This is a genomic window from Ignavibacteriales bacterium (genome assembly GCA_026390775.1).
Lineage (GTDB): Bacteria > Bacteroidota > Ignavibacteria > Ignavibacteriales > Melioribacteraceae > Fen-1258.
The window spans coordinates 1-57,671 of record JAPLFF010000003.1; the positions used below are offsets into that span (position 1 = coordinate 1).

Genomic DNA, 57,671 nt, shown 5'->3' on the forward strand with positions numbered 1-57,671 from the left:
ATTGCTGTAAATACAGACGCTCAAGTTCTCGAAGAGAGTTTGGCTACTCATAAAATTCAAATCGGAACAAATGTAACACGCGGACTTGGGGCAGGCGCAGATCCTAATGTAGGAAGAAAAGCGGCTGAAGAAGATCGGGATAAGATCACCCGCATTCTTGAAGGAAGTGATATGGTTTTTGTTACTTCCGGAATGGGTGGAGGAACCGGTACAGGGGCAGCTCCGATTGTTGCATCTATTGCTAAAAGTCTTGGTGCTCTTGTAATCGGTATCGTTACAAAACCTTTCACGTGGGAAGGTAAGTTGCGCATGAAAAATGCGGATGAAGGAATTAATGAACTGCGTCAATTGGTAGATAGTTTGATTGTTGTACCTAACAGCAGAATACTTAGTATTATAGATACAGCTACGGCAGCAAAAGCTGCATTCAACAAACCAAATGAAATTCTTTTTGAAGCAACCCGCGGCATTGCGGATATCATTACAGTGAAAGGAATTATTAATGTTGACTTTGCCGATGTAAGAACTGTAATGAGAGACAGCGGACAAGCATTAATGGGATGCGGAATTGCAAGTGGAGAAAATCGATCGGTTGAAGCTGCACAAAAAGCAATTTCATCACCGCTGCTTGAAGGAATTTCTATTAAAGGTGCAAAGAATATTCTTCTAAACGTTACCGGTCCAACAAATATGACTATGGCAGAAGTAGAAGCTGGTAATAATGTGATCTTTGAAGCTGCCGGAGAAGAAGCAAATGTAATCTTTGGAACAGTAATTAAAGATCAGATGAATGAATATGTTTCTTACACAGTTATCGCAACTGGATTTGAATCTAAATCAGGCTCAAATCCTATTAGCAATTTGAAAACAGAAAAAGCAGAAAGAAAACGCGAAGAGAAAAAAGTTGTAGGCATGGGCGGTTTTCCAACTAAACGCGGCTCGATGGAATTAGAAAATAGTGATGATCTGAATGTTCCTACTATCCTAAGAGTAAAGAAAACAAGTCCGGATTTGTTTGATCAAAGCGGATTGGAAACCGGATTTAAAACTGAAAAGAATGATTATGAAGAGAACGATTATTACAGCAATAAGAATAGAGATGAAGAAGACAGTTCATCATTCTTAAGAAAGATTATGGATTAAAGTTTTTCCTTTATGGTAAAAATAAAATAAAGGAGTACTATGGACGGACTAATTTTATTAGGAGCAATGCTTCTTTTTATAGCGCTCTTTTCAACAAAAGCTATCAGGATAATAAAATATTTAAAATCCGATAGTGAATAATTCGGCAAAATTAAAGGCCGTAATTGGTTTTCTCCTTGTTGTGGTTAACAGATATGAAAATCAATGCGGCCTTTATTTATTAAAGAAGAGTTAGCGATTTATCATTTTTCTTTTGTCAGCGGAATTGCTAATTTTATCCACCAAAAAGACACACAAATAAATCCTATGAAAAAATTACTAATCCTTTTTTTGATATTAATTTTTTTTCGATTAACCAATGCTCAGGAAGGTGAAGATGTTGGCTGGGTTGCAAGATTTGGTGCAGCAGGCGGATTTTCTCCAACATTGGTTTTTCCTAATGTTGATGCAATTAATTTGCAGATAAAAAATATGGGATTGGAAAATCTTTCCAGTAAAGGAATGTTGGTTTATGGCGGCGGCGGTTATGCTTACATTATGCTTGTTGATAATTTAAGAATCGGTGGAATTGGTTTAAGCGGAACTCAAACTTCAAGTGGTTTTAACAATGGATTCAATAAAGAAGTAAAGTATAATTACGGACTTGGCGGCTTTACGGCAGAGTACACTTTACCATTCATAAAAAATATTGCTGTTTCGATTGGAGCGATTGTCGGCGTAGGGTCATCAAGCATTGAGATTTTTCAGAATAAAAATAATTTTACTTGGAATGGAATATGGAGTGATGTTTCAAATAATTCTTCTCAGAACATCTATAAAAAAATTACTAATACTTTCTTAACAATTACTCCAACACTTAATGTTGATATTCCGCTAAGCAGATTTATTGCTTTCAGAATTGGCGGAGGATACATTACATCCTTAGCAAACAGTTGGAAAGCAGACAATGAACAAGATATTGGAAACGTTCCATCGGATTTAAGTAGCAGTTCGTTCTTTATTCAAACCGGAATCTACTTCGGATTAATTGCATTCTAAATTGATGACAACTAAAAACATACTTGTAACCGGCGGTGCCGGATTCATTGGAAGTAACTTTATCAATTATATTCTTTCTAAACATGATGATTATTTTATTGTCAATTTAGATAAACTTACTTACGCCGGTAATCTTGAAAACCTTAAAACGGTTGAGAAAAACAAGAATTATAGGTTCGTTAAAGGAGATATTATAAATAATGAGTTATTAGATTATCTTTTTAAGAGGTTTAATCTAAAATTTGTTATAAATTTCGCTGCAGAATCTCACGTTGATAGGAGTATACTCGGATCGGAAATTTTCTACCGAACAAATGTAATAGGAACAACAGTTTTGCTCGAGGCTGCTCGCAGATATCAAGTTGAGAAATTTGTACAAATCTCTACCGATGAAGTTTATGGTAGTTTAGGTTCTACAGGTTTATTTACCGAAAAAACTCCGCTCAGTCCCAACAGTCCATATTCATCAAGTAAAGCAAGTGCAGATATGGCAGTTTTGTCATTTCATCACACTTATGGTTTGCCTGTTGTTATTACAAGATGTTCAAATAATTACGGACCACTTCAATTTCCGGAAAAATTAATTCCATTGATGATTATTAATTCTCTTAACGGGAAAAAACTTCCGGTATATGGCGATGGGTTAAATGTAAGAGATTGGATCTATGTTATTGATCATAACAAAGCAGTAGAACTTGTATTTGAAAATGGAAAGACAGGAGAAGTGTATAACATAGGTGCAAGTCGTGAGATGAAAAATATTGAGATTGTAAAATTGATTTTACAGAAACTCGGTAAAGGGGAAGAATTAATTGAGTATGTAAAAGACAGACCCGGACATGACCGTAGGTATGCAATTGATTCATCAAAAATAAAAAATGAATTAGGATGGGCACCAAGTTTTAATTTTGAAATTGCCATCGGCGAGACAATTGATTGGTATTTGCAAAACAAAAACTGGTGGGAAAGAATTATCTCCGGAGAATATCAAAAATATTATGAACTTCAATACAAAAATCGTTAAGTTTGTGACGTTCGAAAACCAACATGGAGTAATATACAACTGCCTCTTTCTACCTTTCTTTATTATTATCACTTTTTTTACAATTATAATCGAACGCAAATGAAAAAAATTATTTTATTACTAATCGCACTATCCATTGTGAACTCTGTTTATTCACAAGATCAGAACTCAACAGCTATCAGTAAAAGCGATCTTACTAAAGCAAACATAATAAGTGTTACAGTTGGCGGGTCTTTCATTATTAACGGAACATTTCCTGCTTTTATAACAGAACGAGCTGATCAATTTCTCACAAGGATATTTACAGAAGCTAAATCTCAAGTTTTAACCGGCGCAAAAGATGAAAAACAGATGGCAAAAATTAAGGATGAATTTGAAAACTATGCCAAGCGCGATATCCTTCTTAAAAGATTCTCCGGTGAAATGATAAAACTTGATCTAGAAAAATTTAGGCTAACCGGAGATTTTAAATTCAATCCCAATTTGAAAAATGATGATGTAATAGTTTTTCCGGCGTATGATGAAGAGAGAAATTTTGTGGATGTAACAGGTGCTGTAAATAAACCTATTAAATTTCAATTTGTTGAAGGTGATAAGATCAGCGATGCAATTCTTTTTGCACAGGGAATTAACAAAGCTTATGATAATGTAAGTGAAGCTGAAATTTCCCGCCTAACAGAAAAAGGAACAAAAGAAGAAATAATTAATGTGAAATTGTCTGATGATTTTGTATTGCAAAGAGGTGATAGAGTTCGAATTCTTTTTGTCGAAAACAACAAAATGGATTTTAAAGTTTTAGTTCTTGGTGAAGTTAATAAACCGGGTGAAATAGCAATTACAAAAGACAACACCAATTTACGAGATGTAATAGTAAAAGCAGGCGGGTTTACAAATGATGCGTGGTTGGAAAAAGCAGAACAGTTAAAAGGTACAAGTAAAACCCAGATGCTTAGAATGAAGTTGATAAAGGAGAGCTATGTTAAAGGGGAGCGCTTAAATTTATTAATGAGTGAAAGATATTTCAACGATCCATTTTTAGAACAAATGAAAATACTTAGAATGAATGATTTATACTCGGAAGATTCATTAACTATTATAATCGATAATATGCTACGTGTTTTGCAGAATAATAGAACAATTGATTTTACCAAAGTTCTTATGCAAGGATCCGATGAAGGTAATAGCTTAGTATCTGATGGTGATATAATTGTAATTCCAAAGAGAGAAGAATTAGTCTATGTATTTGGACAAGTAACTAATCCAGGGTACGTTTCTTTTAAGAAAGAAAAAGATCATAATTATTATTTGACAAAAGCTGGCGGTGTTGGAAAAAATGCTCAAGATGATATTAAAATAATTAAGGGAAATTCATATGCTTGGTTTGACGCATCTGAAAAAATCCCAATTGACGCTGGAGATTTTATTTATGTACCGAAAGATGTTCCTAAGCCTTTTGAATATTACATGAAAAACATTGGAACTGTAGCGGGTATAGTCGGCAGTATAGCAACAATAATTTTACTGTTAATTCAATTTGGTAAATAAATTTGAGAGAATTTAGAAATGGCTGAGAATATAGGATTAAGTTTTTTTGACTATCTAATAATAATTATCAAGTGGAAGAAGTTCTTAATTTCACTTGCCGTAGTGGTAGCCGTTTTATCATATCTTGGGGTCTACTTTTTAATTCCGCCTCAGTATGATGCCACAGCGGTTATTGTTCCCTCCGAACAAGATCAGATGGGTGGTATCACCTCTCTCTTAAAAAGTTTTTCAAATCTTCCTGTTAGCATTCCAGGATTAAAAAAATCTACCAGTACAGATATCTACAAGACAATTATTTATAGTCGCACATCAATGGAAAAATTGATCGAGAAATTCGGGTTGTACAAAGAATATGGTTACCATACAATGGATGAGACTATCAATGAGGCAAGAAGTCACGTCTTTGCAGAGGAAACAAAAGAAAACGCGTATGAGATTACTGTCCGTGCCAGTTCACCCAAGAAAGCAGAAGAGATGTCTAACTTTCTTGTAGATCAACTTAACAGTACAATAATAGAAATGGATGTTAGAAAATCGAAAGAGAACAAAGAATTTCTTGCTAATCGGTATAGTGAAATCAAAGACAACTTGAAGAATTCTGAAGATTCTCTAACCAGATTTCAACAGGCGACAGGAATCTTGATGGCAGAAGACCAGACTAAGGCTTCAATTGAGGCGTACACCAAGCTGGAAGCTGACTTAGCTGCAAAACAGACAGAACTTTCGATTGTACAAAAACTTTATGGTCAAGATTCTCCGCAAGCATATAATTCAAAGATCTCAGTTACCGAGTATGAGAATAAGCTGAACAAAATCAAAGCTGGTACGGATGGTAACAATCTATTTCTTGCTATTAAAAATCTTCCCTCAAAAGCGATGAACTACTTACGCCGTTACAGAGATGTTAAGATCAATCAGGCAATGCTGGAATTCATAATTCCTCTTTATGAACAAGCTCGTTTTGAGGAACAAAAAAATATTCCTTTTCTCCAAATCATAGATCATGCTAAAGCACCCGAGAAAAAAGCTTATCCCAAACGTTTTACTATTACAATAGTTATTACTGCAATCATAATGTTCATAATGATTTTTGTAGTTATTCTACGCGAAGTCGCGGGAAATTCCGATGATCCGAAAGTTAAATTTGTAAGGAATAATTTATTTTCATTCCGAACGAAAAAGATCTAAAAGCGCTGCTAAATTGAAAATCATTACAGACTTTAACGATAACCAATATTCTGTAAAGAATAATATTCAGTTATTCTCCATTGGTATAGGATTCAGTATTGTACTTGTACTTTCTTTTTACTTTGGGCTACCACTAGAATTATTTTTTCTTTTATTGGGTGTAATTATTTGTTCCGCTTTATTATTTAGTTTCAATCTGACATATTATATTTTTTTGGCACTAGCTTTTGTTCCATATGTGTACATTTTGAGAGTCCATCCCGCAGTTGTTTTTTCGATATTTTTATTGATAAGTGCCTTGATAAATTTCAAAGGCAATCTAATCAAAGAAGTTAATAACCAATTATGGTTTCCACTTTTACTTTATTTTGTTTCGACTCTACCTTCTTTTGTAAATACACCAGCTCCTCTTTTAAGTTTGCGGGATTTATCTAATTTAATTTCCTTAATTATAGTTTTTTTCGTAACAATTCTTGGATTTCCTTCAAAGAAAAAAATGATGTTTGTCTTTTTCATTTTTATTACTGCTATATTTTTACATAGTCTTTTTGTCATCTATTTGGGGGTAACTACAGGCAAAAGAGTTTTGGGAATTTTAGGGGTCTATTATATTGATTATGCAGGACTTGGCAGTGTAATAACTTTTATTCTAGCATTATACATGAAGGGTCTAAAAAAAGCTATTTTTTCAGCTATCTTTATTATTATCACATTAGGTTTAATACTCACTCAAACAAGAAATGCCTGGTTTTCGGCCGTGTTCACAATCGGGACTCTCATTTTATTCCTTTTTTTCAACGCAAAAAAAGCTTACATGAAACGATCTATTTTAATCTTTTTAACTTTGGCTGTTATTGTGTTATTAATTGTATCTAGCAGCAGCACAGGGGTTGATGTAGGAGATAGATTAGATGTAAATAAGAGAGTTGTTTCCTTGACAGGTGATCCTGAAAGTGTTGGTTTAAATTCTTTCGTATCCAGAGCTATGATTTGGCATACAGCACTTTATGCATTTCTAGAACATCCAGTTATAGGAATTGGACCATATTCATTTAAACACACATCTCAATTATATTATGTTATCCCAAAAGGATTTTACGATCTTTATGTTGAGGGGAGAACCCCGCATATAACATACTTACAGGTACTCACTGAAACCGGCATTGTTGGATTTATGGCTTTCCTATTTTTTATTATTGCGTTGATTAAATTATTAGTACAATCTTTAAAATTACTTATAGAAAGGGACGATTTTATTATTACGTTAATGATAATCTGGTCCTTAGTGTATATAATATTTTCAATGATGATGACAGAATCCTGGTTATACGGCCCATATATTGTCTGGTTAGGTGTGCTTTTAGGCTTTCTAGTAAACAATAAAAAAAGATTAGAGAAGAATTAATAACTATGCCTTCCGACAGAAAAAACTCTACATCACTTGCGATACAATTTATAATAACTTTAGTATCATCATTGATTACTCTTAAGCTTAACATCTTAAATTATGGTCAAAATATTTTTGGTAGTTGGATAGTATTGGCATCTATATGGGGTTTTAGTACTACAATAGATTTTGGTTTTGGAACAGCAATAGTAAAATATGTAGCACAATATAAAGAACAAAAAGAAGTGCTAAATAAAATATTGTCATCAATTTTCTATGTATTTCTTTCCTTTGGCTTTATACTATTTACTTTTTGTATTACAATAGCATACTTCTTTTATTTTAACAATGCATCTATAGTATCTTTAAATTATCTAAAAGTATTCCAATATGTTTTTTTTATTCTAGGTATATCCTTTCTCTGCCAGTATTTATCAATATTTTTCAAATCCATCTTAGAGGGATTGAATAATTTTGCAATCACTAGCGTGATTTCAATTGGTCAGTATTTACTCATTTTAAGTGGAGTTATATTTATTTACGTATTCCGGTTGGGAATCGTTTGGCTTGCGTATGTATATCTCATTACATCTGTTATTATACTTATCTCTTACATCTTCTATTTTAATAATAAAATTGGATTTATTAAAATCAAAGTTGTCGATTTTGACCTAAGAGAAGCTAAAAAAGTATTTAGATTTAGTTTTTCAATACAATTGATGAATACATTTAATACTTTAATTGATCCCATTATAAAGTATATGATTAGCAATTTCTATAACATTGGGTCCGTACCGGCGTATGAAATTGCTAAACGTTTTGCAGTTGCTATCTCAGGATTATTTTTTAATACATTTAAAATTATTTTACCCAAAGCAAGCTCCTTAAAAACTCCGCAAGAGATTATTTCATTTTTAAAAAATGAAATAATCAAATATTCAAAAATTGGTGTAATCTATTCTGGTTTATCCTTTGGCATTTTTTTGTTCCCGGTAATATTAATAATTCACATTGTTTTTAATATTAAGGAAGCGCTATTAATATTTATGATTTTAGCTCTACCAGAATCAGTCAATAATTTTGGATACTCCATATATAATTTTTTGTTAGGAAGAGGAAGGGTGCGTATTTTAGTAATAATTCAGTTCTTCAACCTAATTTCTGTAATTATTGGTTTTAGTCTTTTTCATAATGTCTTAGGTTTGATTGGTTACTTTTTTTCTGTTAGTGTCGCCAATATTTCCATGATCATATACATTCATAGAGTATGGGATATTCCTTTATCAGTTATTTATAAAAAGAGTAAGCTTTATAAATTACTATTGTTAATAATTCTTATGTGTTTCTCAACAATTGTTTTTTATTATAATTGGATTTCCGATATATATTTATTTCCTTCTATCAGTATTGTTTCGATATTTATTTTCTATTCAGATCTGAAGGAGATCTTAATTCAGTTTATTACCCCTATTATGCATCAGTATAAAAAGTAAGATGAATATCACGCTATAGAATATTTTAGGAACAAACCTTGAATAATAAACCACTAGTTTCAGCGATAGTTTCAACATATAATTCCGTAAAATTTATCAGCGGTAAAATAGAAGACTTATTAAACCAAACAATTGCGGATAGGCTGGAAATTATTATTGTTAATAGTGGTTCACAGCAAGATGAAGATACTATTATTAAGGAATATTTAGGGAAGCACGCTAATATTAAATATATCAAGACCGAAGAAAGAGAAACCATATATAAAGCATGGAATCGAGGAATTAAAATTGCAACCGGTAAATATATCACAAATGCAAATACGGATGATAGGTTGAGGTGTGATGCTCTCGCAATTTTAGCATACGAGTTGGAATCCGATTGTGGTGTTGCTCTTGTTTATGCTGATCAATACATAACAACCATTCAAAACGAGAAATATTTGTTATCTAAAAAATCAAAAATTGTAAGAATGCCAGAATTTGATTATTTAGTCCAATTAGAAAGGTGTATCGTTTTTTCCCAACCCATGTGGAGATCTTCTCTTCATCATCAAGATAATTTTTGGTTTGATGAGGAATTGGAGGTCTGTGGCGATCATGAGTTTGAACTGAAAATCTCAGCAAAATATAAGATGAAACACATTTCACAAGTTTTAGGGAATTTTTATAAGTCGCCAGAGAATGACAACAAATCATTTCAAAACATCCAGAGGATTGATTTAGAGCGGAAACAAATTACTTTCAAATACATGCAAAAGTATGTGGATCGAATGAAGGATGAGGAATTAATTGAACTCATAAGAATGTTCAGAACTATTATTTTTATGCCAATGTGGCTCAGTAGAATATTTATTAGAATAAAAAGTTCAACGATAAAAAGAAAACATGTATTCTCCCAAGAATTTATTTATTTGATATCAATTATTATTTATGAGAAAAAACAAAAGATTGATTTAGCAATTCGGTACTGTAAAAAATACTTAGATCATAGGCATTCATGGAGAATAGAAAATAAGTACCAACAATTAAAAAATTGGAATGAAAATGAAGGATAAATTGATAGATGAAACCGACGATTTTATTTGTTGACAATGATCCAGGTTATTCTGGCCCGACTGTCTCTATGAATTATTTAATCGATTCTTTCATAGAGAATAATTATAAGATAGGATTAGTAACTAACAAAAGCAAGAGTCTCATATTAGAATATGAAAAGAAAAACGTAAAACTTTATTCTTTTTCAACAAATCTTTACTTAAATCTTCATTTTACAAATCAATATTCTTTTATTACTGTTAAAGGATGTTACTTCTTCCTACAAATGCTTTTTAGGTTAATAAAGGGAACATTAATAGCTTACTCAGTAATAAGAAAAGCTAAACCAGATTTAGTTTACATTAATGAATATGTTTTATTACAATTTGCCATTGCAGCAAAACTTCAGAAAATACCATCTTTCACTCATATAAGGAGCCAATTTCTTAAAGGCACATTTGGATTAAGAAAGAAATGGCTTTCGTCAGTATTACTAAAGTGTAATGAAAAAATATTTGCAATAACACCACAAGAAGCAAATCAGATTGTTGTTAAATCAATGAATAAGAGAAATAAAATAATTATCGTCCCAGAATTTTTGAATGATGAAAATTTCAAAATAGATTATCCTGTGAGCGAAATAAAAAAAAACATTGGTATTCCGGAGTCAAAAAAAATAATCTTAATGTTAGGAGGAATTGAAAAGGTAAAGGGGACTTATGAGTTGATCGAAGCAATAAGTTTATTAAAAAATGAATTACCATTAATATTCTTAGTTATAGCTGGTAATTTTCATAAGTATCCTTCAAATCTTAAATACTGGAAAAGATGTCAAAAGTTTATTGAATTAAATAATCTTAAGGACCATATTATAATATTACCTCCAGTAAAAAATGCGAATCATCTGATTGCGATTGCAGATATCGTAGTATCAAGTTCTATTCTATCTCACTTTTCCAGACCAGTTATTGAGGCTTGGGCAAAAATGAAACCTGTTATCGCCGCTAAAAGTATTCATTCAATCGAATATATTGAAGATGGTACCAATGGGTTACTTTATGATCCAGCATCGTCTAAAGAATTGAAAGAGAAAATAAAAATGATTCTAGAAAACTCTGCTTTACGTTTACGTATTAGTGAGAACGGTTATAAAAAGGCACAGACAATCTATAATGGTAGAATTAATACAAAGATTATCATCGATGAGTCTAATCGAATTATTAATAGATAAGCTGCAGAAAATATGAGTATTTCTTATATCTACATCTGTAAATACTGTAATAGCGAAACTGTTATGAATTATTTTAAATTGCGTGAAATGATGTTTGGGTTAAAAGATGAATTTGAGTATGTAGAATGCGCAAATTGTAGTAGTATACAAATCGTAGAAATTCCTTCTAACTTGGCAAAGTATTATCCCGCTAACTATTTATCTTTTGAATTAAAGCATGAAAACGGATTGAAGCGTTGGCTTAAACTGAAGAGATTTGAAAATTCTTACAGTAGTAAAGGTTTATTAGGAAAAATTATTAATAAATTATGGTGGGCCCCACAGATTGGAAAATTTTTAAAAGTTACTGGTGTTAAACTTACTGATGCAATTCTTGATGTTGGCAGTGGTGAAGGTGAGTTATTATTTCTGATGCACCAATATGGATTTTCTAATTTATCCGGAATTGATCCATTTATTTCCAGCGGTAAAAGTCTATTTAAAGGATTAAATCTTATTAAGGGAAGTATACAAGATGTTAACGAGAAATATGATCTTATCATGTTTAATCACTCTTTAGAACATGTTGCTGATCCCATAAAAGATTTATTAAAAGCCGCTACATTATTAAACCCCAATAAGTATGTATTAATTCGCATTCCGGTTGTTGGTGGCTATGCCTGGAGAACATATGGTGTTAATTGGGTTCAGTTAGATGCACCCCGTCACTTGTCAATTCCAACAGTAACCGGAATTAGAGAATTAGCTGCTCTAACCGGGTTCTCTTTGGATAATGTAATTTATGAATCTTGGGATTTTCAGTTCTGGGGAAGCGAACAATTTCAAAATGATATTTCTCTTCATGACAATAGATCTTTATGGCTTAAGTCAAAGGAATCAATTTTTTCAAAAAAACAGATTAAAGACTATAGAAAGAAAGCTGAACAACTTAATCAGAATAATGATGGTGATATGGCTTGTTTCTTCCTTCGCAAATTATAATTATTTTTTTGGAGCAGAGTGTTACCCTCGGTAGATATATTAATAGTAAATTGGAATTCCGGGACATTATTATCAGAGTGTATTCGTTCAATTAACAATGCAGTTCAAAGTAGTTTTAATCTGAACAGAGTTGTTGTTATAGATAATGCATCGAACGATGGGTCGCTTGATAATCTTGAAAATATAAATCTACCTTTGACAATAATTAGAAATGCGCGAAATCTTGGTTTTGCAAAAGCATGCAATCAAAGTGCCCAGGCTAGCGAAGCAGATTATCTATTATTCCTAAATCCTGATACTCTTCTTTTTAAAAATTCATTGAGTGCACCAATCGCATTTATGCAGGGAATAGGGAATGAGGTTGTTGGAATTATTGGAGTCCAATTAATTGATGAAAAAAATAATGTAAGTAGAACATGTTCAAGATTTCCAAATACATTTAGTTTGATATATATGTCTTTAGGTTTAGACCGGTTATTTCCAAAAATTTTCCCCGGTCATTTTATGACCGAATGGAATCATCAGGAGAGCAAAGTTGTTGATCAAGTAATGGGTGCATATTTTTTCGTTCGAAGAAATCTCTTTGAAAGATTAAACGGATTTGACGAAAGATTTTTTGTGTATTTCGAAGATCTTGATTTTTCATTGAGAGCTAAAAAAATAGGTTATAAGATTTATTATTTATCAATGGCCCAAGTATTTCATAAAGGTGGCGGGACTTCCGAAAAAATAAAAGCAGATAGACTTTTCTACATTTTGCGGAGTAAACTTCTTTTTAGCAAAAAACATTTTCACAAATTTTCTTTTTTAATAATAGCTGCCACAACTTTTTTTGTTGAACCATTTGTAAGAATTATCGGTTCTATGCTCAAAAATTCTTTTAATGATACTGCTGAAATTGTGAAAGCTTACAAAAAACTGATTACAAATTTTAATGACTAATCGGAAAAAAATATCAATAAAGATACTTGCATTAACACGGTATAGTACTCTCGGGGCAAGCAGCAGGTTTCGTATTTACCAATACCTCCCTTATTTACGAGAACATGGCTGTGAATTTACCATACAACCGCTGCTTAGTGATAAGTATATAAGTCATCTTTACAATAAGACACCTCTTCCATTGTTGGAGATTATAAAAAAATATTTCGAAAGAATTTTATTGCTGCTCAGAAAAAATCAGTTTGATATTATTTGGCTGCAGCAGGAAGCATTTCCATGGATACCTGCATGGTTCGAAACAGCTTTGATCAAATCAAATGTTCCAGTTATTGTTGATTATGACGACGCTTTTTTTCACCGCTACGATATGAACAAATATTCTCTTATTAAAAAGTTACTTGGAAAGAAGATTGATAAAATTATGAGTATTGCAGAGGTAGTAGTCGTTGGGAATCAATATCTGGCCGAAAGAGCAATTCAAAACAAGGCCAAGAATGTAAAAATTCTTCCAACTGTTATTGATTTTGATAAATACGCGGTGAAGACTAAATCCGAAATTCAAGAGCTTTTTACAATTGGCTGGGTTGGTTCTCCACTTAACTCAAAATATGTTAAATATATTGAAAGTGAGTTGAGGGATTTCTGTTATAAATCAAATTCAATAGTGCATCTCATTGGCACTGGAATTATCGAATTAAAGGATATACCTCATAAAATAATTAGTTGGAATGAGTCGACGGAATTGATTGAAATAAGAAAATTTGATGTTGGTATTATGCCGCTGATGGATAACCCTTGGGAAAGGGGCAAGTGTGGATTCAAGCTTATTCAATATATGGCATGCGGCATTCCTGTCATTGCCTCACCGGTTGGCATAAATCAAGAATTGGTAACAGATGGTGTTAATGGATTTTTAGCCAAGACTGAAGATGACTGGTTAAAATATTTGAAAATATTAAAGAATAATCCTGATTTAAGAAAACAAATGGGGCTGAATGGACGTAAATTAGTAGAAGATAAATTTACTTTACAAATTAATGCACCCATTCTGACACAAATTTTGAGGAAAGCAGCATTTCCTTCTTAATTGTTCTGTAAAAATTATATTATTATGAAAATATTGTTAGTCATAACTAAATCTGAAATAGGCGGAGCCCAAGTATTTCTTTTAAATCTGGCACGTTCACTCAAAAAAATGGGTTGCGATGTTGAAGTGGCTGCCGGAGACGGTAATTATCTTCCCAGCGAACTTGAAAAAAATAATATAACATTTCATTACTTAAACTCGTTGAAAAGAAATTTCAGCGTTCTGAATTCGTTTTATTTTATTTATGATCTTTATCGCTTGTTACAAGTAAATAGTTATGACATAATCCATCTTAATAGTTCTAATACTCTGATAGGTGCAATCTCTTCTTTCTTCCTTAAAAAAAGACCCAAGGCAATTTTTACTTTTCATGGGCTATCATTCATTGATAAAAATTTTAAAACCAATAGCTTTATTAAAGTCTTAGCGAAAGTATATTTTAAAATCCTATTAAAAGCAGTTAATAAAACTGTCTTTGTGAGCAATATAAATTACATAGAATCGAAAGAAGCTAGAATTGTGAAATCCGCTGAAGTGATATATAATGGATTGGATGAAATTCAAATGCATTATCTAACTGAGAAAGACGCACGCAGCTATTTCTCAAATAAGTGTAACCTTGATTTGTCTAACGAGTTCTTAATTGGATCAACAGGCAGATTAGCCTATCAGAAGAATTATGAGTTCCTTATAGAAAATTATTCTTCAATAAAGAAAAAGATACCGAACGCAAAGGTGATTATTATTGGAGACGGTCCCGATTATGAAAAATATAAAGCACAAATTCTTAAACTTGAAATTCAAAATGAGTTTTTCATGATTGGAGCTATAAAAGACTCTTATCAATATATAAAAGCATTCGACGTATTTACCCTTCCTTCCCGTTATGAAGGTTTATCCATTAGTCTTATCGAAGCAATATTTGCAGAGATACCTATACTTGCTTCAAATGTCGGTGGCAATCCGGAAAATGTAGATCATTGTGAAGAACAGTTATTTGATCTCTATGATATAAATGATTATATAAATAAACTCGAAAATATTAGAAGGAAGAAAGAATTTTTTAAAAATTACAATATTGCTCTTAAATCTAAATTTTCCCTCAATAAAATGGTGCAGAGTTATTTAAATTTATATCAGTCCCTGATTAAATAATTGTTCTTATTGACATGTTTTAATTCATTTATTAAAATTTCTACTTTGTATCACAAATACTTTTTTTAATCCCTAAGGTGTGCCATCGATAAAGTAACAAAAAATGTTTTTTCGCTTTCGTTTGGACAAGCTATGGCGTTTGTTCTAAATGTTATTGCAATTGTTCTATCCGCCCGGTTTTTTAGGTGTAGAAAATTTCGGAATGTTCAGCAGTCTTCTATCCATCATTGGCATTCTTTACTACTACATGATTAGATTGAAAACATGAAAAATCTTAAGATTGCTATTGTTCATGATTGGCTGACCGGTATGCGTGGCGGGGAGAAGGTATTAGAAGTACTTTGTGAACTGTATCCCGGTGCTACACTTGTTACTCTTCTTCATAATAAAGGTATGTTATCTACTGCCATCGAGAAGATGAATATCAAAACCTCTTTCATTGATAAACTTCCCTTGAAAGAAAAAAAATATAGAAATTATCTACCTCTATTTCCCCTGGCAATCGAGTTGATTGATTTCTTAGAATATGATCTCATAATTTCTACAAGCCATTGCGTTGCAAAAGGTGCAAAACCTGGAAAGAATGGATTGCATATTTGTTACTGCCATACGCCAATGCGCTACATCTGGGAAATGTATGATGAATACTTCGGGAAAGATAAAGCGGGATTATTGACCAGAACCGCGATGAGTATCTTTGCACCACAATTACGTAAATGGGATGTACGAACAAGCGGTCGTGTGCATTATTACATTGCAAACTCTTATAACGTTGCCAAACGGATAAAACAATATTATAACCGCCGAGCCGATGTTATTCATCCGCCGGTTGATACATCTCTTTTTCAACTTTCCGAGAAAGATGAAGGATATTTTTTGATTGTAAGCGCACTAGTACCGTATAAAAAAGTTGATATTGCAATTGAAGCATTTAACAAAATAAGAAGAAGATTAGTTATAGTCGGCGCAGGACCGGAAAGTGAAAAACTAAAATCAATTGCTGAAAACAATATTGAATTTCTTGGGTGGCGCAACGATAGTGAACTTGCAAAAATTTACGCCGGCTGCCGTGCTTTAATTTTTCCCGGCATAGAAGATTTTGGAATTGTTCCTCTCGAAGCTATGGCAAGTGGAAAGCCGGTTATTGCTTTTGGAAAAGGGGGAGCGCTTGAAACTGTAATAGGCAAAGGAGATAATGCAACGGGAATATTTTTCTATGAACAAACAGCAGAATCGTTAATTAAAGCAATTGCTGATTTTGAAAAGGTGAATTTCAATCCTCTATCAATACGTACTCACGCGCTAAAATTTGATCGCGTTCTGTTTAAGGAGAAGATCAAAAAGTATATTGAAGAAAAAACAGCAGTTCATTTCACGAAATGAATTTGTTAAATATGTAACTATTCTCAATGGATTATTTACGCAGCTCTTTCAGATAAGTTCTAATCCCGTTAAGCTTATCCCGAAAAACAAAAATTGTAATAAACGAAAAAGCGAGAAATAGAACTGTCCCGATTACTAATGTTTTTAATAAAATGACCAAACTACTTTCAGAAATACTTAAATCATCAAACCATAAATTCGAAAAGAACCTTCCTATCAAAATCATAACCGCCGTGCTCATTATGATCAGGAATAGCTTAAACATTATATTCTTATCAAACCGAACTCCTTTTACTCGTTTAAGAAAGTAAAGCAGTGCACCATTGTTGATCCATACAAAGATTACCCATGCTATTGTAAGTGTTTCGATGCCGGAAAATGTTTTTGATAGAATAAAAAGAATAATTGCTTGGATCAAAATGAAAATTAGATTTAAGAAAATGATATTCTTGATAGCTCTCAATGAATAAAAAATGTTAGCTATAACGGAATTTAGAAGAAATGGAATTAACCCGAGCGACATTATCTTCAAAGCAAAAGATGTTTCCATGCTATCGTGCAATGTAAAATGTCCTCGTTGGTAAATTAGCTGAATTATTGGTCCAGATAAAACTGAAAAGAGAAGTACAAAAAAGGAAGAGGTTACAACTGAAAAAAGAATACCATTATTTGTTGCATTCAAAAATTCTTTTTCATTTCCTTCTGTAATTGATTTTGTCTGAATCGGAAGAAGAGATGTACTGATGGCAAAACTAAAAATTGTTAATGGCAGCAACATTATTTTTGCCGCATACTGGTAATGAGAAAATGTTCCTACTACAAAAGAGTATGCAAAATATCTTTCGATTAAACCGGAAACGCTTGGCAGTAGAGAATTACCAAACACCATCAATACAATGGCGCCCCAACCCAGCATATTGAATTTATTTGTATCCGAATTATCTGATTCAACTGGTTGAATTTTTTGAATCAAATAAAGTTGATAAACAAAAAAGAGAATCCCACCGAAAAGAAATCCAAGCGGAAGAGAAACAATCCCAAAGTATTTTGTGAACAGAATTAGAAATACGATTGATGAAACATTCAGAAAGACGATCAATCTTCCCGGATTTGTAATATTCCCTTTCATTTGGAGAAGTGCAGAGAAAACTCCGTTTGCTACTAGAAAAGAAGCGAGAATTAAAAATAACTGGGATGTTTCGATTATAATTTGCACCATTGCTTGTGAACGTGTAAATATCAACGGAATGAGTTTTTCTGCTAGAGGATAAAGTAAAAGCGAGCACACGAACAGAACTGCAAAAGATTTCAGCCCAACTTTAGAAAGCGAGCTGGAAATATTTTTTAGCTTTTTGATCTCCGTTGAGTAGGATAATGTGCCGGAAAGAATAGATGAGTTAGCAGCTATTGCAATATCAAACAATAAGAGTGTTGTAAGATATGCGTCGGTAATTTCGTTTGCACCAAACTTGGAAGCCATTAAAGCTTCCCGAACAAAACCGAGCAAACGACCTAATAAAGCAAAAGCGCTCAAACCGATTAAACTAGGCAACCATTTTTTAAGCATTTTCTTTTTTCATTAAGAGTTTGAGGTAAAGATTTTCTGTTTCATTTATCATTTTAGAAATATTAAAGTCGCGCGCAACTTTTTCATAAGCATTTGACGCCAATACTTTGCAGAGTTCATTATCCTCTAAGAGGCGAATTAATGCTAAAGAAATAGCAGTTGAATTCTTTGGAGGAACTAGAAGTCCTTCTTTACCAGATTCAATAATTTCAACAATCCCGTTAACTTCTGTTGCTACAATCGGTTTCTTGGCCGCCATCGCTTCTAAAAGAACAAGAGGTAATCCTTCCCACAAAGAAGGCAAAACAAAAATATCTATTTGTGCCAACAACTCCGGAATATTTGTTTGATTTCCCCAAAAAGTAAAATAATTATAAACACCATTTTTCTTTGCTAAAGATTCTAAACTATTGCGAAGTTCTCCATCACCTATTAATACAAACTTTACGTATGGATAACTTTTCAATACATTTTTAGAAGCTTCTATTAGATATTCATAACCTTTCTGGTAGTGAAGTCTCCCAACAGAACCGATAATTACTGTATCCTTTTCCGTTTTAAGTTTAATCTTATTATTAATATTTCCATTGTAATGAGAAAATTTATCGACTTCAATTCCATTGTGAATTACAACTGCTTTTTCCTTTTTTACTATTCCAACTTTTAATCCAATATCGAAATCATTTTGAGCAACACATATTGTACAATCAGTAAACCTGAGTAGAAATTTATCAATTGACTTGTAAATTTTTTTCAATAAAGATTGACCAAAATTTAGGTAATGTATACCATGATATGTGTGGATTACCACACATTTAGGGATAAAAACCGTTGCAATTCTTCCATAAAAGCCGGCGGTACCGCCGTGTGTATGTAAAATAGTTGGGGAATTTTTTTTAAGAATTCTATAAGTTTTTATTAATAATGGAATACTTGGGCGGTTCGAAATCTTAATCGGATGAACTTTAATATTAATCTTTCTTAATTCGTCAACAAGATATCCCTCATGTTCGCATACAACTTCAACTTCAAATTTAGATTTATCCAGTTTCTGTACAAGCCAAAGTAAATGTTGTTGTCCACCACCCATTTTTGCTTCATCAATAAACATCAATATTTTAATTTTGGATGGAATCAATTTAGTTTTCCAAATAATTTCAAATATTTCATTAATATTATTTGTTCTAACTTGGATTTATGTTTTTGGTAATAGTAAAGTTGACTTTCGCGGTATTTTTGAACAAGAAATTTTTGGTTTGATCCGTTAAAACTTCCGCCGCGCAAATGGATTAAAGATGATTCAGGAAAGTAGAGAACCTTCATCCCTTTAGCAACAGCTCTTGCGCATAGATCTTTATCTTCAAAATACATAAAGAATGATTCATCAAAACCACTCAGTTCGAGAAATAATTTTTTCCGTATAAATAATGCGGCACCGGTTACCCAACCTTTTTGTCCCTTCCTTAAATATTTTCGATTGATAAAATTGAGAGCTAACCTATTCTTTTCATCAACGGCTGAATAAAGAATTTTGTCTAAGAACTCCATTGATATTGAAGGAAGTTTGCCGCAAGATAACTGTAAAGATTTATCTTTATTTAGAAGTTTTGGTCCAATAATTCCGATTGTGGAATCCTTGTAGAATTCTTCTTCAATCTTTTTTAGAAATTCGGTTGTTATTATTACATCGTTATTTATGAAAAGTAATATATCACCTAAGGATTTTTGTGCAGCTAAATTATTTGCAGCTCCAAATCCTAAATTTTTTTCACTACGTATTACCGCTAAATCCGGAAATTCTTTAGTGAATTTTATGGCTTCAGGTTCAGTTGAATTGTTATCAACCAGAATTATTTCAAAATTATTTTTCTGATGTTTTAAAAATGACTCGATCGCATCTCTGGTTAGACTGCTATTGTTATGTTGAATCATAATTACGGAAATCATAATATCCTGTTTGTGTCTCTGAATTATATTAATTTAATAAAAAGAGTTCGTATTCTTCTGATAATTCACTTATATCTATTATAATTAGAGTCAATTTTATAAATTCGATTTCACTATAATAAATAAAAAATGTAATTAAATTACATTCAATAATTTTTTATAATCATGTTAATAATCAAAACAAATCAATGATAGCAAATCAGAAATCACTTTATTCAGTTAAACTTTGGTTGGATTTACTTCTGCTGAATTTGTCTTTTCTCTTTTCAGCATGGATTGCGCAGCCATCGCACATTCTTTATGAAAGACCGTACATGTTTTTTTTACTGTTTACGCTTAACATCGTGTGGTATTTCACAACTAATGTGACTGATTTCTATGACAATTTTAGCCCGCATGAATTTTTCTTTCAAGCAACTATTATTTTTAAAAATGTTTTAGTTCAGATTGTTGCCGCTATTATTTTCATCTTTATAAAAAAGGAAGATTTATTCACACGTAATTTCATCATCTTTTATTTTGTGTTTCTTGTACTTCTTGTTGGTTTCAGAACAATCTCTTTCAGATTGATTCAAAGTGTACTGCGCAAAAAAGGTAAATATGTTAGAAATTTAGCAGTCATTGGGGCTAATAGTATTGGTATCGAGTTTATTAAGCTAGTTGAGTCGAATCCGAATTTTGGCTTTCAGATCGTTGGATTTATTGATGAAAAACCTAATACGAATGAAAAATATTTAGGCGGATTAGAAAGACTTAGCGAAATTTTAACTGAACAAAAAATTGACGAAGTGGTAATTGCAATTCCAAATTGCGATTCTCACAAACTTAGTCGTATCATAAATATCTGCAACAAAAATGCAGTAAGAATACATATCATTCCCGACTATTTTCAGTTTCTATCGAAAAAATTTTTATTAAGTACTATAGGAAACTTTCCGATTATAACTGTTCGCGATGAGCCGCTAGCTGAAATACAATGGCGATTTGTTAAGCGAACATTTGATATCTTCTTCTCGCTTGCAGTATTGATTTTTGTCCTAAGCTGGTTGATTCCGGTAATTTCAATAATAGTTAAATTATCATCACGCGGATCAATCTTTTTTATTCAAGACCGTATTGGCTTAAAGAATGAAAAATTCCGGTGTTTCAAATTCCGTTCGATGTATAGTGAACAAAAGCTTCGAGAAAATGATTTTAATCCTACGATGGAAAACGATCCGCGGGTAACAAAAATTGGAAGGTTTCTACGACGAACAAATCTTGATGAGCTTCCACAGTTGTGGAATATTCTTAAAGGAGAAATGTCAATTGTAGGTCCACGTCCTCACGCCGTCGCTTTCAATCAAGAATACATCCACTACTTCGATGCGATTAAATTACGTCATCTGGTTAAACCCGGTCTAACCGGATGGGCTCAAGTTCACGGATTAAGAGGAGATATTACAGATCCGGTAGAGAATAGAAAAAGAACCATCGAAAGAATTGAGTATGATATCTGGTATATCGAAAATTGGAATTTCTGGTTAGATATTCAGATCATACTTCTAACAATTTGGCAAATGTTAACTCGTAGTACCAAAGGTTACTAGGATTTTTATTCTCAATTTGAAACTACTATTACTCATTTAGTCTTATCGAACGTTCTATTGAAGAAAGTAATGCAACAAAAAATGCAAATTGAACAGATATTGTTATTGAAGTAATGAATCCCGATGTCAGAGACGCCAAGCAAAAACCTATTAGCACTATCAAAATTCCATGAACTGTGCTTCTTGCTAAATCATTTTTGGAATTCTTTTTCAAATATCTGATACATCCGCGAAAAATGTAAAAGATTAAGAATAAGTAAGAGATAATTCCGATGATACCAGATTCAAAATAAATTTCTATATATTCATTGTGCCAACTACCAATTCCTTTATCTACAAGTTTATTTGAAAGTGGGAATATATCTTTGAATGTTCTTGGACCAAAACCAAGCAGTGGATGATCAAATGCTAATAGCGACGCCCCTTCCCAGAGTATATCTCTATCAGATAGAGTAGTAGGACTCTCAATACGATGTTTTATTTCTTCATCATTAAGTTGAAATGAAATAAATGATAAAGCCCCCGCAAGCACTAAAACAATCAACGCGAGTTTAAGATCAATTTTTTTTATGATTAATGCAAATATCAAAACAATGAATGCGATGGCAATATTAGTTCTTCCTAATGAAGTGATAAGAGCTGTAAAAATAAAAACCAATGTGATCGCCCAAATCCAGTTAGAATATTTAAACTTCAACTCTCGGTAAGTGAATAAAGTTATTGTAAATGATTGCATGAGGAATAGAGAAAAAACAGAGTACCCTGATGAAAAAGATTGAGAACGGTTCACAAATCTCAAATCGAACTTAACAATACCAACTAATGCAACAAAGACAGATGAAACTAGAAATACAACAAGAATAATATTCATTTTCTTGTAAAATACTTTGACATAAAAACTGAAGACTAATATTCCAATGTAAAGTAATGCTTCCTTATACAATGCTGGAATACTTGTTGCCGGATAATTTGAAAAAATTATTGATAATATTCTAATAATGCCAAATAAAAAAATTACAAGGATATAACCGTCTACAGCGTTTTTTTTATATTCAAATCTTTCAAACAAATATAGAACAAATAACAGTATGAGAAATAATTGCAAAAGAAAAATGGAAATCATTATGCTGGATATTGTTGTGCAAAAAAGTATAAAAACGTATTGTTGAGGGAATCTACTTTTTACAGGTTTGTTGTTACTGGTAAGATCAGCAAAATATTTTTTCAACATAAATAATTTCCTTATTGTTCAGTAAAATATAGCTTAAAAATTTCTTGTTTTCACGAATGAACCTATTATTCGTATATTGAATTATCGGAAACCCTGAAGAATTTAATACAAGTTAGTAACTGAAGTAAGTCGAACGCTGATTGAAACAGCATCGAATAATTATTTTAAATTACTATAAAATAGTTGGAGTTCATTTCATTTTTTAATTTTCATTACCTTATCAAAGTAGAAACCATGCAATGTAGAATTTGCGGTAATCAAAAAAATAATCAAGAATATGAAGCTAAAGAAATGATGTTTGGATATAGGGATGTCTTCCTTTATTTCCAGTGCTCAATGTGCGATTGTCTGCAGATTGAAAAATTTCCTTCCGATATTTCAAAGTATTACTCAGATGGCTACTATTCGTATAAACTAAACTCGAAGTTGAATTTTATTGAGAGGTTAGTAAAAAATTTGAGAAATGAATATGCTGTCTTCAATAAAGGAATTATTGGAAAACTATTATATGCCAAATATCCGGCAATAGAATATAGAGCTCTTGCTTACCTTCCGATAAAAAAAGACTATAATATTCTTGATGTTGGATGTGGAGCAGGCATATTTCTACACTCACTTCGTGAAATTGGATTTAAAAACCTTCTTGGGATTGATCCTTTTAATGAGAAAGATATTGAATATGGAAATGGTTTAAGAATTCAAAAAAAAATATACATGAGGTTCAGGGCAAATGGGATGTGATAATGTTTCATCATTCTCTTGAACATATTTATGAACAAGAAAAAATATTAAAAATTGTATTTGATTTATTAAAACCCGGTGGCTATTGTATAATTAGAGTTCCGACTGTTTCTTCTTATGCATGGAAGAACTATGGAATGAAATGGGTACAGATAGATGCGCCTAGACATTATTATCTTCATTCTATCAAGAGTATTGAAATTCTTTCCGGAAAAACAAACTTTGAGCTTAACAACGTTATTTATGACTCGACAGCTTTTCAATTCTGGGGAAGTGATCAGTATTTAAAGAACATACCGCTGAATGACCCACATTCATATTTAAGGAATCCTAAGAATTCCCTTTTTTCGAAAAAAGATATTTCGGGGTTTTCCAAACGTGCTAAGGAACTTAATGCTGCCAAACAGGGAGACCAAGCGGTTTTTTACTTAAAAAAAATAGTCAAATAATTCCGGATAGTTGTAATGATTTCAGAAGAATCTATTTCAATTACTCTGATTTGTATTTCGATTGTTGATTAAATAAAAAATTTTGTGTTTTCAAAACTTCATTGATTTTTTTTCTCAATTCAATAAACTGGCCCAAAATGTCATATCACAATCAATGGAACAAGCGACAACGATTGTCCTTCACCAAATCTCAATACTTTTTGCTGCTCGCTTTCTTGGCGTCAACAAGGTTGGATTTTTTAGCGATCTCCTCGCAATAATTGGAATACTCTCAAAATTTGTGGATTTTTGTGTCGAGCTTATTACCTTAAGATAATTTTAATCTTAGGATGGGAAAAAAGTACTGAAATTTTAATATTTTCTCTCACGAATTTGTTGTGATATGAATTTCCATTGAACATTTAATTTTGGATTAGTTTTAAATGAAATATAACGTAATTGTTATTGGCGCAGGTATTGTCGGATTAGCTTCTGCGTTGAAGATTCTAGAGAAGAATCGTTCACTAAAATTACTTATACTGGAAAAAGAAAATAGTGTAGCAAAACATCAAACAGGAAATAACAGCGGGGTTATTCATTCCGGCATTTATTATAAACCCGGAAGTTTGAAAGCACAGAATTGCGTCAGCGGATATAAAATGCTGATTAATTTTTGCAATGAGAATCAAGTCCGTTACAATATTTGCGGAAAAGTGATTGTTGCAGTTACTGAAAAAGAAATTCCCGTAATGGAAAATATTCTTGATCGTGGAAACAAAAATGGCCTTAAGGGATTAAAAAGATTAACACGTACAGAAGTGAGAGAAATTGAACCGCACGTTGATTGTGTTGCGGGAATTTTTGTTCCTCAAACTGGAATAATTGATTACAGCGAAGTGTCGGAAAAATATCTCGAACTAATTAAACGCGCTGAAGGAAAAATAGAATTCAATACTGATGTAAAAAATTTATTAATTAAGAATGATGAATGTGAAGTAATTACCTCAAAAGGTGTTTTCAAATCCAATGTTGTAGTTACATGTGCAGGATTATTTGCAGATAGAATCACAAAAATGACTCATCCGGATTTGCAATTGCGTCTTATTCCTTTTCGCGGTGAATATTATAAATTGAAGGTAGAAAAAAATAATTTGGTGAATGCTCTTATTTATCCCGTACCCGATCCGGCTTTTCCATTCTTAGGTGTTCATTTTACTAAAATGATTAATGGAGAAAGAGAATGTGGTCCGAATGCAGTTCTTTCCTTTAAGCGGGAAGGATATACGAAAACAAGTTTTAATTTACTCGATACATTTGAAACCTTTACTTGGAACGGCTTTCATAAATTGATTAAAAAACATTGGAGAATGGGATTAAGCGAGTTTTACAGATCGTATAACAAAAAAGCATTTGTTAGAGCGTTAAATAAATTGATTCCCGAAGTAACTGCAAAGGATCTTGCACCCGGTGGTGCCGGTGTGCGGGCTCAAGCATGCTTAAAAGATGGAAGTTTACTTGATGATTTTTATATTGTCGAAGATAAAAAAGTTGTTCACGTTTGCAATGCACCTTCTCCTGCTGCTACCGCTTCGTTATCAATAGGAAATTTTATTTCTGATAAAGTTTTAACAAAAATTTAATATGAACAAACGAACCGAAAAATTTTTAATACTGACTACGGATTTTATAGCAGTTAATCTTGCGTGGATTTTATTTTTCTACGTTCGGGTCCAAACCGGCTGGTTCGAGTTAATCGCTCAGCCCGATATCCTTCTTTCAATGATCGCTGTTTATTTTTATTGGCTCATCTTTTTTACTTTTGTAGGAATGTACCGTACATGGTTTGCTCTCTCAAGATTTGATGAATTATCTACGTTGTTCAAAGCATCGTTTGTAGGCGTCTTCATTTTATTCTTTTTAGTATTGTATGATGATTACGCAAACGGCGTTACCACCTCAGTTCGATTTTATATTTTCCTTTACTGGGGAATTTTTCTTTTTGTTGTTAGTGCGGGAAGATTATTCATTAGAAGTCTTCAACGAAGACTTCTTATTAAAGGAATCGGAAGACGGAATGCTCTTATCGTAGGGTTCAATTCTAAAGCAAACGAAATTCATAATTCGATTCTCAAATTCCGTGAACTTGGTGTTGATGTCGTAGCTTATGTTGATGTTGACGGTTCTCAACTTAACAATTCATTTAAAAATATTTCTGTTGTAGATACAATTCACAATCTGGAATCTGTTCTGGAAAATTATCAGATCAAAAATGTTATAATTTCTCTGGGACGGCATGAAGAAGAAACTATTCTTGAAGTGATTTCACGTTGTGAAGGAAAGAACGTTGAGATAAAAATCGTTCCCGATCTTTATGATATAATAAGCGGGCAGGCAAAGATCTCTCAACTTTATAGTTTTCCTCTGATTGATGTAATGCCGGAGCTAATGCCCGAGTGGGAAAAGAAAATAAAAAGGTTGATGGATGTTTTCCTGTCCTTTGTTCTTATTGTTTTAACTTCACCAGCAACTTTATTAACAGCACTAATTATAAAATTAGACAGTAAAGGACCTGTATTTTTCAAGCAAGAGCGTGCCGGAATGAACGGAAAAGTTTTTAAGATGGTTAAGTTTAGAACAATGATTGCAGATGCGGAAAAACATACCGGTCCGATTTGGTCGGCAAAAGATGATACCAGAATCACTAAAATTGGTAGATTCGTCCGTAAAGTACACCTTGATGAAATCCCGCAAGTTTTTAATGTACTGAAAGGCGACATGAGTTTTGTCGGACCGCGTCCCGAACGGCCTTTCTTTGTAGAAAAACTTTCTCATGAAATTCCGCTTTACAAAAGAAGATTAAAAGTAAGACCGGGAATTACCGGCTGGGCGCAAGTAAAACATAAATACGATGAGACAATAGAGGATGTAAAAGTTAAACTTCGTTATGATTTATTCTATATTGAAAACATGAGTTTAAGAATGGATTTTAAAATAATTTTCAGAACTGTTTTTGTAGTATTATTCGGTAAAGATCATTACGATTAAAAATTAAATTTAATTATGAAAGCAATTGTAATAATTCCGACATACAACGAGATTCACAATATCAGAAAACTGATTCCCGATCTTCTCGCATCTTATCCTTCACTTGATATTTTAATTGTGGATGATAATTCCCCGGATGGAACAGCAAATGCAGTTGATGAAATGATCAAAAATAATTCTCGCGTAAAGATTATTAAACGAGAAGGAAAAAAGGGACTCGGTACAGCTTACGTTGCCGGATTTAAATACATGCTGGCAAATGGGTATGATTGCGCTGTTCAGATGGATGCTGATTTCTCACACGACCCTAAGGAAATTAAAAGATTTTTAGAAGAAGTAAAAGATCATGATCTGATAATCGGCAGTAGATATATTTACGGAGTTCGTGTTATCAACTGGCCGATCAGAAGATTAGTGTTAAGTTATTCCGCAAATCTTTATTCAAGAATTATTACCGGTATGCCGGTTAAAGACGGAACCGGAGGATTTAAATGCTTCCGCCGCAAAGTATTGGAAGCAATAAATCTTGATGCAATTCACTCTAACGGTTATTCATTTCAGATAGAAATGAATTATAAAGCATGGAAAAAAGGATTTAAGCTTATTGAAATTCCAATAACTTTTGTTGATAGAGTACATGGCACTTCAAAGATGTCTAAGAAAATTGTTCGCGAAGCGGTTATTATGGTATGGAAGTTAAGATTGCAAAGTATTTTCGGCACATTAAATTAAGAGTGCAATGATTGATCTCTCAATAATAATTATCAATTATAACGTAAAAGAATTTTTACTTAATCTTCTGGATTCAATACGTAAAGCGATAAAAAATATTTCTACGGAAATAATTATTGTTGATAATACTTCAGATGACGGCAGCGTTGAAATCCTACGAGAGAAATTTCCCAATATTAAATTAATAGCCAACAAGAAAAATGTGGGATTCGGATCTGCAAACAATCAAGCAATGGAATCTGCAAAAGGGAAATATTTTTTGTTTATCAATCCCGATGCAATTGTTAGAGAAGATACTTTATTAAAAATGTTGGAGTTCTTTGATAAAACTCCACAAGTTGGAATTGCCGGCTGCAAGGTATTAAATCCCGATGGTTCGTTACAGCTTTCATGCAGAAGAAGTTTCCCCAGACCATGGACATCATTTACAAAAGTTATGGGATTGAGTAAACTTTTTCCGAAGAGCCGTTTGTTCGCACGTTATAATTTAACCTACCTTGATGAAAATCAAACTTACGAAGTTGATGCTGTTAGCGGCGCTTTTATGATGATGAGAAAAGAAGTCTATGAGAAGATAGGCGGATTCGATCAGCAATTTTTTATGTACGGCGAAGATCTTGATCTCTGTTACCGGGTGCAAAAATCCGGTTATAAAGTTTTTTATGTACACAACACCGAAATAATTCATTACAAAGGAGAGAGTACAAAGAGAAGCAGTTTAGATGAAACAAAAATCTTTTACGACGCTATGCATCTTTTTGTCCGTAAACATTTTTCTTCCTCATTCATCGTTGAGTCAATTCTTCAGACAGCGATTCTTTTCAGAAAACTAATTGCTTTTGCAAATATTTATAAGCTTGCGTTTCTTTCAATTATTGTTGACTTCTTTACTTTTTCAACATCTATTCTTCTTGCTGCAAATATATATTCTAATGAGCATTGGAGGGGTTTCCCGAATTATGTAAAACCTTGGGCCTATTTTATCCCTGCCTTTATTCAAATTATAATATCGTCTGTAAGCGGCTCGTATAGTAAAAAAACATTTTCAATTTTACGCACAGTTATTTCTCTATTGTTTGGAATGATCTTTTTATCTGCACTAACTTATTTCTTCAAACAAGTAGCATTCAGCCGTGCAGTTGTTTTAATAACGTATGCACTTGCTCTTGTTTTCTTTTTGTTCTGGAGAATCGCTCTTAAAGTAATTTTTAAGATCGGACTCGAGACGGATACAAGGAAATCCCGCACGTTAATTGTAGCAAGTGAATCTAAAGCAGAAGAACTTGCATCAAAATTGAAATCAACATTTACGAAACTTTATCAAATTGTTGGGATTATTGGATTGACCAGAAAAAATATTGGTGGGAAGATCGGCACTTATAAAATACTTGGAACGGTTGATAACATAAAAAAAATAATTACTGATGAAAAAGTTGATAAAGTAATCTTTTCTTCAGATGATCTATCGTTCAATCAAATGTTTTCTGTTGTTGCCGAATGCCAAGGAGAAAATGCCGAGTTTCTTGTTGCAGGTAAGGAATTAGATTATCTAGTCGGCAAATCTTCCATAACAATGCTGGATGATATTCCGTTACTGAAAGTGCAGTATAATATTTCTTCGTATTTTCACCGCGCATCAAAACAAATGCTGGATATAATACTTGCATCCTTAATTTTGTTTTTGGTTTATCCTTTCATATATTTATTTCAGAAGCTGAGATCAAAAAAGAGCAAATTCACTCAATTCATCCTCAAAATCCCGAGTGTTTTCATAGGGAAGAAAAGTTTTGTTGGACCACGTGATAATTCTTATCACGGTGATTTATATGTCGGGAAAACCGGATTAACCGGATTCTGGTTTGTAGAAAATTTTTTAGAGAATGATACAGAAGAAACAAAAAAGCTGGACATCTTTTACGCAAAAAATCAAAACATTTGGTTAGACCTCGAAATACTTGGAAAAACACTTTCAAAAATGTTTTTTAGTGCGGAGTAGAAATGGCAAAAAATATACTGGATTTTGAGAAGCCCATAATTGAACTTGAAAAAAAGATTGATGAAATGCGGAAGTACGAAGGGCAACTTAATATTTCTGATGAGATAAAAACACTCGAAGAAAAAGTTTTTCAACTCAAGAAAAATATTTATAACGATCTTACTCGCTGGCAGCGTGTTCAGCTCGCCCGTCATCCCGAGCGTCCTTATACTCTGGATTATATATACATGATAACGGAAAATTTTATTGAGATGCACGGAGATAGATTGTTCAAGGATGATAAAGCAATTGTTGGTGGATTAGCGATGCTTGACGAACAAAAAGTTATGATCATCGGTCATCAAAAAGGACGGGATACTAAATCTAACGTTTATAGAAATTTTGGAATGTCCAATCCCGAAGGTTACCGCAAAGCATTACGCTTAATGAAACTTGCAGAGAAATTTAAGATTCCCGTTATTACTATGCTTGATACTCCGGGCGCTTATCCCGGAATTGAAGCCGAAGAACGCGGACAGGCAGAAGCAATTGCCAGAAATCTTTTAGAGATGAGCCGTCTTCGCGTACCAATTATTGTTACAATTATCGGTGAAGGTGCTAGCGGAGGCGCATTAGGAATAGGAATTGGTGATAGAGTTTTAATGTTACAAAATACTTGGTATTCGGTAATTAGTCCTGAATCTTGTTCAAGTATTTTATGGAGAAGTTGGGAATATAAAGAGACTGCTGCAGAAGCATTAAAACTAACTGCCGAAGATTTATTAGAACAAGGTATTATTGATCGGATTGTTACCGAACCATTAGGCGGTGCTCATAAAGATCATCTGCAAATTGCAAGCACCTTAAAATCCGTACTGAAAGAAGAACTTTCATTGTTATTGAAAATAAAACCTGAGAAGTTGATACAGAACCGTCTTGAAAAATTTGCTAAGATGGGAATGTATATTGAATAATAAAAACTAAATCCAAAGTACAAAATTCAAAAACATTTTTTTGGATTTTGCGTTTATACTTTTTCTAAACTGAAAAAATTCAAATTACCTTATGCTCACACACGTTACTGAAATTCGGGTTAGATATGCCGATACGGATAAGATGCAGTTTGTTTATAACGGAAAATATTTGGAATATTTTGAAGTTGGAAGAACAGAATTATTACGTGCAACCGGACTCTCTTACAGCGAAGTCGAAAAAAAAGGTTATCAACTTCCGTTGATAGAAGCCGGATTAAAATATTATCTTCCTGCGGTATACGACGACATTCTTGAAATCCATTCGTGTGTTAAAGAATTGTACTCTCCCAAAGTTCACATTGAATATGTTGTGAAAAGAAAAAATACAGATGAATTGATTGCTGAGGGATTTACAACGCATATCTTTATTCGAACAGATACAAAAAAGGCCGTCCGTCCGCCTAAAGATTATGTAGCTGCACTGGAACCGTTTTTCAAAAAATAATTATTAAAGTTTACCGGAGAAAAAATACTTCGGCCGGATTAAGTTTTGAAATGTTAGAAAAGATAAAAGAACTTACCAAAGACACAGCGATTTATGGAATAAGCACAATTGTCGGAAGATTTCTGGGATTTTTTCTAATACCATTTTATACAAATGTAATTAACACACACGATTTTGGAATTTACTCCAATATCTACGCTTACCTTGCCTTTTTAAACATATTTTTTATCTACGGAATGGATGCAGCTTTTATGAAATATGCATCCATAAATCAAAATGTTGAAAAGAGGAAAACTTTTTCAACTGCATATCTATTCGTTACGTTAACTACAATTTTGTTGGCAGTAATATTATATCTTTTAAAAACCCCGTTTTCAAGATTAATGGAAATTCCTAATGAGTATTCAAAACTATATTACTATTTAATAATCATTTTGATTTTTGATACGTTAGCTCTTGTGCCTTTTGCTAACCTAAGGTTAGAAAGAAAAGCGGGAAAATTCACTTCAATAAAACTCTCAAACATAATATTAAATCTTGCTCTTAATTTTATTTTAGTCTTAAAATTCAAACTTGGTATTGAAGCAATATTTTTAGCTAATCTTATTGCATCTGCGTTTTCTTTTTTAGTGCTTACGCCGGAAATATTTAAAATAATCTCCATCAAAATTGATAAAGACCTTTTAAGAAAGCTTTTGAAATTTGGTATTCCGTATTTACCGGCAAGTTTAGCTGCAATGGTTGTTCAGGTAGTAGATCGTCCTGTTGTGCTGGCTATGACAAATGAATCCACGCTTGGTATATACCAGGCGAATTACAAACTCGGAATTTTTATGATGCTCTTTGTTTCAATGTTTCAATTTGCTTGGCAGCCGTTTTTTCTAAATAATGCGAAAGAAAAAAATGCTAAAGATATTTTTGCAAAAGTACTAACACTGTTTTTACTTGTATCAAGTATGATCTGGATTGTTCTTACTTTATTTGTAGAAGATTTTGCCAGGTTTGAATTCATGCCCGGGAAATCAATTATTGGTAAAGAATATTTAAGCGGTATAGCAATTGTCCCGATTATTCTTCTCGGTTATCTTTTCAACGGAATTTATTACAACTTTCAGGCTGGAATTTATATTGAAGAGAAAACAAAATATTTTCCATTTGTAACTGGAGCCGGAGCGCTGGTTAATGTTGTTGTAAATATTTTGTTAATACCAATTCTTGGTTTAATTGGTGCGGCTATAGCAACTTTAGCAAGTTATGTTGTTATGGCAACCGGATTGTATTTCTTCTCTCAAAAGTATTACAAGATAAAATATGAATACGGTAAAGTATTTAAAATCTTAGCTACAATAGTTATTACATGTATAATCTATTATTATTTTTATTATGAAGTAGGATTAACCATGTTGTATAAATTTATTTTACTTTTTTGTTTTATCGGTTCATTATTAGCAATGCGGGTCGTTGAGAAAAATGAAATTATCCGTTTAGTTAAAATGCTTCTTCGTGTCAAGTAGTTTTTTATCTTTTCTAAGTATTTAAAAAACAAGAAGAAATAAAATTTCTTTTATCATAACTTATCATCGCAATTCTAGAAAAACATTATGAAATCAATACAAATAAAAATTCAGCATATCACTAATAAATTTAAAGATATACTAATGCCTGAGTATGCAACTGAAGGCAGTAGCGGTCTTGATCTACGTGCAGCTGTTGAAACCGAAATGAAAATTGAAAAAAGTAAAGTTGGATTAATCCCGACAAATCTAAAAGTTGAAATTCCAGTTGGTTATGAAATACAAATTCGTCCACGTAGTGGACTTGCTGCAAAAAATGGAATTGGAGTTTTAAATTCACCGGGAACAATTGATTCTGATTACCGCGGGGAAATCAAAGTGATCTTATTCAATTTTAGTAATGAAGAGTTTATTATCAAACGCGGTGATAGAATTGCTCAGATGGTTGTTACAAAAGTTTACCGTGCTAATTTAATTTTAACAGATGAGTTGGAAAAGAGTAAACGCGGTGATGGCGGTTTTGGACACACAGGGAAAAAATAATTGAGAATTGCGAATGGAGAATTGATAATTGATTCTCAATTCGCAATTCTAAATTCTCAATTCGGATTTTAGATGTCAGATTTTGTTCACATACATAACCATTCGCATTACAGTCTGCAGGACGGCGCATGCACGGTTGAAGATTTAATTCATGCTGCTAAAAAAAATAATATGCATGCAGTTGCGTTGACAGATCATGGAGTAATGTTTGGTTCTGCGGAGTTCTATAAGAAAGCAAAGCAGGAAGGGGTCAAACCGCTTGTTGGAATGGAAGCCTACATTGTAATTGATGGAACACGTTTCGATAGGAAAGGAGACGATCCGAATAATCTGAAAAAAAAATCAAAACCTTATAATCATCTTTTATTGCTAGCTAAGAATGAGACCGGTTATAAAAATTTGATGAAGCTTACAACTATCGGTTACATTGAAGGATTTTATTATAGACCAAGAATTGATCTTGAAATACTTGCCAAATATAGTGAAGGATTAATTTGTACTTCAGCTTGTCCTGCCGGACCAATCTCAACACCAATAATTAATGATGATTATACTAAAGCCCGTTCAACTGCCATAAAATTAAAAGAAATTTTTGGAGATGATTTTTATCTCGAAATTCAAGATCACGGAATGGATATAGAAAAACCGATTCTTGATACAATGCCTAAGCTTGCCGCAGATCTTGGTATTAAATTAGTTGCTACAAATGATATTCATTATATCGAAAAAGATCATTCGATCGCACATAATATTTTAATTCAACTTGGCGATAAAACCGGAACAGTTGATTATAAAGATTTGCGGTACGGAACCGATCAGATATATTTTAAATCCGCAGATGAAATGAAAAAGCTTTTCAAAAATTATAAAGGTGCAATTGAAAACACCATAGAGATCGAAGAAAAAATAAATTTACAATTAGATTTTCGCGGGCACCAATTTCCGCAATTTCCAATTCCACAAAATTCCAAAGCAAAAAATTTAGAAGAATATCTCGAACAACTTGCAGAAGATAGATTAGAGAGTACTTATAAAAAAGTAACTCCGGAAATAGAAGAGCGTTTCAAATTTGAGATAGATGTTATTAAACAAATGGGTTATGCCGGTTATTTTTTAGTCGTGCAGGATTTTATTAATGCAGCAAAACAAAGAGGAATTCCCGTTGGTCCAGGCAGAGGAAGTGCTGCCGGAAGTTTGGTAGCTTATGTTTTAGGAATAACAAATGTCGATCCGTTGAAATATAATTTGTTATTCGAACGGTTTCTAAATCCCGCACGTAAATCAATGCCTGATATTGATGTTGATTTCGCCGATGATAAGCGCGGTGAAGTTATTAATTATGTAAAAGAAAAATACGGTGAGAATTCAGTTGCGCAGATTATAACTTTTAACAGATTATCATCACGCGCAGTATTAAAAGATGTAGCACGCGTACTAAAAATTCCAATTCCAACCGTAGAAAAAATTACAAAATGGATTCCATCAAAGTTTGGACGTGTTTACGATCTTGATCAAGCATTAAACGAAGTTCCAGAACTTGCGTGGGTAAACAAATCCGACGATCCAATAATTCAAGAACTTATTAAGTATGCTAAAATTCTTGAAGGAATGAACCGCAATGCATCTAAACATGCTGCAGGTGTTGTTATCACTCCGGGTGAAGTAAGTGATTTTGTTCCTCTTGCAATTTACGGCGATGATAATTCGATCGTTACACAATTTAATATGAAGGATCTTGAAGATGCCGGATTATTAAAAATGGATTTTCTTGGGCTAAGAACTTTATCAATCATTAGAGATACGATCGAGTTAGTAAAACAATCCAGCAAAATTGAAATTGATATTGATAATATTCCAACAGACGATGCTAAGACATATGAAGTTTTCAGCAAGGGACAGACAACTGCAGTGTTCCAGTTTGAAAGTGCCCCGATGCGTGAGTATCTAAAAAAACTTAGACCAACCAGTATAAATGATCTTGCTGCAATGAACGCACTTTACCGTCCCGGCCCTATGGAATTTATTGATGATTTTCTTTCCCGGAAAAACGGAAAAAGACAAATAAAATATTTACATCAAGTACTTGAGCCGATACTTAAAGAAACAAATGGTATTATTGTTTATCAGGAACAAGTAATTCAGATTGCAAATAAAGTTGCAGGAATGAGTTTAGCCGAAGCAGATCTTCTTCGCCGTGCTATGGGTAAAAAAGATTTGAAAGCTATGGCTGAGCAGAAAGAAAAATTTACCGAAGGTGCGGTAAAAAATAATATCAGCAAAAAAATTGCCGAAGAAATTTTTGAAGCTATAGATAAATTTGCTAATTACGGATTTAACAAAAGTCACGCTGTTGCTTATTCTATTGTAGCATATCAAACGGCATATTTAAAAGCTCATTACTTAGAAGAATTTCTTGCAGCAAACCTTTCGAATGAATATGGCAACACTGATAAAGTTACTAATTTACTTGAAGATTGCCGTAAACTTAATGTTAAAGTACTTCCTCCGGATATCAATAATCCATCTGTAAAATTCGGCGTTAAGAATAAGCAAATTATTTTCGGAATGAGTGCAATAAAGAACGTCGGAGTTAATGCTGTAGAGATTATTAAATCATCACATAAAAAACTTGGAAGAAATTTTAAAAGCATTTATGATTTCTGTGCGAATGTTGATAATCGTGTTGTCAACAAACGTGCGTTGGAAGGATTAGTTCTTGCAGGTGCATTCGATCTGTGCGGCGGTTCTCGGGCGCAGAACTTTTTAGCAGTTGAAGAATCTCTTACTTTCGGTAACAAAGTACAATCAGTAAAAGGTTCTCTGTCAGATAGTTTATTCTCTAGTGATTCGGATGCGATGCACATTTACGAACCAAAACTTCCAGATATTCGTCCATGGGAAACAAAAGAACGTTTGAAAAAAGAAAGAGAAGTGCTTGGATTTTATTTAACCGATCATCCGCTGAGAAAATATGAAATAGAATACAACTCATTTGCAACAGTTCATCTTGGTGAAATGGAAACTTATAAGTTCAACGAATCAGTGAGAGCATGTGGAGTTGTAACCGAAGTAAGAACAAAGATAGACAAGCGCGGAAATCAAATGGTGTTTTTTAAGTTAGATGATTTCAGCGGTTCATGTGAATGTTTGATGTTCTCAAAAGTTTTTGCAACATGTGAAAACTTAATTGCACTTGAGTCAACTATTCTAGTAACGGGTAAATTAGAAAGCAGCGGAGATGCTGTAAAACTACATGTTGATGAAGCAATTTCACTCGACAATGCAAAACAAAAACTAACTAAGAGAATCGGAATTATTATAGATAAGAATTCAAACCAAGCAAGCACGGTTACAGAGATTAAAAAATTAATTGAAGAGAATGAAGGAACACTGCCGGTTCTTATCTGCATAAAAGATAACGGTGTTATGCGGGAATTTCATATCAATTATAAAATTTCATTCAACTCAGAATTCATTCCTAAAGTAAAAAAACTTCTTGGTGAAGAATCAATTGTTTATTTAGCTACTTAATTAAAAGTAATTTCAAGTATTGATATCAAACAGCGGTAGATTGATTTGATTTCATTTTCGTATTTCTTAAGTTTGTGCCGTTATAAATTAAAAAGGAAAAATAAATGGAAAAAAAGTGGGCGCTAATACTAGGAGCTTCCAGCGGATTTGGAGGTGCGTCTGCAGTTGAACTTGCAAAGAATGGCTACAATATTTTTGGCGTTCATTTAGATCGTCAAGCAACAATACCGTCAGTTCAACAAGTAATAAAAAAAATTGAAAAGACCGGACAGAAGGCGGTCTTCTTTAATATAAATGCAGCAGATCAAATTAAGATCAACGATACACTGGACGAAATCAAAGAAAGATTTGCAACCAAAGAACATCCTCATGTTCATGTTCTTATTCATTCTCTTGCTTTCGGAACTCTAAAACCATATATCACAAAAAATCCAAACGATAGTATTTCTCCTGCACAAATGAGTATGACTCTAGATGTTATGGCTCATTCGTTAGTTTATTGGACACAGGGATTAATCCAAAGAGATTTGTTTGCAAACAACGGTAGAATATTTGCTCTTACAAGTGCTGGTTCACATACAGTAATACCAAATTACGGAGCTGTATCTGCTGCTAAAGCTGCATTGGAATCTCACATCCGTCAACTTGCAGTTGAACTTGGACCAATGAGTATTACATGTAACTCAATTATGGCAGGCGTTACTGATACACCCGCAGGAAGAAAAATTCCAATGTTCGATAAAATGCTTCACACGGCTAAATCGAAAAATCCGCGCGGCAAACTTACCACACCTGAAGAAGTAGCAAAAGCAATAATACTTTTATGTGATGAAAAAGCTGATTGGATTTCAGGAAATGTAATTGGTGTGGACGGCGGAGAATACATAGTAAATTATATCGGTGAAAAAACTTATAACAAATAAATTCCGGAAGGATTGATGAATGAATTTACTTTAACTGAAGAACAACAAATGCTGCGGGATATGACCCGCGATTTTGTTAACAACGAGATAAAACCAATTGCTGCTAAGATAGATGCAGAAGAAAAAATTCCTAAAGAACTAATTAAAAAACTTGGTGAGCTTGGATTTTTAGGAGTAGTATTTCCCGAAGAATATGGTGGAGGAGGATTTGGTGAAGTTGGTTATTGTTTGATGCAAGAAGAAATAGCTCGCGGTTGTATGTCCACGGCAACATTTATCGGGGCTCATCAATCAATAGGTTCAAATGTAATTTATATCGGTGGTACAGAAGAACAGAAACTGAAATATTTAACTCCCCTTGCCAGAGGTGAAAAAATTGGTGCGTTCTGTTTAACTGAAGCACAAGCTGGTTCGGATTCATTCAATGTAAAAACGCGCGCACATCTCGAGGGAAACGAATGGGTGATTAACGGAGAAAAATTGTGGATAACAAACGGAGGGATTGCAGATATTGTTTCTGTGTTTGCAAGAACGAATAAAGGTATCAGTGCTTTTATTGTGGAAACAGAAACTCCCGGATTTAGTGCAGGTCCGCCTGAAAAGAAAATGGGAATTAAAGGAAGTACAACAAATGCAATTACTTTTGATAATGTTCGAATACCAAAAGAAAATTTAATAGGAACAGATGGTCGCGGATTTATTTTAGCTATGAAGACCTTAAACGCAGGAAGATTAGGATTAGGTGCCGCATGTTTAGGTGCTGCAAAAGAACTTTTAGAAATGTCAACCCAATACGCAAAACAAAGAAAACAGTTTGATCAATCGATCTCCAATTTTCAAGCAATACAATTTATGCTTTCAGAAATGGCAACATTGCTTTATGCTATGGAGTCAATGGTATATAGAACTGCAATTGATTACGATGAAAAGAAAGATGTAAATCGTCAATCAGCAATAGTAAAAATTTTTTGTTCTGAATCTCTTGATAAGATTGCAGATCATGCAGTTCAAATTCACGGTGGTATGGGATATTCGCGCGAACTTCCAATAGAAAGATTTTACAGGGATTCCCGCATCAATAGAATTTTTGAAGGGACAACTGAAATTCAAAAAGGGATTATTGCAAGAGAAGTTTTAAAAAAGAACGGTGTTGTTTAAAAGATTATGTTTTTTATAATTCATTAAGGAGTAGTTACAAAAATGAAACCATTTACTTTTACAGATGGAAATTTTGATGCTGAAGCTTTGAAGTCTAATCTTCCTGTGATTGTTGATTTCTGGGCAGCATGGTGCGGACCTTGCAAAATGATTGCACCAATCATTGAAGACTTAGCTGGTGAGTATGAAGGCAAAGTTAAAATCGGCAAACTTGATGTAGATGAAAATCAGCAAACAGCAATAAAGTATGGAGTAAGAAGCATCCCCACAGTTTTATTTTTAAAGGATGGAAAAGTTGTTGAAACAATCATTGGTGCTGTTCCTAAATCTATGTTTGCCGAAAAAATAACAAAATTAGTTTAACCTTATATACACTTAAATGAATTTTCATATCAGAGCACTTCTTTATCTAATAACGCTGTTCTTCTTAAATAGTGTTTCATTTTCACAATTGGAAATGTGGAAGCATTATGATAAAACCAACAGCGGTTTACCAACAAATTGTATTCGGCAGGTTGTTCAAGACAAGAAAGGCATTTATTGGATAGCAACACTTGATAGTGGCTTAGTTCGTTTTGATGGGAAAAATTGGAAAGTTTATAATAAGAGCAATTCACCCATTCCACACAATTATATTTATAGCATTGATTTCGATAAATTTGGTTACATATGGATTGGAACCTATGGTGGTGGATTAGTAAGATTTAATGGAAAAGATGATTGGAAAATTTTTAATGAGTCCAATTCCGGTTTACCATGTAACTGGATCTATACAGTAGCAATTGATAAATATTCAAATGTATGGATCGGAACATCAAATGGAGGATTTGCAATATACAATAGGAAAAAATGGAAAGTTTATAATACAGAAAATTCAATACTAAAAGAGCACAAAGTAACCTATATTTATTTTGACAAGTATAATGATGCGTGGATAGGAACCTCTGGCCTTATGTACCGTATTAAAAAAGGTAAATGGTTTAGTGAAGAACAATTTAATTATAACTCAGTTGATGATGCTTGTTATTGGATAACAGAAGATGGTAATAAAAATGTTTTCTTTTGTTATAAGTTTGGTTCTATTGTATTTTATGATTGGAAAAAATTTACGATTTACACACCAACAAATTCATGTTTACCTTTCCTTGGGTATTATTCTATTGCAGTAGATAAGAAAAATATATTGTGGGGTGGATCATTCGGAAATGGGTTGTTAAGATTTGAAAATAACAAATGCCAAGTATGGAATAAATCAAATTCAGAACTAGAGGATAATCTTATATTTAATGTCAGAGTAGATAAGAATAACAATAAATGGATCTCAACTTATTTTGGTGGAATTTTTATTTATAATGAAAAGGGAGTTAAATTCTAATTCGATAATTTTTTAGAAAGAAGATGGCAATTAAATTGAAAGTCGTTAATTCCTAAATTATTTTCATTCGGGAAAATTTATACAAAGAAATTTTTTTCAGTAATGGTAAATATCTAAAATCAATTTAATAGGTTTAATGATTTACTTTTTTATAGTTTAGAATTAGAATTAATTTATAAAAATTGAGCTACTGGAATTAAACCTTGACAAATAAAACGGAAGGTGTTAAATTCAATTAAAAATAAAGGGCCTCTAAGTAAAAGTACACAAAAAACACAATTTTGCTCTTGATTTAGAAATCACATTAGTTTATCTTGGAATCACTTCAAACAAGAGAAAAACAATTTTTCGTGTCATTAGTATTAGACTTACAAAGAAAGCCATTTGTTCCGGAAATATTAGGACAAAATTAAAATTATTGAACTGTTATTATTAAGTTTTCTGTAATTAGAATTAATAATTCACTTCTAAAAAAAGGAGGTAGTGGTTGACATTTTTTTTACAAGTTTTTCCATTCAAAAACCCTTTCTTTAATTAACAAATAAGGAGTAAAAATATGCATCGAAAGATTTTTTACTTTTTGCTACTTCTAATTCTTTGTCCTGTTTTAATTAATGCAGGTACAAAGGGTAGAATTAAGGGAAAAGTAACTGACTTGCAAACTGGCGACATCTTAATTGGTGCCAACGTGGTTGTTGTTGGAACAACAGCCGGAGCTAACACAGATGCAAGCGGTGAGTTTCTCATCCAAAATTTGGATCCAGGTGTTTATGAAATTAAAATTTCATACGTCGGTTATAAGACCATCACAGTTTCTAATTTAAGAGTAAGTGCTGATCTTACAACATACAGGGACGTTCAACTTCCTAGCCAAGATATTGAAGTTGGTTCTGTTACGATTACTGCACAGAGACCAATGGTTCAAAAGGATAACACAAATGCTGTTAGAATTACAACAAGTGAAGATATTTCTGCTTTACCAGTTAGAAATGTGACAAGCATTATTGGTTTAACGGCAGGTGTTGTTCTTCAAAATGGTTATATTTTTATTCGAGGTGGTAGAACTGATGAAGTTGGATACTATCTTGAAGGAATCTCCACAAGAAATCCTCTTTCCAATCTCAATGCTGTTACAGTAAGCCAGGATGCAATCGAAGAAATTCAAGTTCAGTCTGGTGGTTACCCTGCTGAATTTGGTGGTGCTAACTCTGGAATTGTTCGTCAGCAATTAAAATCTGGAGGCAACAACTTTAAAACCAGTATAGAATGGATTACTGATAACCTTGGGTTCAAGAGTAAAGCCAATGCTTTTGATGGTCAAAAAACTCTGGGCGCTTATACATGGGGTTATAGTGAAATGAGCGGAGTTTTTAGCGGCCCTGTTACTGATAAATTAAAAATGTTTTTTAATCTTGATTATGTTTACAACAGAGATGGTAACCCACAACCTAATCCTGGTATAAATTTAGGGCGGATAGGGGATCCTAGTACGAAAGATACTTTACCAAATTATGTTTACCCTGCTGGACCTCAAGCAGGCAGACAAACCACAAACTATACTTTTACCGGTACACTTAACTATGATCTAAGACCAATATTATTAAGATTGACTGGAAGCTATACTACTAGTAAAGGAGATATTAGTGGTAATACTGGTGTTGGTGTTAGAGATTTTATGAATACCCGTTATGGAGAGGGTGATAATACTAATGGTTCATTTACTCTAAAAATGACGCACGTAATTAGTGATAAAATTTTCTATGAAATTACCGGTGGTTACTATATAAGAAATTCTGAAACTTTTGACAAAGCTTTAGGTAGTAATTATTGGGGTTATGGAGATAGTACTGTAAATGCTGCTGCTGGATGGACAATTCCAAGAGCCCCTAGAGATTTACGTGATTATGCAACTTATAAATCAGCATTTGGAAATGATGTGCCTGCAAGAGGTTTAGGACTTTTTGCATGGTTTTTTGCACAGAATGGTGCAGTACCAGTTAATTATAGCAAATTCAATCAAACTTCGTTCTCCATTAATGGAAGTTTAACTATGTTATTAGGAAAATTTAATACAGTAAAAATTGGTGGAGAATATCAACAATATACTCTTAGGAATTGGTCGGGTGTTGGTGCAACTACTTTGGCTAGAACTTATAATAATAGATTAGCCGTTAATACAGCCAACCTTTCCTCAGACGAAATTAAGAAAGATATTTTAAGAGGTGGTGGAGTTAATAATTATGGTTTTGATGTACTTGGCAATGTATATGATGGCAGTGGTTTTGATGCACCTCATAAACCCGTATTTGCTGCAGCATATATTCAAGATAAAATTGAGTTTGAAGATCTTATTATTAACTTAGGTTTGAGATTCGATTATATAGATATTGATAACATGACATTAAAAGATCCTACTTTACCGGATTTAGCTGTTATTAAGGGAAGTACAGATTTAAATCCTGATGGATTTGTTAAAACATCATCATTTTCTTCTGTTAGCCCTAGAATTGGTTTTTCATTCCCTATAACAACATCTTCAATGTTCCATGCACAGTATGGAACATTCGTTCAACAGCCCCAGCTCCAAAATGTATACGAGGGATATTATAGCTTCATGCAAAAGATTGTTGGTGCTGGTAATTTCTATGCTACTGTTACTGGTCCGAATCTTAGACCAACAAGAACAACCCAGTATGAATTAGGATTTACACAGCAAGTCACTGATTTTATTTCTTTTGATATTACAGGATTTTACAGAGATATTCGAGATCAGGTTGAGTATATAAAACAACCCGTTCAAAGCATTTCTAGTTACTCCCCAGCTTATTATATTGACGGGAATGGTGATTTTGCTACAACAAAGGGAGTTGAAATAGCATTAAATATGCGTAGGTGGGAACGTCTACAGGTTAATGCTTCTATATCTTTCCAGGATGCTCAAGGAACGGGTTCTTCACCAAACCAAAAATCCGGATTGGTATTCCAGCCGTTAGACGGAAGTACAATTTATGCACCCAAAAATGTTACACCATTAGTACAAAATAGACCTTTGTTTGGTAATATTTCTATTGATTACAGATGGGGTAACAATGATGGAGGTCCAATATTACAAAATCTAGGGTTATCCGCATTAATTACTTTTAATACTGGTCATGGGTTTACATTGGGTTATGGTAATGCTCAGGCAGAAACTGATACAAGAAACAGATACCCTATTGAAGCGCTTAATTCATCTTTAACACCATCTGAACTACAGGTAGATTTAAGGATAGATAAGACTTTCAAGCTTGGCGATAAATTAGGTCTCAATGTCTATCTCTACGTCATTAATTTGTTTGATGCTGTGAATGTAGATAATGTATTTTTGAAAACAGGTACAGCGACTGATAATGGTGTACTAAGCGATCCTAAACTTAGTGCTACATTGATTAAAACTTATGGTCAAGACTATATCAACATGTATAAAGCCATAAATTTAGATTATCAATTAGGTTGGGGAGGACAAGGTTTAGGTGGTAATTTATTTGGTCCGCCACGGCAAGTTCGCTTAGGCGTAAGATTAGAGTATTAATGGTTTAATTAATATATGGAGAACAAAATGAGATTAAAAACAATTATAAACTTGAGTATATTATTACTGTTTGTTTCTTTTTCGACTCAAATTTCTTGGGCAAAAGGAACAGATGGTAATAAGAACTCTCTTAATAAAACCCTAGGTCTTCCTACCATTACTAAATTTAACATTAATAATATTTCTACTTTTATTTATGCAAATGGTTGGTCAGATGTTACTGGAAGTAACCCGGGGTATACATATCCTACACTAAGTGGAAAGACTGCAAACTTTCAATCCGGATTCTTATTTGGCGGTTATATTGGTAACCCGGCGGATAATGTATTGCGAATTGGCGGTTCAGTTTATCGTACTTCCTTAACAGCTGGTAGAATATTATCTCCCGGTGTAGCAGATGATCCGAATAATGCGAATGTAAGAATATATAGAGTAAGGAGAGATTACAAAATCGGCTCGGTTGCAACAGAAATGTTAGATGAAGGTAAATCTGAAACCGACGTTAGAGCACAGTATGAAAAAGATTGGAACGAATGGCCTGCACAATGGGGTGCACCATATCAAGATGTTAATGGCAATGGTGTATATGAACCAACTATAGATATTCCAGGTGTTCCTGGAGCCGATCAAACAATCTGGTTCGTTGCTAATGATTTAAATGCGACTCAAGCTGCAACCTTTTATCAAACTACTCCTATGGGAGTAGAAGAGCAGTGCACAGTCTGGGGATATAAAGCCGCAGGTGCATTAGGTAATATGTTATTTAAAAAATATGTATTGATTAATAAAAACGCCCAGAGCAAAGACTTTAATCAATTTTATGTTTCGTATTGGGACGACATAGATATTGGCGGTGGAGCATACGACCTTGCCGGATGTGATACAACATTAGATGCAACTGGTAAACCAAGGAGCTTATTCTTCACTTATAGCGGTATTCCGAATAATTCACAGTATGGACTTACACCACCTGCTACCGGATTAGATTTCTTCCAAGGTCCAAAAGTTCGGGGGTTGGCTACTGATACTGCTATATATAACGGGAAATATTGGCCCGGTTATAAAAATTTACCAATGTCAGCTAGTTATTTCTTTATTAATCCGGATGCTATTTACGCTGATCCTAATCAGAATGCTGCTATTGGAATTACACAATGGTATCGTCTTTTCCAGGGCCAAGTATCAACCACAGGTATTCCGATGCAAGATCCATTTACTCTCAAGAATACTAAATTTGGATTCGCTGGAAACGTGTTTACCAAAACTGGATGGTTAGATGGAGTTCAGTTTGCGCCTGGTGATAGAAGAGATGGTGGAGTATGCGGACCTTTTACATTAGCGTATGGCGATACTCAAGAGGTTGTTATAGCAGAAATGAGCGCCGGTGCAACTGCCGGAATTGATAATATTGCTGCTTTAAGACTTTTATTTAATTACGATGATGTTGCTCAAATTGCATACAATCGTTTATTTAAATTACCAGCGCCAGCTCCGCAGCCAACACTTGCTATCACCCCTCTTGATAAACAATTGGTCTTAGATTGGGGTAGTAACGCTGCAGCAGTAACAGCTACTGAAAGCTTTGATAATCTTGGTTATAAGTTCCAAGGTTATAATCTTTATCAATTACCATCTAATTCTGCTTCTATTTCAGATGGAATTTTGTTGAAAACGTTTGATATTGTAGATGGTATTACTGTAATTCTTGACAAAAAGGCAGATCCTAGTTCTGGAGCTCTTGTAGATTATGTTGCCGCTAATGGAAGTGATTACTTAAAAAGATCATACTTGGTAACTGAGGATAAGTTGGCGGGTGCACCGGAACTGCATAATGGATCTAAATATTATTTTGCACTTTCAAGTTATTCCTACAATCCAAATCCACCGTTTGGAGATAAAGTACTCAATAATCCTTTAGCTATTATTACGGCAATTCCACACGCGCCAGATCCCGGCGTAGGCTATAATGGAAAAGCTGATGCTGCTCTTAGTATACTTCGTACAGGTGGCCTATCTGATGGTACTGTTACAGGTAAAGTTATCGATCCTTCAAAAAGTACAGGAGATAATTATAGAGTTAGTTTTGAAACAGATGCAAATGATAATATAGTTTGGAAACTTACTGATGTAACCAAGAATGTTGTTAGATTATCCGGCCAAGATCAAAATATTGGGGATGCTTCTACAATAATTGATGGAATACAAATTCAAGCTAATGGACCAGCTTTAGGAATCAATAGTTATGCTTTCACTCCTTCAGCTGATAGATGGCTTGATTATTACAGTGGACCAGATTTAGGAATTAATTTCCTAGGAAGTTCAGTCACTCCAGACCAATATGTTAAAATTGAAGTAAGATTTCTTTCAACTCCAACTGGTCAGAATGCTTATAGATATTTGCGCGGCGGAACTCCAAATTATGGCTATCAGGATTATATACCACAGTATTTTACTTGTTGGGATGTTACACATAGTCCTGCTCGTCAATTGTCGGTAGCTTATGTAACGCAGAAAGGTCAACCAACCGAACACCTGCCGTGGCAACCAACAACAGATCCTGGAACAAGCAGAGAATATTTCTTTCCTCTTCCAAATGCATACACAGCAACTCCAGATCCAGTATTAATGGCGGGAATACCAAATAGTGGAGTTTATCCAGCAATGTTTGCTTTATGGCCACAGTTAAGAGCAGGAAAAACATTCAATCCCCAAGCAGGGCAAATTTTTACAATTACACCTTTTTTTGTTAATACGACCGCAGATGTTTTCACTTTTACAACTCCATCTGTTTCTTCTTATGACGCAAATAAAGCTATAGAGGATGTTAAAAATATTAACGTATTCCCAAATCCTTATTACGGAGTTAATCCGCAAGAATTAACAAAGTATAATAGATGGGTAACATTTAGCCATTTACCCGCCAGCGCTACAATTCGTATATTCAATTTAGCAGGGCAGTTAGTAAGAACAATAACACACAATGACGGAACGCAATTCCAGCGTTGGGATTTACAAAATGAAAATAACCTTCCAGTTGGCAGCGGGTTATATATTGTTCATATTGATATGCCGGATTTAGGAACAACGAAAATATTAAAAGTGGCGATTATTCAAGAGAAACAAATCTTGGATATATTCTAAAAATAGGAGAGATAAAAATATGAATAAATTAAAATTATTTTTGATAGTTGCCACTATATCTGTCATTTTTAGCAATCTCATTTTTGCTGATGGCGGTAATAGAGTTGGCACAGCAGGTTCAACACAATTATTGATTCCTGTGGGAACTAGAGGTATTGCAATGAACTCAACAACACTTACTGATTCAAGAGGTGTTGAAGCTCTTTTTTGGAACCCGGCAAACCTTGCAAGAGAAGAAGGTACTTCAGTTACTTTCACTCATTCTAGTTACATAGCTGATATTGGAGTTGATTACGGAGCTTTAGGATTTAATCTTGGTAAACTTGGTTCTATAGCTCTTTCAATTAAATCATTATCCATAGGAGATATTGCAATTACTACTGTAGATAATCCGGATGGAAATGGTCAATTTTTTCAACCTAAATTCATCACAACCGGATTAACCTATTCAATAATGTTAAGCGATAGAATTTCAGTTGGTATTACTACAAATCTTAATTTTGAAAAGATGGCTGAGGTGTCAAAATCCAATGTTAGCTTTAATGTTGGTATTTCTTATACTAATTTAGCTAATATTAATGGTTTGGCATTAGGTATTGTTTTGAAGAATTTTGGCATTCAATCCAGCTTTGCTGGTACCGGATTGAATATTCTTTCAAAAGGTGAATATGGTTACTTGAGACAAGGAAATAACTATTATACAGTACAGGCAGCATCAGAAGAATTACCGACTACATTGGAGTTAGGTCTTGGTTATCGCTTTGCATTCGGCAAGGATAACGCACTTCAACTTAATGGCGTATTTCAGAATAGCAATTTCAACTATGATGAATATCGTGTGGGTTTGGAATATGCTTTTCAGGATATGATATTCTTACGCGGCGGTTATCTCTTTATGCCTGGAACTACTGATACTAATGCTAAAGAAACCACATTAACCGGTGGCTTAGGAGTTAAATTTGGTCTAGGCGGTAATCTAAAGGTATTAATAGATTACGCATACCAGAAAAGAGTATTATTTAATGATACTCACACATTTGGTGTAAGCCTTGCCTTTTAACTGATTTAATATTTACAAAAAACCTGAGCTGATTTTTTTCGGCTCAGGTTTTTTTATTTTATAACAACAGTTCTTGCCCGCCGACATGCATGTTTGTATTTTTAGTTAAGTGATATTTAATAACGTTGATAATAGGTTTACTAATAAGTAAATATATTTTGTAAAATAAACTTACACGAAAAATCAAGAGGACTAAATTTTATGAAGAATATCTTTATCGTTTTATGTTCATTGTTTTTATTTGCTTCGGTTGTCCAAGCTCAAAATGAATTGGGATTTGAATTCGATTATGCAAAATTTAATTATGATTCCACCTCTGTTTACCTAGAGTTTTATTATGAACTGAATCCAAAGAACATGCAGATTATAGCTACTGATAAAGGGTCGTTAACGGAGGCAATGGTTCATATCGAAATGAAGAACACGGAAACAAATTCTTTCTTCATAAATAAGGATTGGAGAATTCAAAATATTATTAACCCTGCTGAACATGATAGTAATTCCAAATCGCTTGCTGGTATGCTGGGGTTTGTTGTTCCTAGCGGAAAATATACATTACAAGTGCTGGCGCGCGATTCAAAGAATCCGAATCTAAACAAAAAGATTAATGAAACGCTCTTTATAACGCCATTCAAAAAGGATATATTTTCTATCAGCGATCTTGAAATTGCCAATAACATAAAAAAGGAGAATGCAGACCCGCAATCAATTTTCTACAAAAACACCTTGGAAATAATTCCAAATCCCGAAATGGTGTATACTCATAACTCGCCGGTTCTGTTTTATTATGCTGAATTATATAATTTGAAGTTAGAAAATGAAAAGAAGGATTTTTCCTTGCAGAAATTACTTTATAACAGTGCAGGAGTACCTGTTTATAAGAGTACCAAAAATATTAAGCAGTCAAATGATGCAGTTGTGGAATATGGCATGGTTAATTTATTAAAGTATCCGTCTGATTCTTATAACTTTGTGTTGAGTTTAATTGATCCTACAACGAACAAAGCTTTTATTTCCTCAAAACGTTTTTACATCTTTAATCCGAATGTTGTAGATACCAGTAAAACTTTTCAGTTGAACACCGGTGTAATAGGAAGCGAATTTGGAATTTTTACATTGGATGAATGCGATAAAATGTTTTTGCAAGCAAAATATATTGCAAGCGATCGTGAAATAAGCCAATATAAAAGTCTTGACTCAGTTAAAGCTAAAAGAGAATTTCTTTATAATTTTTGGCGAAATAGAGATACTGATCCTTCTACTCCTCAGAATGAATTTAAGGAAGAGTATATGAAACGAGTAGCTTACGCAAATAAAAATTTTACTTCTATGTTGAAGGAAGGATTTTTAACTGATAGAGGAAGAGTTGTATTATTGTACGGCGAGCCTGATCAACGTGATTTTTATCCAAGCGATGCCGGCTTGAAACCGTATGAAGTTTGGTTTTATAATCAAATCGAAGGCGGTGTTAATTTTTATTTTGGTGATGTAACAGGTTTTGGTAATTATGAACTGCTGCATTCAACAAAACGTGATGAAGTGAAAGATGAGAATTGGATGAGACGTATTAGCTCTCAATAATTATATTAAGTAGGACCAAATATAAAATTGAATTCTTCGTTATCATTTTTTTTGCTTAATCTCTTACTTTAGATCTTAAAGCAACACTCAGAATTACTTATTATATAATTTTTTATGTTTTTAATTACAACTTAACATTTTTCTAAACTCTAAAACACTAGTGAAATATAAAATGAAAATAAACATTAGATATTCATTATTATTTATTTATTTGTTGTTATTTATTGCTACTTCTTTCTCGGAAGCTAAAACAGAAAAAGTAAGATCAAAAGATGGAGTTGAGATTGCTTATGTAGTAAAAGGCAAAGGAGAACCTGCATTGGTATTTGTTCACGGTTGGTGTTGGGATAAATCAATTTGGGAAAACCAGGTTAATGTATTTTCATCAAAGTATAAGGTAATTACAATTGATCTTGCTGGGCATGGTGAATCAGGATCAAATAGAAAAGATTGGACTATGAGAGCATTTGGAGAAGATATAGCTTCTGTGGTTAATAAGTTAAAATTAGAAAAAGTGATTTTGGTTGGACATTCGATGGGTGGTAATATAATTCTAGAAGCCGCGAAAACATTAGGCAATAAGGTAATAGGATTGATAGGTGCAGATACTTTTCAGAAATTTGAAGAAGGTGAACCAGCAGATCTTGCAGAAAAATATTTGTCAACATTTAAAGATAATTTTGTAGGAAGCACAAAAGAATATGTTAAATTATTGTTTTTAGAAACTTCTGATTCAACTTTAGTTGAGAGAGCAATAAAAAAAATGACATCAGCCCCGCAAAAAATTGCCATTGATATACTTAGAAATTCATATAAATACAATTCGATTAAAGCTGTAAAAGATCTACAAATTCCAATCGTTTCGATAAATTGTGATCAATTTCCAGTAAATCTTGATGAAAATTTAAAGGTTACAAAAAATTTCAAAGTAAAAAAGATGCATGGGGTTGGTCATTTTGTAATGCTCGAAGATCCAAATCGCTTTAATCAGCTGCTCGAAGAAACGATCCAGGAATTAGTGAAGAACGAATAATCATTTTTAATTGATTCTTGTATTCGATTTTTCGTATTGTTCTAATAATGAAAATACATATCAGACACAAACTTGAATATTTTGCCTTTATTTCTTTTGTCCAACTGTTTCGAATTCTAGGTTTACAAGGAACCCGCAAAAGTGCTAATTATCTTGCTTATCTTTTGTATTATTTAATTCCTCTTCGTAAGCAAGTTATTATGCAAAATTTAATTATGATTCAACCTCTGTCCTTGAGTTTTATTATGGTCTTAATCCTAAGAACATACAGGTTTTCAGCAGCAATAAAAGCCTCGATTCACTAAAGCTAAAAGGGAATTACTTTATGATTTTTGGCAAATTAGTGATATGATCTTTCAACTCCTCAAAATGAGTTTAATGAAGAATATATGAAACGAGTTGCTTACGATAATAAAAATTTTACTTCAATGATGAGAGAAGAATACTTAACTGATAAAGGAAGAGTTGTATTATTGTACGGCGAGCCTGATCAATATGATTTTTACACGAATGATTCGCAGCTAAAACCTTATGAAGTTTGGTTCTATAATGAAATTGAAGGTGGTGTTAATTTTTATTTTGGTGATGTAACAGGTTTTAGTAATTATAAATTACTCCATTATTCTCTAAGTGGTGAGATTAAAGATGAAAATTGGGAAGCAAGGATTAAGGTTAATTAACAATTATGTTTAACAAAAATAAAATAGAATTCTTTTTTTTCATTCTTTTTTCTAAAATATTTAAGGTTATTGGGCTTAGAGGTACACGAGAATTTGCGAAACTTCTGGGCTCTTTTATTTATTATGTAATACATATCCGAAAAAAAATTGTTATCGAAAATCTAACTTCTGCATTTCCTGAAAAGGGCAAAAAAGAGATAGAGCAGATAGCACAAAGGAATTATCAGAACATCTTTCTTACTTTTTTTGAATTCATGTATTATCCTAACTCCAATAAGGAAGAGATTAAGTCGATGTTGAATATTCCGAATCTCGATTTAATGAAAAATAAAATGGAAGAAAGCAAGGGAATGATTTTTTTAACCGGTCATTTCGGAAGTTGGGAAATTGGAGGTTTAGCCGCAGCTCTTCTAATGAATTATCCTTTTCATGTTCTTGCAAAGCCGCAAAGAAATCCATATATAACAGAGTGGTGGAAAAATACACGTGAAATGTTTGGCAATAAAGAAATTTGGCTCGGTGTTTCTATTCGTCAAATATTTGAAGTGTTAAAAAGCAGAGGCATATTATGTGTTGTTGCTGATCAGCGTGGTCCTATGGATAGTCCAAGAGTAAATTTTTTTGGCAGACAGACTGCTTTTTATACCGGTACTGCTTCAATCATTTTAAAAGTAAAATGCAATGTTATTATGGGTGCAATAATACGACAAAGCGATTATTCTTATAAAACAGAAATTGAAGAATTAGTTATTGATGATCTCGGTAAGAATCAAAACGATCAGATTAAAGAAATAACACAAAAGTATATCTCCTTTTTAGAAAAGCATATTAGAAATTATCCAGAACAATATTTTTGGATGCATAAAATTTGGAAGTATTAGTGCAAGAAAAAATACTTGTAATACAAACTGCATTCCTGGGTGATGCGGTGTTAACCCTTCCAATGATTCAGAAACTTAAAGAATTAAATCCGTTCTCAATAATAAGTGTATTGTGTATCCCTTCTACCAAAGAATTAATTGAGCATTCTCCATCAGTGAATGATGTAATTGTATATGATAAAAGAGGGAAGCAAAAATCATTATCTAGTTTTTTTAGATTAAGTAATTTTATCCGACACGAAAGATTTACTAGAATATATTCTCCTCATCGCTCAATTCGTACATCTCTAATCGTTTTACTCTCTAGTTGTAAACTTACTTATGGTTTTAATAACGCAAGTTGGAGTTTTATTTACAAGTTCAAGATCGAGTACCATAATAATAAACATGAAGTAGCGCGTAATCTTGATTTAATTGGGGTTGATACAAATAATGATAATTGGAAAATATTACCAATTGTAGATATTGATTCATCACTTGGAAATAATACTGAGAGCATAATCAGAAATCTTACTAATAAAAAGGTAGCTGCTGTAGCTCCCGGTTCTGTTTGGAAAACTAAAATATATCCGAGAGAAAATTATATTGAAATAATAAAGTTCTTAATTGAGAAAAATTATTTTATTGTTTTACTTGGAGGTAAAGACGATGAACTATTATGCAGAGGAGTAGAAAAAGAATTTGCAGACTCGGTAAAATCGTTTGCCGGAAAATTGAGCATTATTGAATCTATTTCATTGTTGAAAAAATGTTCAGTTCTAATTTCGAATGATAGCGCACCAACACATCTTGGAATGATTGCTAATATTCCAACATTGACAATATACTGTTCAACAGTGCCCGCTTTTGGATTTTCACCATATAATGCAAAGAGTAATTACATTTCATATGATGATCTAAGTTGTAAACCATGTGGAATCCATGGTAGGAATCAATGCCCGATACAAACTTTTGATTGCGGTTATAAACTTTTACCTCAAGCAGTTTTCACTTCCTTAGATAAAATGAATCTGTAGTAAGAAAAAGTAACTGCAAATTCATATATTTACCTACTTAAAAGAGCGTTAAATGAAGTGGTTTAATTTAGAGAATATTAAGAATTCATCATTCTATATCACACCTAATCTTCCAATTATAACAACTAAACGTTACAAGTTTAGCATACTTAGAACAGCCGCATATATAAGCATATACACAATAGCAGCTTGGTTTCTGTTGATTATTATTTTAACCGTAACACCTCTAAAAGATTATGTCTTTGTGATTGATAATAGCGATCTAAAAGCACAAACAGAAAAAATCAAAGAATTACAAAACAAAGTTGTTATTCTCACAGATCAACTTCAGGAACTTGCTTCTACTAATGAACGGATGCGTTATGCAATGAAATTAGCCGGTAGAGATTCTATCAAACCTAACGATGCGCTATATGATACTATGAGAAAAAAGATAGATAAAAAAATTAACATGGGCGGTAATATTTATGCGGTTTTTGTTTCTTTTATAGAAAAATATTTTGGTGTAAAAAATAATTTTCAATCATTCTTTTTTATTGAACCAACAAACGGGGTTATTACTCAAGGTTTTAATTCAGCTAATGGACATATGGGAATTGATTTCGGCGTTGCATCCGGTTCTCCGGTTTATGCATCTGCTGGTGGATTAATAATATTTGCAGAATATACAGTTGAATCAGGTTACCAAATTATGATACAACATGATGATAATTACTTAACTATTTATAAACATTGTTCATCGTTAGTAAAGAAAATCCGGGAACGTGTTGCTCAAGGAGAATTGATTGCACTTAGCGGAAATACAGGTAAAAATACTACTGGTCCGCATCTTCATTTTGAAATTTGGCAGAATGGTAAACCGATTGATCCACAAAAAATTTTATCAAAGTAGGAGAAATATTTCATGACAAGTAAAAAAGATTCTTTAGCTGAAGATGTAAGCATTATTAGTAATAGCGTTAAGATTGATGGAAATCTTTTTAGTGAAGGAAATGTTCGAATAGATGGAGTTGTACATGGGAATGTTTCGGTAAATGGCAATTTGACTGTCGGAGACGGAAGTGAAATACAAGGCGAAGTAATGGCCAAAAATATTACTATGAGCGGAAAAGTCTTAGGAAAAGTAACTGCTCAAGAAAAAATAAAATTAGAATCTAAGTGTGTTCTAAAAGGCGACCTTATTACAAAATTTCTTGTGATTGATGAAGGCGCATATTTTGAAGGTTATAGTCATATGAATAATTCCAATTCGTTAAATATTAATGAAGGATGATTTCAGAAAACAAGTTCACCGAAAAATTTTCTAATTCCTTAAAAGATGTTGGACCATATTTAGGTCTGGGGACTCAGCTTGCAGCTACAATTGTATTAATGTTTTTTTTAGGAAGATGGTTAGATTCTCAATTTAAAACTTTCCCTCTTTTACTAATTCTTTTTTCCTTTATTGGCGGTTTCGCAGCGATATATAACTTCATCAAAACAGTTCTACAATTAAATAATAAAAAGAAAGATGCAAAAAAAAGCTAAAATAGCACTAATTATCTCGGTAATTACTATTATGTTTTTATCTCTTCTAATTTTTATGAATAGTCTTTCCGTTGAAATTGGTAATGCTCTTATTCTTGCTATCGTGATTTCTGTTCTTAATTTTCTTCTCTTTTTGGGTTCATTCAATTATTCAGTTAAAAAATCAAACAAAATCTTCCTCCTTTTTACAGTAGGAGGCATGGGAATCCGGCTTTTGCTAATGCTTGCCGCTGTTTTTGTAAGCATAAAATTCTTGAAAGTTGACTTGGTTGGGTTTATATTTGGATTCTTTATTTGGTATGTTTTTCTATTAATTTATGAAATATCCATCGTCCAATTTGGTTTGGAAGGGCGCAAAACACAACAAGAATGAAAAATGTGGATTAACAATCCTAATATCGTTACGGATACAGTAAAGATTGCCGTAGAGGCGACAAAAAAGCAAGATACTAGCTGGATTATGCATCATGTTCTTGATGCTCGAGAACTTGATTTTTCGCCATTTGGAGTAATCCATTTACCGCAACTTCATCTTTTTGGAATTGATATTTCGATTACAAAACATGTTGTATTTATGTGGTTGGCTTTAGTGATTCTGGTGGTTACGTTTATTTTTGTTGCAAGATCATATAAGAAATCATTAATTCCTCGAGGTATTACAAATCTCACTGAAGTATTAATTGTTTTTGTTCGTGATGAAATTGCAAGACCAACAATTGGTAAAGGGAACGAAAGATTTTTACCATATTTATTAACTATGTTCTTCTTCATTTTGACTTGTAATTTTTTAGGATTGATTCCTTACGGCTCAACTGCCACAAGCAACATCGCAGTAACTGCAACACTCGCAATAATCTCTTTCATCGTAATACAAGTCGGTGGAATGATGAAGAATGGTATGTTCGGGTACTTTAAAGGATTGGTCCCGCATGGAATTCCAATGTGGTTATTGCCAATAATGATACCGGTCGAATTACTAGGTCTATTTACTAAGCCCTTTGCATTGGCTATTCGTCTTTTCGCGAATATGACTGCCGGACATATTGTGATTATGGCATTACTTGGATTGATATTTATTCTTCATACTTATGTTGTTGTCCCGGTATCAATCTCATTTGCACTTTTTATATTTTTATTAGAAATACTTGTTGCGCTTCTTCAAGCGTATATTTTTACAATGCTTTCCGGTTTATTTATCGGAATGGCTGTACATCAAGAACATTAATTTTATTAACAGTCATAAAGGAGTAATCAAATGGAAGGAATGGGTTTTGCATATTTAGCAGCTGGTTTTGGTGCTGCATTAACAGTTATTGGTGGTGCTTTCGGTATTGGTAAATTAGCAAGTTCTGCAATGGAAGCAAGTGGTCGTCAACCTGAAGCTGCTGGCGATATTAGAACATCAATGATTATTGCAGCCGCTCTTATTGAAGGTATTTCTCTTTTTGCTCTTGTTATTTGTATTCTTTTAGCTCTTAAATAATTTTTAAAAAGATCTCTTTCAAAAACCGGATTCGAAATGAATACAATAAGTTATTTACTGCTTTTTGCGTTTTCAGAAGGCGGTGAAAAAGGCGGCAGTCCACTGGATGTAAATCCCGGTGTAATATTATGGACTGTTGTTACATTTATTTTCCTTTTGCTGATTTTGAAAAAAATTGCATGGAAGCCGATATTAAATTCCTTAAGTGAAAGAGAAAATTTCATAAAAGATTCTCTTGAAAAAGCTGATAAGGCGCAAAAAGAAGCCGAGAAGTTGATCGCGGATAATAAAGTTAGTTTTGTTAAAGCAGAAGAAGAAGCACATAAAATCATTGAACAAAGCAGGGAATTAGCAGAAAAGCTTAAGACACAGATTCTTGCAGAAAGTAAATCTCAAGCAAAAAAGATGATTGTTGATGCAACTTCTGAAATTGAGAGAAAAAATGCCGAAGCTTTTAACAAGCTAAAAGATCAAGTTGCAGATATTGCAGTAAATGCTGCTGAGAAAATCTTAAGAGAAAATCTTGATAAAGATAAACAAGTAAAATTGGTTAATAAATACTTGGATGATCTAAAGAATTAGAATGAGTGTTTATCGAATTTCATATCGTTATGCAAATTCTCTTATGCAGTTAGCTGAAGAGAAAATGATATTCAAGAAAGTTTCTGATGATGCGGAACTAATTTTTAACACTTTAAATTCCTCAAAAGAATTGAGATCGGTTTTGAAAAGTCCTGTTGTAAAATTAAACGATAAAAAATCTTTACTGCAAAAAATTTTCGAAAAGAAAATCAGCAATGAAACTGCTAGCTTTATCAACTTTGTTGTTGAAAAGAATCGCGAGGATATTCTCTTTGACATATTCAAAGAATTTATTGCACTTGCGGATAAGAAAAATGGAATTGTTAAAGCAAGAGTAGTTTCTCCTTTTGATCTAAACGATCAATCGAAACAAAAAATGATTGATGATCTTAGTAAGAAAACAAACAAGAAAGTTTCTGCAAATTATAATATTGACACAGATTTAATTGGCGGATTTATTGTGCGCATCGAAGATACGGTTTATGACGCCTCAGTAAAACATCAATTAAGTTTATTAAGAAAGAAGTTTTCAGAAGAAATAATCTTATCTAATAATTAAAAATTTAATCCCGATTAATCGGGATCCATATTGGAGAAAAATACAATGGCGGAAATAAGACCCGATGAAGTTTCTGCGATATTAAGAAAACAACTGGCTGGATTCGAAAACGAAACCGACATTTATGAAGTAGGAACTGTTCTTCAA

General features: G+C 33.0%; 50 protein-coding genes and 1 pseudogene (1 of these 51 running past the window's edge). 47 read left to right on the plus strand and 4 right to left on the minus strand.

Annotation, left to right across the window (positions count from 1 at the left end; all coding sequences use genetic code 11):
* From ftsZ to NTZ27_00240, 14 genes are all read left to right on the plus strand, one after another.
* A partial coding sequence (ftsZ, locus tag NTZ27_00175; protein MCX6173158.1) for a cell division protein FtsZ occupies nt 1–1,143 on the plus strand: 1,143 nt, incomplete at its 5' end.
* 204 nt (nt 1,144–1,347) lie between these two features.
* Complete coding sequence (locus tag NTZ27_00180; protein ID MCX6173159.1) at nt 1,348–2,181, plus strand: hypothetical protein; 834 nt, start codon at nt 1,348–1,350, stop codon at nt 2,179–2,181.
* 4 nt (nt 2,182–2,185) lie between these two features.
* On the plus strand, nt 2,186–3,205 hold the full coding sequence (gene rfbB, locus NTZ27_00185; GenBank protein MCX6173160.1) for a dTDP-glucose 4,6-dehydratase: 1,020 nt from the start codon (nt 2,186–2,188) through the stop codon (nt 3,203–3,205).
* A 99-nt stretch (nt 3,206–3,304) separates the two neighbouring features.
* Entirely contained in the window at nt 3,305–4,750 is a 1,446-nt protein-coding gene (locus tag NTZ27_00190; protein ID MCX6173161.1) for an SLBB domain-containing protein, read from the plus strand.
* A gap of 18 nt (nt 4,751–4,768) precedes the next feature.
* Complete coding sequence (locus NTZ27_00195; protein ID MCX6173162.1) at nt 4,769–5,938, plus strand: Wzz/FepE/Etk N-terminal domain-containing protein; 1,170 nt, start codon at nt 4,769–4,771, stop codon at nt 5,936–5,938.
* Between the two features lie 13 nt (nt 5,939–5,951).
* Nucleotides 5,952–7,343 (plus strand): O-antigen ligase family protein, encoded by a 1,392-nt coding sequence (locus NTZ27_00200; protein ID MCX6173163.1) that lies wholly within the window; start codon nt 5,952–5,954, stop codon nt 7,341–7,343.
* Nucleotides 7,344–7,348: 5 nt separating this feature from the next.
* The gene (locus tag NTZ27_00205; GenBank protein MCX6173164.1) at nt 7,349–8,818 is read left to right on the plus strand and encodes an oligosaccharide flippase family protein; all 1,470 of its coding nucleotides are present in this window, start codon (nt 7,349–7,351) and stop codon (nt 8,816–8,818) included.
* Nucleotides 8,819–8,856: 38 nt separating this feature from the next.
* Nucleotides 8,857–9,873, plus strand: a complete 1,017-nt coding sequence (locus tag NTZ27_00210; GenBank protein ID MCX6173165.1) for a glycosyltransferase — start codon at nt 8,857–8,859, stop codon at nt 9,871–9,873.
* Nucleotides 9,874–9,881: 8 nt separating this feature from the next.
* Complete coding sequence (locus NTZ27_00215; GenBank protein ID MCX6173166.1) at nt 9,882–11,084, plus strand: glycosyltransferase family 4 protein; 1,203 nt, start codon at nt 9,882–9,884, stop codon at nt 11,082–11,084.
* 63 nt (nt 11,085–11,147) lie between these two features.
* Complete coding sequence (locus NTZ27_00220; GenBank protein ID MCX6173167.1) at nt 11,148–12,065, plus strand: class I SAM-dependent methyltransferase; 918 nt, start codon at nt 11,148–11,150, stop codon at nt 12,063–12,065.
* Between the two features lie 18 nt (nt 12,066–12,083).
* The gene (locus tag NTZ27_00225; protein ID MCX6173168.1) at nt 12,084–13,007 is read left to right on the plus strand and encodes a glycosyltransferase family 2 protein; all 924 of its coding nucleotides are present in this window, start codon (nt 12,084–12,086) and stop codon (nt 13,005–13,007) included.
* Entirely contained in the window at nt 13,000–14,094 is a 1,095-nt protein-coding gene (locus NTZ27_00230; GenBank protein MCX6173169.1) for a glycosyltransferase family 4 protein, read from the plus strand. Before NTZ27_00225 ends, NTZ27_00230 begins: the two co-directional genes overlap by 8 nt.
* 24 nt (nt 14,095–14,118) lie before the next feature.
* Nucleotides 14,119–15,249 (plus strand): glycosyltransferase, encoded by a 1,131-nt coding sequence (locus NTZ27_00235; GenBank protein MCX6173170.1) that lies wholly within the window; start codon nt 14,119–14,121, stop codon nt 15,247–15,249.
* A gap of 264 nt (nt 15,250–15,513) precedes the next feature.
* Entirely contained in the window at nt 15,514–16,632 is a 1,119-nt protein-coding gene (locus NTZ27_00240) for a glycosyltransferase (GenBank protein MCX6173171.1), read from the plus strand.
* 31 nt (nt 16,633–16,663) lie between these two features.
* On the opposite strand, the gene NTZ27_00245 is transcribed toward NTZ27_00240, so the two are convergent.
* Genes NTZ27_00245 through NTZ27_00255 form a run of 3 tightly spaced genes read right to left on the minus strand, consistent with a single transcriptional unit; the run spans nt 16,664 to nt 20,146 of the window.
* Nucleotides 16,664–18,199, minus strand: coding sequence for a hypothetical protein (locus NTZ27_00245; GenBank protein ID MCX6173172.1), 1,536 nt, complete (start codon nt 18,197–18,199; stop codon nt 16,664–16,666).
* Nucleotides 18,192–19,337, minus strand: a complete 1,146-nt coding sequence (locus NTZ27_00250; protein MCX6173173.1) for a glycosyltransferase family 4 protein — start codon at nt 19,335–19,337, stop codon at nt 18,192–18,194. Before NTZ27_00250 ends, NTZ27_00245 begins: the two co-directional genes overlap by 8 nt.
* Nucleotides 19,334–20,146, minus strand: a complete 813-nt coding sequence (locus NTZ27_00255) for a glycosyltransferase family 2 protein (GenBank protein ID MCX6173174.1) — start codon at nt 20,144–20,146, stop codon at nt 19,334–19,336. Before NTZ27_00255 ends, NTZ27_00250 begins: the two co-directional genes overlap by 4 nt.
* Before the next feature lie 188 nt (nt 20,147–20,334).
* Here NTZ27_00255 and NTZ27_00260 point away from each other — a divergent pair, with 188 nt between their 5' ends.
* Nucleotides 20,335–21,735 carry an undecaprenyl-phosphate glucose phosphotransferase gene (locus NTZ27_00260; protein ID MCX6173175.1) on the plus strand — a complete coding sequence of 467 codons (1,401 nt, stop codon included), beginning with the start codon at nt 20,335–20,337 and terminating at the stop codon, nt 21,733–21,735.
* 28 nt (nt 21,736–21,763) lie between these two features.
* Here NTZ27_00260 and NTZ27_00265 read toward each other — a convergent pair whose 3' ends face one another.
* On the minus strand, nt 21,764–22,966 hold the full coding sequence (locus NTZ27_00265; GenBank protein MCX6173176.1) for an O-antigen ligase family protein: 1,203 nt from the start codon (nt 22,964–22,966) through the stop codon (nt 21,764–21,766).
* Nucleotides 22,967–23,200: 234 nt separating this feature from the next.
* On the opposite strand from NTZ27_00265, the gene NTZ27_00270 reads away from it, so the two are divergent.
* The 32 genes and pseudogenes from NTZ27_00270 to atpA form a co-directional block, all read left to right on the plus strand.
* Nucleotides 23,201–23,707, plus strand: a complete 507-nt coding sequence (locus NTZ27_00270; protein MCX6173177.1) for a methyltransferase domain-containing protein — start codon at nt 23,201–23,203, stop codon at nt 23,705–23,707.
* 2 nt (nt 23,708–23,709) lie between these two features.
* Complete coding sequence (locus NTZ27_00275; protein ID MCX6173178.1) at nt 23,710–24,156, plus strand: methyltransferase domain-containing protein; 447 nt, start codon at nt 23,710–23,712, stop codon at nt 24,154–24,156.
* Nucleotides 24,157–24,578: 422 nt separating this feature from the next.
* The gene (gene lhgO / locus NTZ27_00280) at nt 24,579–25,775 is read left to right on the plus strand and encodes an L-2-hydroxyglutarate oxidase (protein MCX6173179.1); all 1,197 of its coding nucleotides are present in this window, start codon (nt 24,579–24,581) and stop codon (nt 25,773–25,775) included.
* A gap of 1 nt (nt 25,776) precedes the next feature.
* Nucleotides 25,777–27,180 (plus strand): sugar transferase, encoded by a 1,404-nt coding sequence (locus tag NTZ27_00285; GenBank protein ID MCX6173180.1) that lies wholly within the window; start codon nt 25,777–25,779, stop codon nt 27,178–27,180.
* A 15-nt stretch (nt 27,181–27,195) separates the two neighbouring features.
* Nucleotides 27,196–27,912: a polyprenol monophosphomannose synthase gene (locus NTZ27_00290; GenBank protein ID MCX6173181.1), complete on the plus strand. Its 717-nt coding sequence runs from the start codon at nt 27,196–27,198 to the stop codon at nt 27,910–27,912.
* 7 nt (nt 27,913–27,919) lie between these two features.
* Entirely contained in the window at nt 27,920–29,908 is a 1,989-nt protein-coding gene (locus NTZ27_00295) for a glycosyltransferase (GenBank protein MCX6173182.1), read from the plus strand.
* Nucleotides 29,909–29,910: 2 nt separating this feature from the next.
* Complete coding sequence (locus tag NTZ27_00300) at nt 29,911–30,861, plus strand: acetyl-CoA carboxylase carboxyltransferase subunit alpha (GenBank protein MCX6173183.1); 951 nt, start codon at nt 29,911–29,913, stop codon at nt 30,859–30,861.
* A gap of 91 nt (nt 30,862–30,952) precedes the next feature.
* Complete coding sequence (locus tag NTZ27_00305; protein ID MCX6173184.1) at nt 30,953–31,366, plus strand: thioesterase family protein; 414 nt, start codon at nt 30,953–30,955, stop codon at nt 31,364–31,366.
* 50 nt (nt 31,367–31,416) lie between these two features.
* Nucleotides 31,417–32,880, plus strand: coding sequence for an oligosaccharide flippase family protein (locus tag NTZ27_00310; protein MCX6173185.1), 1,464 nt, complete (start codon nt 31,417–31,419; stop codon nt 32,878–32,880).
* An 87-nt stretch (nt 32,881–32,967) separates the two neighbouring features.
* On the plus strand, nt 32,968–33,423 hold the full coding sequence (gene dut, locus NTZ27_00315; protein MCX6173186.1) for a dUTP diphosphatase: 456 nt from the start codon (nt 32,968–32,970) through the stop codon (nt 33,421–33,423).
* Between the two features lie 72 nt (nt 33,424–33,495).
* Nucleotides 33,496–36,954, plus strand: coding sequence for a DNA polymerase III subunit alpha (dnaE, locus tag NTZ27_00320; GenBank protein ID MCX6173187.1), 3,459 nt, complete (start codon nt 33,496–33,498; stop codon nt 36,952–36,954).
* A gap of 104 nt (nt 36,955–37,058) precedes the next feature.
* Nucleotides 37,059–37,877 (plus strand): SDR family oxidoreductase, encoded by an 819-nt coding sequence (locus NTZ27_00325; GenBank protein MCX6173188.1) that lies wholly within the window; start codon nt 37,059–37,061, stop codon nt 37,875–37,877.
* A 15-nt stretch (nt 37,878–37,892) separates the two neighbouring features.
* A complete protein-coding gene (locus NTZ27_00330; GenBank protein ID MCX6173189.1) occupies nt 37,893–39,035 on the plus strand; it encodes an acyl-CoA dehydrogenase family protein in 1,143 nt (380 codons plus the stop codon).
* A 42-nt stretch (nt 39,036–39,077) separates the two neighbouring features.
* Nucleotides 39,078–39,398, plus strand: a complete 321-nt coding sequence (trxA, locus tag NTZ27_00335; GenBank protein MCX6173190.1) for a thioredoxin — start codon at nt 39,078–39,080, stop codon at nt 39,396–39,398.
* Between the two features lie 94 nt (nt 39,399–39,492).
* On the plus strand, nt 39,493–40,410 hold the full coding sequence (locus NTZ27_00340; protein MCX6173191.1) for a hypothetical protein: 918 nt from the start codon (nt 39,493–39,495) through the stop codon (nt 40,408–40,410).
* 556 nt (nt 40,411–40,966) lie between these two features.
* Nucleotides 40,967–43,981: a TonB-dependent receptor gene (locus NTZ27_00345; protein ID MCX6173192.1), complete on the plus strand. Its 3,015-nt coding sequence runs from the start codon at nt 40,967–40,969 to the stop codon at nt 43,979–43,981.
* Between the two features lie 27 nt (nt 43,982–44,008).
* On the plus strand, nt 44,009–47,122 hold the full coding sequence (locus NTZ27_00350; protein ID MCX6173193.1) for a T9SS type A sorting domain-containing protein: 3,114 nt from the start codon (nt 44,009–44,011) through the stop codon (nt 47,120–47,122).
* A 19-nt stretch (nt 47,123–47,141) separates the two neighbouring features.
* On the plus strand, nt 47,142–48,182 hold the full coding sequence (locus NTZ27_00355; GenBank protein ID MCX6173194.1) for a PorV/PorQ family protein: 1,041 nt from the start codon (nt 47,142–47,144) through the stop codon (nt 48,180–48,182).
* A 201-nt stretch (nt 48,183–48,383) separates the two neighbouring features.
* Nucleotides 48,384–49,763, plus strand: a complete 1,380-nt coding sequence (locus tag NTZ27_00360) for a GWxTD domain-containing protein (GenBank protein MCX6173195.1) — start codon at nt 48,384–48,386, stop codon at nt 49,761–49,763.
* Nucleotides 49,764–49,935: 172 nt separating this feature from the next.
* Nucleotides 49,936–50,796 carry an alpha/beta hydrolase gene (locus NTZ27_00365; GenBank protein MCX6173196.1) on the plus strand — a complete coding sequence of 287 codons (861 nt, stop codon included), beginning with the start codon at nt 49,936–49,938 and terminating at the stop codon, nt 50,794–50,796.
* A gap of 368 nt (nt 50,797–51,164) precedes the next feature.
* Nucleotides 51,165–51,476: pseudogene (locus NTZ27_00370) on the plus strand (GWxTD domain-containing protein).
* Between the two features lie 5 nt (nt 51,477–51,481).
* On the plus strand, nt 51,482–52,357 hold the full coding sequence (locus NTZ27_00375; protein ID MCX6173197.1) for a lysophospholipid acyltransferase family protein: 876 nt from the start codon (nt 51,482–51,484) through the stop codon (nt 52,355–52,357).
* Nucleotides 52,357–53,373, plus strand: a complete 1,017-nt coding sequence (locus tag NTZ27_00380; protein MCX6173198.1) for a glycosyltransferase family 9 protein — start codon at nt 52,357–52,359, stop codon at nt 53,371–53,373. The genes NTZ27_00375 and NTZ27_00380 overlap by 1 nt, the downstream gene beginning before the upstream one ends.
* Nucleotides 53,374–53,425: 52 nt before the next feature.
* A complete protein-coding gene (locus tag NTZ27_00385) occupies nt 53,426–54,265 on the plus strand; it encodes a M23 family metallopeptidase (GenBank protein ID MCX6173199.1) in 840 nt (279 codons plus the stop codon).
* Nucleotides 54,266–54,277: 12 nt separating this feature from the next.
* The gene (locus NTZ27_00390) at nt 54,278–54,646 is read left to right on the plus strand and encodes a polymer-forming cytoskeletal protein (protein ID MCX6173200.1); all 369 of its coding nucleotides are present in this window, start codon (nt 54,278–54,280) and stop codon (nt 54,644–54,646) included.
* On the plus strand, nt 54,643–54,900 hold the full coding sequence (locus NTZ27_00395; protein ID MCX6173201.1) for an AtpZ/AtpI family protein: 258 nt from the start codon (nt 54,643–54,645) through the stop codon (nt 54,898–54,900). The genes NTZ27_00390 and NTZ27_00395 overlap by 4 nt, the downstream gene beginning before the upstream one ends.
* Nucleotides 54,884–55,273, plus strand: a complete 390-nt coding sequence (locus NTZ27_00400; GenBank protein ID MCX6173202.1) for an ATP synthase subunit I — start codon at nt 54,884–54,886, stop codon at nt 55,271–55,273. The genes NTZ27_00395 and NTZ27_00400 overlap by 17 nt, the downstream gene beginning before the upstream one ends.
* A gap of 3 nt (nt 55,274–55,276) precedes the next feature.
* On the plus strand, nt 55,277–56,125 hold the full coding sequence (gene atpB, locus NTZ27_00405) for a F0F1 ATP synthase subunit A (protein ID MCX6173203.1): 849 nt from the start codon (nt 55,277–55,279) through the stop codon (nt 56,123–56,125).
* A gap of 30 nt (nt 56,126–56,155) precedes the next feature.
* The gene (gene atpE / locus NTZ27_00410) at nt 56,156–56,383 is read left to right on the plus strand and encodes an ATP synthase F0 subunit C (GenBank protein ID MCX6173204.1); all 228 of its coding nucleotides are present in this window, start codon (nt 56,156–56,158) and stop codon (nt 56,381–56,383) included.
* A 36-nt stretch (nt 56,384–56,419) separates the two neighbouring features.
* A complete protein-coding gene (gene atpF / locus NTZ27_00415; protein MCX6173205.1) occupies nt 56,420–56,965 on the plus strand; it encodes a F0F1 ATP synthase subunit B in 546 nt (181 codons plus the stop codon).
* A 1-nt stretch (nt 56,966) separates the two neighbouring features.
* Nucleotides 56,967–57,524, plus strand: a complete 558-nt coding sequence (atpH, locus tag NTZ27_00420) for an ATP synthase F1 subunit delta (protein MCX6173206.1) — start codon at nt 56,967–56,969, stop codon at nt 57,522–57,524.
* Nucleotides 57,525–57,569: 45 nt separating this feature from the next.
* Nucleotides 57,570–57,671, plus strand: partial view of a F0F1 ATP synthase subunit alpha gene (gene atpA / locus NTZ27_00425; protein MCX6173207.1) — the start only. Its footprint extends 1,446 nt past the window's final position; 102 of the gene's 1,548 nt are visible here — the first part of the coding sequence; it begins with the start codon at nt 57,570–57,572; its stop codon lies beyond the right edge, outside the window.

What these genes read in the sequence shown, in the direction of transcription:
- NTZ27_00310 (MCX6173185.1), top strand. Translation starts at nt 31,417, where the DNA reads ATGTTAGAAAAGATAAAAGAACTTACCAAAGACACAGCGATTTATGGA.
- NTZ27_00330 (MCX6173189.1), top strand. Translation starts at nt 37,893, where the DNA reads ATGAATGAATTTACTTTAACTGAAGAACAACAAATGCTGCGGGATATG.
- NTZ27_00385 (MCX6173199.1), top strand. Translation starts at nt 53,426, where the DNA reads ATGAAGTGGTTTAATTTAGAGAATATTAAGAATTCATCATTCTATATC.
- NTZ27_00275 (MCX6173178.1), top strand. Translation starts at nt 23,710, where the DNA reads ATGTTTCATCATTCTCTTGAACATATTTATGAACAAGAAAAAATATTA.
- NTZ27_00365 (MCX6173196.1), top strand. Translation starts at nt 49,936, where the DNA reads ATGAAAATAAACATTAGATATTCATTATTATTTATTTATTTGTTGTTA.
- NTZ27_00215 (MCX6173166.1), top strand. Translation starts at nt 9,882, where the DNA reads ATGAAACCGACGATTTTATTTGTTGACAATGATCCAGGTTATTCTGGC.
- NTZ27_00285 (MCX6173180.1), top strand. Translation starts at nt 25,777, where the DNA reads ATGAACAAACGAACCGAAAAATTTTTAATACTGACTACGGATTTTATA.
- NTZ27_00355 (MCX6173194.1), top strand. Translation starts at nt 47,142, where the DNA reads ATGAATAAATTAAAATTATTTTTGATAGTTGCCACTATATCTGTCATT.
- NTZ27_00390 (MCX6173200.1), top strand. Translation starts at nt 54,278, where the DNA reads ATGACAAGTAAAAAAGATTCTTTAGCTGAAGATGTAAGCATTATTAGT.
- NTZ27_00340 (MCX6173191.1), top strand. Translation starts at nt 39,493, where the DNA reads ATGTGGAAGCATTATGATAAAACCAACAGCGGTTTACCAACAAATTGT.
- NTZ27_00350 (MCX6173193.1), top strand. Translation starts at nt 44,009, where the DNA reads ATGAGATTAAAAACAATTATAAACTTGAGTATATTATTACTGTTTGTT.
- NTZ27_00375 (MCX6173197.1), top strand. Translation starts at nt 51,482, where the DNA reads ATGTTTAACAAAAATAAAATAGAATTCTTTTTTTTCATTCTTTTTTCT.
- NTZ27_00265 (MCX6173176.1), bottom strand. Translation starts at nt 22,966, where the DNA reads ATGTTGAAAAAATATTTTGCTGATCTTACCAGTAACAACAAACCTGTA.
- NTZ27_00395 (MCX6173201.1), top strand. Translation starts at nt 54,643, where the DNA reads ATGATTTCAGAAAACAAGTTCACCGAAAAATTTTCTAATTCCTTAAAA.
- NTZ27_00205 (MCX6173164.1), top strand. Translation starts at nt 7,349, where the DNA reads ATGCCTTCCGACAGAAAAAACTCTACATCACTTGCGATACAATTTATA.
- NTZ27_00245 (MCX6173172.1), bottom strand. Translation starts at nt 18,199, where the DNA reads ATGCTTAAAAAATGGTTGCCTAGTTTAATCGGTTTGAGCGCTTTTGCT.
- NTZ27_00220 (MCX6173167.1), top strand. Translation starts at nt 11,148, where the DNA reads ATGAATTATTTTAAATTGCGTGAAATGATGTTTGGGTTAAAAGATGAA.
- NTZ27_00345 (MCX6173192.1), top strand. Translation starts at nt 40,967, where the DNA reads ATGCATCGAAAGATTTTTTACTTTTTGCTACTTCTAATTCTTTGTCCT.
- NTZ27_00295 (MCX6173182.1), top strand. Translation starts at nt 27,920, where the DNA reads ATGATTGATCTCTCAATAATAATTATCAATTATAACGTAAAAGAATTT.
- rfbB (MCX6173160.1), top strand. Translation starts at nt 2,186, where the DNA reads ATGACAACTAAAAACATACTTGTAACCGGCGGTGCCGGATTCATTGGA.
- NTZ27_00240 (MCX6173171.1), top strand. Translation starts at nt 15,514, where the DNA reads ATGAAAAATCTTAAGATTGCTATTGTTCATGATTGGCTGACCGGTATG.
- NTZ27_00230 (MCX6173169.1), top strand. Translation starts at nt 13,000, where the DNA reads ATGACTAATCGGAAAAAAATATCAATAAAGATACTTGCATTAACACGG.
- NTZ27_00325 (MCX6173188.1), top strand. Translation starts at nt 37,059, where the DNA reads ATGGAAAAAAAGTGGGCGCTAATACTAGGAGCTTCCAGCGGATTTGGA.
- NTZ27_00270 (MCX6173177.1), top strand. Translation starts at nt 23,201, where the DNA reads ATGCAATGTAGAATTTGCGGTAATCAAAAAAATAATCAAGAATATGAA.
- dut (MCX6173186.1), top strand. Translation starts at nt 32,968, where the DNA reads ATGAAATCAATACAAATAAAAATTCAGCATATCACTAATAAATTTAAA.
- atpH (MCX6173206.1), top strand. Translation starts at nt 56,967, where the DNA reads ATGAGTGTTTATCGAATTTCATATCGTTATGCAAATTCTCTTATGCAG.
- lhgO (MCX6173179.1), top strand. Translation starts at nt 24,579, where the DNA reads ATGAAATATAACGTAATTGTTATTGGCGCAGGTATTGTCGGATTAGCT.
- NTZ27_00400 (MCX6173202.1), top strand. Translation starts at nt 54,884, where the DNA reads ATGCAAAAAAAAGCTAAAATAGCACTAATTATCTCGGTAATTACTATT.
- NTZ27_00180 (MCX6173159.1), top strand. Translation starts at nt 1,348, where the DNA reads ATGCGGCCTTTATTTATTAAAGAAGAGTTAGCGATTTATCATTTTTCT.
- NTZ27_00290 (MCX6173181.1), top strand. Translation starts at nt 27,196, where the DNA reads ATGAAAGCAATTGTAATAATTCCGACATACAACGAGATTCACAATATC.
- NTZ27_00260 (MCX6173175.1), top strand. Translation starts at nt 20,335, where the DNA reads ATGATAGCAAATCAGAAATCACTTTATTCAGTTAAACTTTGGTTGGAT.
- atpB (MCX6173203.1), top strand. Translation starts at nt 55,277, where the DNA reads ATGTGGATTAACAATCCTAATATCGTTACGGATACAGTAAAGATTGCC.
- NTZ27_00300 (MCX6173183.1), top strand. Translation starts at nt 29,911, where the DNA reads ATGGCAAAAAATATACTGGATTTTGAGAAGCCCATAATTGAACTTGAA.
- atpF (MCX6173205.1), top strand. Translation starts at nt 56,420, where the DNA reads ATGAATACAATAAGTTATTTACTGCTTTTTGCGTTTTCAGAAGGCGGT.
- NTZ27_00235 (MCX6173170.1), top strand. Translation starts at nt 14,119, where the DNA reads ATGAAAATATTGTTAGTCATAACTAAATCTGAAATAGGCGGAGCCCAA.
- dnaE (MCX6173187.1), top strand. Translation starts at nt 33,496, where the DNA reads ATGTCAGATTTTGTTCACATACATAACCATTCGCATTACAGTCTGCAG.
- NTZ27_00195 (MCX6173162.1), top strand. Translation starts at nt 4,769, where the DNA reads ATGGCTGAGAATATAGGATTAAGTTTTTTTGACTATCTAATAATAATT.
- atpE (MCX6173204.1), top strand. Translation starts at nt 56,156, where the DNA reads ATGGAAGGAATGGGTTTTGCATATTTAGCAGCTGGTTTTGGTGCTGCA.
- NTZ27_00255 (MCX6173174.1), bottom strand. Translation starts at nt 20,146, where the DNA reads ATGATTTCCGTAATTATGATTCAACATAACAATAGCAGTCTAACCAGA.
- trxA (MCX6173190.1), top strand. Translation starts at nt 39,078, where the DNA reads ATGAAACCATTTACTTTTACAGATGGAAATTTTGATGCTGAAGCTTTG.
- NTZ27_00305 (MCX6173184.1), top strand. Translation starts at nt 30,953, where the DNA reads ATGCTCACACACGTTACTGAAATTCGGGTTAGATATGCCGATACGGAT.
- NTZ27_00190 (MCX6173161.1), top strand. Translation starts at nt 3,305, where the DNA reads ATGAAAAAAATTATTTTATTACTAATCGCACTATCCATTGTGAACTCT.
- NTZ27_00360 (MCX6173195.1), top strand. Translation starts at nt 48,384, where the DNA reads ATGAAGAATATCTTTATCGTTTTATGTTCATTGTTTTTATTTGCTTCG.